This window comes from Rhizobium phaseoli, assembly GCF_003985125.1.
Lineage (GTDB): Bacteria > Pseudomonadota > Alphaproteobacteria > Rhizobiales > Rhizobiaceae > Rhizobium > Rhizobium phaseoli.
Map to the genome: position 1 here is coordinate 1 of NZ_ML133591.1, position 57,038 is coordinate 57,038.

48 protein-coding genes, 1 tRNA gene and 2 pseudogenes are annotated in these 57,038 nt (G+C 60.5%); 21 read left to right on the top strand and 30 right to left on the bottom strand.

Annotated features, from left to right (window positions below):
* Positions 1–367 precede the first annotated feature (367 nt).
* Genes EFD56_RS28120 through EFD56_RS28130 form a run of 3 tightly spaced genes read right to left on the bottom strand, consistent with a single transcriptional unit; the run spans position 368 to position 8,821 of the window.
* Positions 368–2,554 carry a Z1 domain-containing protein gene (locus EFD56_RS28120; RefSeq protein WP_126906878.1) on the bottom strand — a complete coding sequence of 729 codons (2,187 nt, stop codon included), beginning with the start codon at positions 2,552–2,554 and terminating at the stop codon, positions 368–370.
* Positions 2,551–5,769, bottom strand: coding sequence for a site-specific DNA-methyltransferase (locus tag EFD56_RS28125; protein WP_206513430.1), 3,219 nt, complete (start codon positions 5,767–5,769; stop codon positions 2,551–2,553). Before EFD56_RS28125 ends, EFD56_RS28120 begins: the two co-directional genes overlap by 4 nt.
* Position 5,770: 1 nt before the next feature.
* A complete protein-coding gene (locus tag EFD56_RS28130; protein ID WP_126906879.1) occupies positions 5,771–8,821 on the bottom strand; it encodes a BPTD_3080 family restriction endonuclease in 3,051 nt (1,016 codons plus the stop codon).
* 2,011 nt (positions 8,822–10,832) lie between these two features.
* Here EFD56_RS28130 and EFD56_RS33755 point away from each other — a divergent pair.
* Together EFD56_RS33755 and EFD56_RS33760 are read left to right on the top strand one after the other, a co-directional pair.
* Positions 10,833–11,273 (top strand): recombinase family protein, encoded by a 441-nt coding sequence (locus tag EFD56_RS33755; RefSeq protein WP_126906880.1) that lies wholly within the window; start codon positions 10,833–10,835, stop codon positions 11,271–11,273.
* Positions 11,274–11,558: 285 nt separating this feature from the next.
* Positions 11,559–12,011, top strand: a pseudogene (locus tag EFD56_RS33760) (recombinase family protein); the annotation flags it as partial.
* Positions 12,012–13,071: 1,060 nt separating this feature from the next.
* Here the strand turns inward: EFD56_RS33760 and EFD56_RS28145 are convergent.
* Positions 13,072–13,156, bottom strand: a tRNA-Leu gene (locus EFD56_RS28145).
* Between the two features lie 220 nt (positions 13,157–13,376).
* Between EFD56_RS28145 and EFD56_RS28150 the strand changes: the two genes are divergently transcribed.
* The 4 genes from EFD56_RS28150 to EFD56_RS28170 all read left to right on the top strand — a co-directional run bounded on the left by EFD56_RS28150 (position 13,377) and on the right by EFD56_RS28170 (position 20,232).
* Positions 13,377–14,153 (top strand): competence/damage-inducible protein A, encoded by a 777-nt coding sequence (locus EFD56_RS28150; RefSeq protein ID WP_126906892.1) that lies wholly within the window; start codon positions 13,377–13,379, stop codon positions 14,151–14,153.
* Positions 14,154–14,256: 103 nt separating this feature from the next.
* Entirely contained in the window at positions 14,257–15,099 is an 843-nt protein-coding gene (locus EFD56_RS28155) for a universal stress protein (protein ID WP_085742305.1), read from the top strand.
* 198 nt (positions 15,100–15,297) lie between these two features.
* Positions 15,298–15,792: a xanthine phosphoribosyltransferase gene (gpt, locus tag EFD56_RS28160; protein ID WP_010025058.1), complete on the top strand. Its 495-nt coding sequence runs from the start codon at positions 15,298–15,300 to the stop codon at positions 15,790–15,792.
* 624 nt (positions 15,793–16,416) lie between these two features.
* Positions 16,417–20,232, top strand: coding sequence for a vitamin B12-dependent ribonucleotide reductase (locus tag EFD56_RS28170; RefSeq protein WP_085742304.1), 3,816 nt, complete (start codon positions 16,417–16,419; stop codon positions 20,230–20,232).
* Between the two features lie 670 nt (positions 20,233–20,902).
* Here the strand turns inward: EFD56_RS28170 and EFD56_RS28175 are convergent.
* The 3 genes from EFD56_RS28175 to EFD56_RS28190 all read right to left on the bottom strand — a co-directional run bounded on the left by EFD56_RS28175 (position 20,903) and on the right by EFD56_RS28190 (position 23,606).
* The gene (locus tag EFD56_RS28175; protein WP_010006341.1) at positions 20,903–21,283 is read right to left on the bottom strand and encodes a hypothetical protein; all 381 of its coding nucleotides are present in this window, start codon (positions 21,281–21,283) and stop codon (positions 20,903–20,905) included.
* Between the two features lie 639 nt (positions 21,284–21,922).
* On the bottom strand, positions 21,923–22,858 hold the full coding sequence (locus EFD56_RS28185; protein WP_085742303.1) for a pirin family protein: 936 nt from the start codon (positions 22,856–22,858) through the stop codon (positions 21,923–21,925).
* 88 nt (positions 22,859–22,946) lie between these two features.
* Positions 22,947–23,606 (bottom strand): hydrolase, encoded by a 660-nt coding sequence (locus EFD56_RS28190; RefSeq protein ID WP_085742302.1) that lies wholly within the window; start codon positions 23,604–23,606, stop codon positions 22,947–22,949.
* A gap of 135 nt (positions 23,607–23,741) precedes the next feature.
* On the opposite strand from EFD56_RS28190, the gene EFD56_RS28195 reads away from it, so the two are divergent.
* From EFD56_RS28195 to EFD56_RS28205, 3 genes are all read left to right on the top strand, one after another.
* Positions 23,742–24,614 carry a LysR family transcriptional regulator gene (locus tag EFD56_RS28195; RefSeq protein ID WP_012483538.1) on the top strand — a complete coding sequence of 291 codons (873 nt, stop codon included), beginning with the start codon at positions 23,742–23,744 and terminating at the stop codon, positions 24,612–24,614.
* Positions 24,615–24,777: 163 nt separating this feature from the next.
* Complete coding sequence (locus EFD56_RS28200; protein WP_085742301.1) at positions 24,778–25,518, top strand: SDR family NAD(P)-dependent oxidoreductase; 741 nt, start codon at positions 24,778–24,780, stop codon at positions 25,516–25,518.
* A gap of 333 nt (positions 25,519–25,851) precedes the next feature.
* Positions 25,852–26,760 carry a COG3904 family protein gene (locus tag EFD56_RS28205; RefSeq protein WP_085742300.1) on the top strand — a complete coding sequence of 303 codons (909 nt, stop codon included), beginning with the start codon at positions 25,852–25,854 and terminating at the stop codon, positions 26,758–26,760.
* Between the two features lie 114 nt (positions 26,761–26,874).
* Here EFD56_RS28205 and EFD56_RS28210 read toward each other — a convergent pair whose 3' ends face one another.
* Positions 26,875–28,203, bottom strand: coding sequence for a COG3904 family protein (locus tag EFD56_RS28210; RefSeq protein ID WP_085742299.1), 1,329 nt, complete (start codon positions 28,201–28,203; stop codon positions 26,875–26,877).
* Positions 28,204–28,541: 338 nt separating this feature from the next.
* On the opposite strand from EFD56_RS28210, the gene EFD56_RS28215 reads away from it, so the two are divergent.
* Complete coding sequence (locus EFD56_RS28215) at positions 28,542–29,012, top strand: MEKHLA domain-containing protein (protein WP_126906882.1); 471 nt, start codon at positions 28,542–28,544, stop codon at positions 29,010–29,012.
* A gap of 55 nt (positions 29,013–29,067) precedes the next feature.
* Here the strand turns inward: EFD56_RS28215 and maiA are convergent, their stop codons facing one another.
* The 4 genes from maiA to hppD all read right to left on the bottom strand — a co-directional run bounded on the left by maiA (position 29,068) and on the right by hppD (position 33,292).
* Positions 29,068–29,700, bottom strand: a complete 633-nt coding sequence (gene maiA, locus EFD56_RS28220) for a maleylacetoacetate isomerase (protein WP_010009719.1) — start codon at positions 29,698–29,700, stop codon at positions 29,068–29,070.
* Positions 29,697–30,722 (bottom strand): fumarylacetoacetate hydrolase family protein, encoded by a 1,026-nt coding sequence (locus EFD56_RS28225; RefSeq protein WP_126906883.1) that lies wholly within the window; start codon positions 30,720–30,722, stop codon positions 29,697–29,699. The genes maiA and EFD56_RS28225 overlap by 4 nt, the downstream gene beginning before the upstream one ends.
* An 18-nt stretch (positions 30,723–30,740) precedes the next feature.
* A complete protein-coding gene (hmgA, locus tag EFD56_RS28230; protein WP_085742297.1) occupies positions 30,741–32,102 on the bottom strand; it encodes a homogentisate 1,2-dioxygenase in 1,362 nt (453 codons plus the stop codon).
* 80 nt (positions 32,103–32,182) lie between these two features.
* A complete protein-coding gene (gene hppD / locus EFD56_RS28235; protein ID WP_085742296.1) occupies positions 32,183–33,292 on the bottom strand; it encodes a 4-hydroxyphenylpyruvate dioxygenase in 1,110 nt (369 codons plus the stop codon).
* Positions 33,293–33,421: 129 nt separating this feature from the next.
* Between hppD and EFD56_RS28240 the strand changes: the two genes are divergently transcribed.
* Positions 33,422–33,922 carry an Lrp/AsnC family transcriptional regulator gene (locus EFD56_RS28240; protein WP_085742295.1) on the top strand — a complete coding sequence of 167 codons (501 nt, stop codon included), beginning with the start codon at positions 33,422–33,424 and terminating at the stop codon, positions 33,920–33,922.
* A gap of 42 nt (positions 33,923–33,964) precedes the next feature.
* Here the strand turns inward: EFD56_RS28240 and EFD56_RS28245 are convergent, their stop codons facing one another.
* Positions 33,965–34,426, bottom strand: coding sequence for an Lrp/AsnC family transcriptional regulator (locus tag EFD56_RS28245; RefSeq protein ID WP_010030248.1), 462 nt, complete (start codon positions 34,424–34,426; stop codon positions 33,965–33,967).
* 125 nt (positions 34,427–34,551) lie between these two features.
* Between EFD56_RS28245 and EFD56_RS28250 the strand changes: the two genes are divergently transcribed.
* Positions 34,552–35,343 carry a phenylalanine 4-monooxygenase gene (locus EFD56_RS28250; protein WP_085742294.1) on the top strand — a complete coding sequence of 264 codons (792 nt, stop codon included), beginning with the start codon at positions 34,552–34,554 and terminating at the stop codon, positions 35,341–35,343.
* Between the two features lie 45 nt (positions 35,344–35,388).
* Here EFD56_RS28250 and EFD56_RS28255 read toward each other — a convergent pair whose 3' ends face one another.
* The 7 genes from EFD56_RS28255 to EFD56_RS28280 form a co-directional block, all read right to left on the bottom strand.
* Positions 35,389–36,381: a L,D-transpeptidase family protein gene (locus tag EFD56_RS28255; RefSeq protein ID WP_085742293.1), complete on the bottom strand. Its 993-nt coding sequence runs from the start codon at positions 36,379–36,381 to the stop codon at positions 35,389–35,391.
* A gap of 94 nt (positions 36,382–36,475) precedes the next feature.
* The gene (locus EFD56_RS28260) at positions 36,476–37,351 is read right to left on the bottom strand and encodes a hypothetical protein (RefSeq protein WP_126906884.1); all 876 of its coding nucleotides are present in this window, start codon (positions 37,349–37,351) and stop codon (positions 36,476–36,478) included.
* 98 nt (positions 37,352–37,449) lie between these two features.
* Positions 37,450–37,764 carry a hypothetical protein gene (locus EFD56_RS28265; protein WP_037114345.1) on the bottom strand — a complete coding sequence of 105 codons (315 nt, stop codon included), beginning with the start codon at positions 37,762–37,764 and terminating at the stop codon, positions 37,450–37,452.
* 113 nt (positions 37,765–37,877) lie between these two features.
* Positions 37,878–38,459: a BA14K family protein gene (locus EFD56_RS28270; protein ID WP_085742291.1), complete on the bottom strand. Its 582-nt coding sequence runs from the start codon at positions 38,457–38,459 to the stop codon at positions 37,878–37,880.
* Complete coding sequence (locus tag EFD56_RS32815; RefSeq protein ID WP_016732813.1) at positions 38,456–38,620, bottom strand: hypothetical protein; 165 nt, start codon at positions 38,618–38,620, stop codon at positions 38,456–38,458. The genes EFD56_RS28270 and EFD56_RS32815 overlap by 4 nt, the downstream gene beginning before the upstream one ends.
* Before the next feature lie 52 nt (positions 38,621–38,672).
* Positions 38,673–39,458, bottom strand: coding sequence for a DUF1236 domain-containing protein (locus EFD56_RS28275; protein WP_085742290.1), 786 nt, complete (start codon positions 39,456–39,458; stop codon positions 38,673–38,675).
* Between the two features lie 110 nt (positions 39,459–39,568).
* Complete coding sequence (locus EFD56_RS28280; RefSeq protein WP_012483523.1) at positions 39,569–39,967, bottom strand: DUF1236 domain-containing protein; 399 nt, start codon at positions 39,965–39,967, stop codon at positions 39,569–39,571.
* Positions 39,968–40,164: 197 nt separating this feature from the next.
* On the opposite strand from EFD56_RS28280, the gene EFD56_RS28285 reads away from it, so the two are divergent.
* A complete protein-coding gene (locus EFD56_RS28285) occupies positions 40,165–40,437 on the top strand; it encodes a hypothetical protein (protein WP_004679546.1) in 273 nt (90 codons plus the stop codon).
* 57 nt (positions 40,438–40,494) lie between these two features.
* Here the strand turns inward: EFD56_RS28285 and EFD56_RS28290 are convergent, their stop codons facing one another.
* Entirely contained in the window at positions 40,495–41,346 is an 852-nt protein-coding gene (locus tag EFD56_RS28290) for a class I SAM-dependent methyltransferase (protein WP_126906885.1), read from the bottom strand.
* Between the two features lie 160 nt (positions 41,347–41,506).
* On the opposite strand from EFD56_RS28290, the gene EFD56_RS32820 reads away from it, so the two are divergent.
* From EFD56_RS32820 to EFD56_RS28300, 3 genes are all read left to right on the top strand, one after another.
* The gene (locus EFD56_RS32820; protein ID WP_004679550.1) at positions 41,507–41,683 is read left to right on the top strand and encodes a hypothetical protein; all 177 of its coding nucleotides are present in this window, start codon (positions 41,507–41,509) and stop codon (positions 41,681–41,683) included.
* A gap of 64 nt (positions 41,684–41,747) precedes the next feature.
* Entirely contained in the window at positions 41,748–43,136 is a 1,389-nt protein-coding gene (locus EFD56_RS28295; RefSeq protein WP_085742288.1) for a sensor histidine kinase, read from the top strand.
* A gap of 4 nt (positions 43,137–43,140) precedes the next feature.
* Positions 43,141–43,764: a response regulator gene (locus tag EFD56_RS28300; RefSeq protein ID WP_004679554.1), complete on the top strand. Its 624-nt coding sequence runs from the start codon at positions 43,141–43,143 to the stop codon at positions 43,762–43,764.
* A 114-nt stretch (positions 43,765–43,878) separates the two neighbouring features.
* On the opposite strand, the gene EFD56_RS32825 is transcribed toward EFD56_RS28300, so the two are convergent.
* Positions 43,879–44,400, bottom strand: coding sequence for a hypothetical protein (locus EFD56_RS32825; RefSeq protein WP_085742287.1), 522 nt, complete (start codon positions 44,398–44,400; stop codon positions 43,879–43,881).
* Positions 44,401–44,702: 302 nt separating this feature from the next.
* Between EFD56_RS32825 and EFD56_RS28310 the strand changes: the two genes are divergently transcribed.
* The 5 genes from EFD56_RS28310 to EFD56_RS28330 all read left to right on the top strand — a co-directional run bounded on the left by EFD56_RS28310 (position 44,703) and on the right by EFD56_RS28330 (position 46,899).
* Complete coding sequence (locus EFD56_RS28310) at positions 44,703–45,170, top strand: hypothetical protein (RefSeq protein ID WP_085742286.1); 468 nt, start codon at positions 44,703–44,705, stop codon at positions 45,168–45,170.
* 11 nt (positions 45,171–45,181) lie between these two features.
* Positions 45,182–45,583 (top strand): GFA family protein, encoded by a 402-nt coding sequence (locus tag EFD56_RS28315; RefSeq protein WP_126906887.1) that lies wholly within the window; start codon positions 45,182–45,184, stop codon positions 45,581–45,583.
* Positions 45,584–45,612: 29 nt separating this feature from the next.
* Positions 45,613–46,404 carry an exodeoxyribonuclease III gene (gene xth / locus EFD56_RS28320; RefSeq protein ID WP_085742284.1) on the top strand — a complete coding sequence of 264 codons (792 nt, stop codon included), beginning with the start codon at positions 45,613–45,615 and terminating at the stop codon, positions 46,402–46,404.
* A 76-nt stretch (positions 46,405–46,480) separates the two neighbouring features.
* A complete protein-coding gene (locus tag EFD56_RS28325; RefSeq protein WP_170967763.1) occupies positions 46,481–46,711 on the top strand; it encodes a hypothetical protein in 231 nt (76 codons plus the stop codon).
* A 5-nt stretch (positions 46,712–46,716) separates the two neighbouring features.
* Complete coding sequence (locus EFD56_RS28330) at positions 46,717–46,899, top strand: hypothetical protein (RefSeq protein ID WP_085742283.1); 183 nt, start codon at positions 46,717–46,719, stop codon at positions 46,897–46,899.
* A 19-nt stretch (positions 46,900–46,918) separates the two neighbouring features.
* Here the strand turns inward: EFD56_RS28330 and EFD56_RS28335 are convergent, their stop codons facing one another.
* The 8 genes and pseudogenes from EFD56_RS28335 to EFD56_RS28370 form a co-directional block, all read right to left on the bottom strand.
* Positions 46,919–49,003, bottom strand: a complete 2,085-nt coding sequence (locus EFD56_RS28335; RefSeq protein ID WP_126906888.1) for an FAD-dependent oxidoreductase — start codon at positions 49,001–49,003, stop codon at positions 46,919–46,921.
* Between the two features lie 6 nt (positions 49,004–49,009).
* The gene (locus tag EFD56_RS28340; RefSeq protein WP_085742282.1) at positions 49,010–50,179 is read right to left on the bottom strand and encodes a Gfo/Idh/MocA family protein; all 1,170 of its coding nucleotides are present in this window, start codon (positions 50,177–50,179) and stop codon (positions 49,010–49,012) included.
* A 24-nt stretch (positions 50,180–50,203) separates the two neighbouring features.
* Positions 50,204–51,859, bottom strand: a complete 1,656-nt coding sequence (locus EFD56_RS28345) for a GMC family oxidoreductase (protein WP_126906889.1) — start codon at positions 51,857–51,859, stop codon at positions 50,204–50,206.
* Between the two features lie 9 nt (positions 51,860–51,868).
* Positions 51,869–53,407 carry a GMC oxidoreductase gene (locus EFD56_RS28350; protein ID WP_085742280.1) on the bottom strand — a complete coding sequence of 513 codons (1,539 nt, stop codon included), beginning with the start codon at positions 53,405–53,407 and terminating at the stop codon, positions 51,869–51,871.
* Between the two features lie 15 nt (positions 53,408–53,422).
* Positions 53,423–54,538, bottom strand: a complete 1,116-nt coding sequence (locus EFD56_RS28355) for an ABC transporter ATP-binding protein (protein WP_037141519.1) — start codon at positions 54,536–54,538, stop codon at positions 53,423–53,425.
* 3 nt (positions 54,539–54,541) lie between these two features.
* Complete coding sequence (locus EFD56_RS28360) at positions 54,542–55,480, bottom strand: carbohydrate ABC transporter permease (protein ID WP_126906890.1); 939 nt, start codon at positions 55,478–55,480, stop codon at positions 54,542–54,544.
* Positions 55,477–56,430, bottom strand: coding sequence for a carbohydrate ABC transporter permease (locus EFD56_RS28365; RefSeq protein ID WP_126905956.1), 954 nt, complete (start codon positions 56,428–56,430; stop codon positions 55,477–55,479). Before EFD56_RS28365 ends, EFD56_RS28360 begins: the two co-directional genes overlap by 4 nt.
* Before the next feature lie 101 nt (positions 56,431–56,531).
* A pseudogene (locus EFD56_RS28370) lies at positions 56,532–57,038 on the bottom strand (sugar ABC transporter substrate-binding protein); the annotation flags it as partial.

Here is a 57,038-nt window from a genome sequence, read left to right on the forward strand (position 1 = left end):
CGCTCTACAGACGTGATCACCTCAATTGGATGCTTCGTCATATGACTACTCCTAGTGTTACCACTAGGACTGGCAGTCAGAAGCCCTCTATCGCAAGACGGCCTTCACCGTGGGCTTACTTCCGAATTCACGCAGGTTCTATTGAACGACGAATTTTGGGGCGCAAAGGAGAAATCATATCAGCCACGGGCGGCATTCGCCGACACCTCTGGAGTCGTGATCTTGAATATCAGCCAGGGTACAGGCAACGAAGAATATCGGGCCGGAGGCGTGCGAAAGTCCCTCAAGGAAGCCGCAGACCACAAAGAAGGCTAATGGGATTCTGGATTCCAGCTAGTGCCGGCCAAGCTACTGGGTAGATTAGCCGTCAGTCGTCATCATCGTCGCCATTATCCCGTACGCTGGACGCAAAGATGCTCGGAGCCGCCTGAGCCGGCGCGACAAGCACGGGCCACCAGAACGGACAATCACGCCAGCCGTCTTCTTCTCGCCCTTCCTGGCCAAGGAGCGCAAGGATCGGCAAACCGCCACCCAGCGAACGGAACGCAGTTCGTTCCTGATAGGACAAGGGGGCGTCGGAATAACGGCCGCTTTCACGTCGCCGGGTAATCGTCCTGCCCTTCGGCGCGATGATCCAGCAATCCCCGCGCTCCTCGCGCGGCGACGCGACCCTTGAGAAATACTCGACCGCGGCGCGGCACGCTTCCCAGTCGAACGAATAGCCATCCTCGAACCGAAATGCATCTTCCAGCAAATCGAGGATCTGTGCTGCCGTATCGCACTTAAATCTAGCCGGCTGTTTCGAGTCGACTGCGTCTGGGGGCACCAGCGCATCCACCTTGGCCATGATCCTGGACAGATCGGTCTTCGCCTTGGTCTGGAAACCCACCGGCAACAGGGCTCCATTGGGACGCAAGGAGACGATGTCCGACACAAGGATCTTGCTCGGCGCGCAAGGAATGACACGGTTGCTCAGGTCGCGCATGACGAAGGCCACGCCCCGGTCGTGCGCCCCGGTCTCGAACGCATGACGCAAGGCGGAGTCGAATTCGTGAACCGACTTCAGCGCATTGTAATTCCCCGCCGTGGTGTAGAATCGGCTGACGGCTAGGTCTTCCTTCGGTCGATTGCCATACATGCGCGCGTGCTGGAGCACTGTGTCCTGCTGCATCTTCTTAGGCGAGCGGCCATAGAAGAAGCCCAGGAGATTGGGAACGGTGATACCCCGGTCCAAAATCTGCCCGCCGATAAACACGTTGAAGGGGGTGCGCAACCGCAACTCGGCGTTCTCGTCGAGCAGGGCCTGAACGTCATTGTCGGAATTGACCCTTTCAGTCACGACGCCGCCCTTGATGAAGGCCTCCCGAACCAAAGCGCCAATGGCGTCGATCTCGGGCAACGCATAGCCACCCGCCGTTACTGACCGCTCCAGGTCATCGATCGAGCGTTTCACCAAATCACCGAAGATCGGATCGCCTTCTGTTGCCGCCTTCGACATGCCGGCGATGATCTCCTGCGCCACCGTGTGCTGCCAGGCGTGCGACGCTCTTGCCGTCTCGACATGGACGATCATCGAATAGCGACGCTGAAATGTGCCTGCCTGTTTCTGCTGGAGCCGGCGTATCGAGGCTGCAGTCACAAACGTCACCAGCGCATGTCGCAAGGATTCGGTTCGCTTGGAGGTCAGTGCTTCATCGGTACGGACCCGACGTCGGTCTTCCTTCTTGAGTGCCGTCAGTTCATCGTCGGTTACGGGATGCCAGAGGTAGAATTCGGGTTTGCTCTCATCGTGCTCACCGAAGTAATGGTCGCCGCCCACGTATCCCCCGTGGATCGGCACGAGCTGGGTAAAGGCCGGTCTCTTGGGCTCAAAGGTGAAGTTCTGGCCCGGCGTCGCTTCGTACTCCTCGGGCTGCAGATAGAGCGAATAGGGCGTGGCGGTCACCTGCAGAACCGCCGGGTTTGTCAGCTCGCGGCGAAGCTCGTCAATGCGGTCGGCGATGCGCCCCTGTTCGATTTCGTCCGAATCCTTTTTCTTGGTGAAACGGATCGACGCGAAATCGGCCTCGTCATCCACGATCAGAACACGCTTCCCTGCCAGCCTGGGATGGGTTTCCGCGAACAACTTCACCAGCCGCCGCATGTTGTTGGATTCCTTCTTGGCCACGAAGATCAGCTTGTGGCTGTCGATCTCCCATGCCGTGAGGTTCGGCACCGTCATGATATCGTAGACTGCCAACTCCTCGGCGTCGCGAAATTCGCGGTACTCGTTGGCGATACGGTTCACGGTCTGCTGGGCCAGCGTCTTTGTGCCCTTGGTCAAGACGACCGCAACGTCGAATCCTTCGTCGAAGGCCGCGGCGATCACGCCAAGGAAGGCGCGAGTCTTGCCCGACTGGATCTTGCCCAACAGCATGCCTGGCTTGTTGCCGTCCGTGTGCGACGATTGCAGCGCTGCCACCGTCCGCCGCACACAGTCTTCAAGCTCTGGTCCCTCCGGAGAGCCGCCAGCCGCGCGCGAAGCCTTCAGCCGATCGTAGAACCCTACGCTCATCTGGACTCCTCCGCGTCCGCCACGTGGTAAACCTTCATCACCTCGTCACCGTAATGATTGATGACCTTGACCGCGACCTTGCCGCCCGGGGGCGCCTCGAAGGGTTGCGAAACCGTGCTGTTGAGGACACTCCAGACGTCCTCATCCAGATCCGCCTTCAGTGCCGTTTTCAGCTTCTCGTAGGGGTCTTTGCCGCCCAGGAAGTAGGCTTGCCGCACGAAGAAGCTCGTCTGGTCGTAGTCGTCGTCGATGAACCAGCAGGCCACATCGTCTTCAACCTTGCCGGATGGCTTCAGCTCGCCGGTATTGGGATTGAAGATGTCGAGGCCAAGGATTTCCGCCTCCAACTGCCCATCCACGCGTTTGCGCAGCTTTACGTCCGGTTCGCCAAACACCACGAACAGGTTGCCCTGGTCTGCCGTCTTGAGGCGATCGCCCATCCGCAGGTCCTGATTCATGTTGACCTTGAGCACGGTCAGCCGGCCAAGCGACATGGTCTCGGCCGAAGCGTGGGCCTCGAAGGCAAAGCCGCACACCACCAGCACGTCGAACAGGTCCGCCGCTTCCCGCGCGGCAGCCACGATCATCGACCGTGTGACTGTATCGTATTCAGGGCCGATGAAGATCGCCGCACGCCGTTCGGGCGCCCCTTCGGTATCGCCTTCGACATAGCGTGCCTCGGCGTTGACGTAGCGCCCGGCGAAAGGCCGGATGGTCGTGAAGCGAAGCCGCTCACCCTTCTTGGTGTTGCCGACACCAGCCACTTTCAGGTTATCGAGCACCACGCGCACGAAATCATCACTCGTGCTACCGGCATCGTGTCTGCTCGCCAAACGATGCGGAGCATCCTCGCCATCGGCGAGCGTGGCAAGCAGCAGCGGATCATCCTCATCCGCCGGCAAGACGCGATGGGGCGAAAGACTGTCAACTGTGAATGGGCCTGCCACGCGGACAAGGCCCTTCAGTTCGACTGGCTTGTCGACCAGGTATTCGGTCTCCGCATTGGTTTCGATCGAGGTGTCAATCGCCTTCTGCCGGGCTATGCGCGCTTCCCACCAAGCAGCGTGGGGTCCGAGCGCCTCTATGGGCAGCGGGTCGCCAGGATGTTCGGGCAGATCGTCGATGGTGTAGCGGCGACCCAACTCCTTGTTCAGGTCACCAATGGCCTTGCCGATTTTCTTGTCGAGCTTGGCCATGTCGGTTTCATCGAGACTGTCTTCGCCGCGTTCCCAGTTGCTGCGAACCTTGGCCCGCTCGTCCAGCAGGGCGCGAACTTTAGCATGGAGCTTTGTCGGCTTGGCGTCCCAGGGATAGATCGGCGCGCGTGGAACTTCCCATTCGCGCCATTCGGTCTTCGCCATCCTGTTTAACTGCTCGCGCAGCGGTTCCAGCACGGCCTGGTGCTGCTCATATAGCAAGTCGATTTCTGCATTGTTGGCAATCGACTTCAAAGTGATGTGCGGTACGCGGTTCAGCACCAGGCCATGTGCGATGTCGTTGGTGAAGGGGCCCTTGGCGGTCGCTTGTGCCGCCGCCTCGACTTCAGTCGGTCGCCTGCCGAGTTGCAACGCCAGCTCTTCCACCACGCCGGCTTCGCTGTCTCTTATCGCATAATATGGGTAACGCGCGCTCATGAGCCGGGTCCGGGCAAGCGTCAGCGCCACGCGGCTGGTGTCGATGGTGATCCAGCGTCGCCCCCACTGCTCGGCGACGTAAGCGGTCGTGCCTGATCCACATGTCGGATCAAGCACTAGGTCCCCCGGATCAGTAGTCATCAGCAGGCAACGCTGAATGATCTTCACATTTGTCTGAACAACGTAGATCTTCTCGTCTGTGAATGAACCCGTCCCCACATCCGTCCATACATCGTTGATTGGAGCAACGTTGAAGTCGCTCAAGCGTCTCTGGAATTGCAACGACATGTTGCTTGTGAGGTAAAGTCGGCCCGACAACGACAGACGCCGCATGCCTGGCTCGTTGGTTTTCCACCCACCTTTTCCCGGACCGATTAACTGATCGCGGTACTGAAGCTTGAAGGTTGCGCTATCCGGCGAACTCTGACTGGTAAGATTGTCGGGGCGAAAGAGATGCGCACCTTCATCGAGCTTAGCGATTCCCGCCAGTTCTTCGGACGTTGCGTTCCGGTCTTGTCCATCTAGCTTAATCACCCGTCGATATAGACCCGCAGAATCCATGTCGGATTTATCGAAATAAATCTGACGATACTTCACGATGTCCTTGTTCTTGGCGTACCAAATGACAATGTCGTGGACACCGGCTAGGGTGACTGTTCCTCCGCTTGGGCTGCCAGCTCCGCTTGTGGTCTTCAGAACGATCTGTCGTACGAAATTGACCGAGCCAAAGACTTCATCGAGCACTGCGCGGACCCGGTGGACGTTCTCGTCGCTGATCTGAACAAAGATCGATCCGGTATCAGTCAGCAAGTCCCGCATCGCCTCCAGGCGATCTCTCAAGTAGCTGAGATAACTATGAATTCCGTCTACCCAAGTGTCGCGGAAAGCCCGAACTTGCTCCGGTTCTCGTGAGAGCTGGCTTGCCTTCTTCGCGGTTCCCATCTGGCCGTCTTCGACCTTGGGTTTGGTGGTAGAGACCTGCCAGTTAGACCCGAATTTGATGCCATAGGGCGGATCAAAATAGATGCACTGGACCTTGCCGCGCAAATCTTCCTTTTCGGCGAGGCTGGCCATGACCTGGAGGCTGTCGCCCAGGATCATGCGGTTGGTCCATTTCATTGTGTGCTGATAGAACTCGAGACGGTCTTCTTCGTCGATGCCGTTGAAGTCCGAAAACAGGTCGCGCTGATCGTCGAATGAAGCGGACGCTCCGCTGCCCGCGCGCCGGCGGATGTCATCGATGATCGCCTTGGGATGGATCTTCTCGGCTGTGTAAATCGGCACGGCGTCCACGCGCAGCGCCTGTTCGTCCTGCTCATCTTTGCCACGCCAGGTCAATTGCACTGCCCCTTCGCCATTCTCGCTGTCCGCCCAGACCAGTTGCGGGTCGAGCGCCTTGTTCCGTTCATACAATTCCGGGTGTGTTGCCGGGCTGTAGCGGCGCTGAAACACCACTTCGGTCGGAGTCGCCTCGTCGTCCGCAAGGAAGCTCTGTAACTCCATCGTCGGATTGTTCGGCCGCCGCGCGCCCTTGTGCTGTACGGTTGCCACATCAATCGGTTTCCGGGGTGCCTTGGCCATGTCAGGAAACCTTCTCTAAAGTGCCGGCCGCGACTTCGAATACCTTCACGATCGTCTCGAACGCCCGCGACATGTCATAGGGCTGCACGATTTCCACCGGAGGTCCCCAGCGCCCGAATCGCCCGTCATTGCGTACCGCCGGCAACCAAAGGCTAGCTAGCGTGTCGGCCTTTACCTGGTCTTCCTCGGTCCGTCGGCCCTTGATCTCGACCACGAGCTGCAGCGGATCATCGTGGCCATCATCCCAATGCACGATGAAATCCGGGCGGTACACTCGCTCCTGCCCCATGAAGACATAAGGGACTTCGAAGCCCAGCGCATGGTTCTTGACGTATCCCCGCACCTGCGGGATGCGTTCGAGGCGCTCGGCGAAGGCAGCTTCCCAATCGCTGTCATAGACGACGTAGTTGACTTGGCACTTTGTCGGATCTGTGGTCAGAAGCGTTGTCTTGGTCGTGAAGAAATCGACGTGCTTGCTCGACCCTTCCGGTTCGAAGGGTGCCAGCACCGGGAGGATTTCCTCGCTCCCCGCCTGCGACAGCGTCTTGGCGCAGGCCCGGACGATCCTATCAACGGCTTCGTCGCGATAGCTGGCAAGGCTGAGCCAACCGACTGAGCGGCCATCATGCAGGTGCAGGCATTCCGCCAGCCAGCGTTTGGCAATGCCTAGGAACTGCGGGAACAAGAATGTCGGCTCGGTATCCACGTTTTCAGTCATTCGTGCCCACCGTTCCAGGGCGCGCTTGGCTAGCATGTAGGCCACCGTCTGGCTGCGGACCGCGTCAAGATCACCCATGCCGATGACGTTCGACTGGCCGACCAGCGGATCGACCTCAGTTTCTTTGGGAATGGGCGTGTCAGCGCCCAGCCGCATGTGGCTGTCAGCAACGAACGTCGCGCTCAGCCTTCCCTGTGGGAAGACGACGCGATAACCCAGTACGCGGGGGAAGCGTATTTCCGGTGCGGCGCGCGTATCGTCTGCGAAGATACGGGTACGAGGTTTCGGTGGCGAAAAATCCTTGCTGGAGTTCGCTGGCATGAAATCGAATGGCACGCCGAGGACGTCAGCGTATTCCGCCCGGAAGAAGCCCTCGTCATCGGGTTCGTAGGATACGCGGCGTAGCGCGCGACCCACGACCTGCTCGCACAGCAGTCGAGTGCCAAAGGCGCGGCAGCCGAGAATGTGTGTGACGGTATTGGCGTCCCAGCCCTCGGTCAGCATGGATACCGACACGACGCATCGCACCGTACCGCCCATCCGACCCTTCTGTCCGACGGTGTTCATGACCTCGCGCAACAGGTCGGCATCGGTGATGGCTTCCGGATCTCGGGCGGGTGTCCGGCGAAGCTCGCGTCGAAATGCCTCGATTTCTTCTCCGGCAATCTTCTTGAAATCATCCGAAATGGCGTCGCCGCTTTCAAGCTGTGCGGAATCGATGAGGATCGTACGAGGCCGCTCAATAGGCTTTCCACTTTCGACATTGTTGAACAGGGGCAGGTTGCCGGCACGCCACTTGTGCTTCGCCGGATCCTTTTCATCCGGGTTCTCGCAATAGCCCGCGATCCAGTCGTGTATCAGCTTCGAGGTCGACGTATTGTTGGCAACGACGATGAACACGGGTGGCGTTTCGGCACTCTTCGCGGCCCACTCGGAGAACTTGGCCTCATAGTCGCGATAGAGTGCGCGCAATGCGGCTTCGAGCTGCGCCGGCAGCTCTTCAGCGGAATAGGTTTTGCCGGCCTTTCGCTGGCCCTTGCGCGGAAGCTCGTTGCGCACATGCTTGTAGACGTGACGGAAAATCGGCTCTTCGCGTTTCACTACATCGTCATGGGTCGGAACGCGTGGCACCTTCACGATCCCGCATTCAATCGCATCCATCAGTGAAAAATCGGAAACGACCCACGGAAAGAGCTTGCCCTCTTCCTGGCCTGAACCGCGGAGGAAGAAGGGAGTTGCCGAAAGATCGTAGACGGTCTTGACCCCAAGAACGCGGTCCACTCCCCGAATCCCGTTAATCCAGACCCTGGCCTCCTTGCGGCTGGCTTCCGCCTCGGCATTGGCTTCGGCGGCGGTCTCTTCCTCTGAACGCACAATAGGCTCGATCTCCGCCGTCGGAGGCGCTTCGTAGCAATGATGAGCCTCATCGTTGATGACGATGATCCCACGCCGGCCCATCAGCGGCTTCATGACGCGCTGGACCATTTCGGCTTCAGTTTCTCGGAACCGAGCGTCGAAGGTCTCGGGATCCTCTCGCCCGCGCAGCGCCTCCAAAGTGCCCGGCTTGATGTCCCCCTTCGTCTTGAGTTGAAACGAATGGTAATTGGTGACCACGATGCGCGCCTTGCGCAGGTCATCCATCATGTCGCGCGGAACGATTGACAGCCTCTCGTAAATCGAGTTGCTCGACTCAGGCTGCAAAACGCGCAGCCGGTCCTTGATCGTGATGCCTGGAGCCACCAGCAGGAAGGCATCGGTGAACATCTTTGATTGCGGCCGGCGCGCCTTGTTGATCGCCTGCCATGCAATCAGCATGGCCATGACGGTCGTCTTGCCAGCACCCGTCGCGAGCTTCAAGGCGAGGCGGAACAGACCAGGATTCGAACCCTCGCTTTGCTGCCGGAAATATTCCAGATGCCTGGCATGAACAGGATTCTTTGGCGCGACCTCGGTCAACCAGATTAGCGTCTCGGCAGCCTCTACCTGGCAGAAAAACAGAGGTCGTTCACGGTCTGTCGCGCGCCAATGCTTCAGCAACCGGACGGTTTCGTACGTGACCCCCCAGCTTGCTTCGGGAGAGCTGCGCCACTGGTCAACTTCGGCCCGGATGGCGTTAACACGGTCATTTGCTCGTCGCTCCGCTGCACGCTCATCGAGTATCAGCTCTTGCTGGCCGCCTTTCACACGCTTCGGGGTCGCAACGGCGACGATGTATTCGGACCGACGTCGCCCTTCAATCGTCTCACCCGTTGGCATGCCGTCGTCAGACAGGGCCCAATGCCGATCCGGCTTGAAGAACGGGCGGTTGAGGATGGGATTCTCGATAGCAATCATGAGTGTTGTTAGAGCATTTGATGTAAGCGCGGACAAGCGGGCGACTGTCAGTACTAACAGGCATTATTTGGCGCCGTCGGGGTCGGAAACTTATAGATCGCTCCGTCCGGCTGTGAAGAGCTCGCCTCATCCATGTCCTGGGTTCAGAAACGCTATTGCTTGTGCGCCGATAGAGCTGCCTATTGAGGTTGCTCGGCAGCGATTTCTCTGACCGATCAGAGCGACGAATGCGTAACGTCCGTTCCTGGTGATCGATGCGGCCGAGCCGGGCGGTGGTGTATCGGCTCTGTTATGGCTGACGCTGCCGGATGCCGCCGCCGAAGCCGTCAAAGAGGATTACCGACCCGTCGGAAGCAAATCGGCGCGCCAGTGACTGAATTAAAACGGTCTTTCCGGAACCGCCCCCCGGCGTGGATTAGGAATGGACCGCCCGATCGCCGTATTGTTGCTTCGATCTCGTCGAAGCAATCTCGTTCAATAACCTGGGGGAACGTCCGGAAACGCCTGTGAGATAGGAAAGAGCTCGTTCTCATCGTCGATTCCGAGGCACACGCGAAGCATGGACCACTCGGCCTCGGCGCGACCTCATTCCATGTGGCCGTAGGCCAGGCGATCAAGAACCTCGGGAACATGTCATTTTCCCGAAGAACGGATCGCAAACAAAGTTCAGGGTTGGGGCGTCACGTATAATGCCCCCAGGGCAAGTTACCCAGATTGCCCGAGTTGTTCGCTCCAACGCTCCCGACCTTCTGGATGCTCTGAGGAACGCGCGTACTGCGCCTGACTCCATTCGTCGCGCAATCATCGTCACATCGTCGATCAGCAAGCAGGCGATAGAAAACGCCTTTATCTCCATCCAGAACGGGCAGAAGCCAGCGCCGTCGTTTGTTCAGCTCTATTGGCTGTTGCAGTCCTTCTTCTCCGCTTGCGCCGAGGTAGGCGCGGTCGACGCCATTGTTTGCCAACCCTGATTCCAAGAGCTGCCGGCGGCCGCGATACAACCTGTGGCTAGTGCGAGCTAAGGTCAAGATGGACGTTGGGCACACCTCGTGGCGGCTACGCGGAGCCGCTTGATATCCGCTGGACCGGAATTTTCCGGAGGTGACTGGTCGCTGAGTGATCGAATTTCGCGGCCGAGGAATGCCCTCTCGCATAAGGACTCAATGGCTCAGCAAGAACCAAGCGCGGCGCCTTTTTCGAAAGCAAGGTAGAGAAGGCAAGGTTGCCCCTTTAGTCCTGTATTGTTTCCTGAATGGACCCGGTCTGGAACAAATAAGTCCTTCTGGTTGCAATCCTCCTGTCTATCCGAACCTAGTTCTTGTCAAGGATTCAAACCTCGTAACGCCCGCATTCAAAAAGAGAAAATATGAACGATCACAATCCGTTGGGTCGTATATATGGAAGCGCTAATGGTTGCAATTATGTCGGAATAGTGCCAAGGTTGCTTCATTCTGATGTCCTAGAGTGACGAACCAATACAACTGATGATAGTGATAGTTCGGACGGCGAACGTGACCAAGATGAGTGCAGCTTAAAATAAGCGAGTGCCAACTGGAAAGGGTCGGCGATGCGAGGGTTCCCGTCAGAACGAGAAGGGTCGCGTCGACGCCCCGGCACATGCCGGAGAGGCTTTGACACCTGTCGTCGATCGAAAGCCAATCCACTGACACGACGCCAAGATGCGGTCCTGAGGCAGAGACAGAGTGGTGGTCCCCGAACACCGGGCGACATTGTCGCGCGTATGGCTCAACAACTCCTCGCCGCCGAGCGAGAGTTTGATGCTTCTGAAACTGTGTTCGCTGAGGAGCAGTCGCAGCCAACGTGACGCAAGAACGGGGTGCCACTGGTCCAGCTCTCAGTCGTGATTGGGATCTGGTGGAAAGCTTCGTCGATCCGGATTTCGAGTCGGTTCTGAGCAGCGAGGGCGGCAGTCAGTGCTGTCCTCAACGAAAACGTGGCAAGCGCATCTGCGCGCCGCGCCTGTCTGACTACATTTATATGGAGGAAGTGTATGCGTCCTGCGATCAATTCCACTCGTGCGTTTCTTTATGCACGGTCTGGCTGCGAAAGCCAGAAGGCTACCCGGAACGTATATGAGCAACTCCAACGCTTACGAAAGTATTCGCAAGACCGTTCATATGTCGTCGTGGGCGAAGCTAGCGACGCTGCGGAATCGGGATACAAGTTCTTGCGGCCCGGGCTGATAGTGGCCATGCATTTGGCGACAAGGACACCGCCAACATTTGACGTTCTTCTGGTCGCCGATGTGTCCCGCTTGGCACGAGATGCAAGAACGTTGCTGCGGATAAGGTCTTGCCTGACTGGAAGGGGCATCCGGACTGAACTCGTTGATCCCCCCACTGTACTGTGGGAGGCCACTCGGGAAACACCGCAGAGGGCCCTCAGAAACTTTCTTGGTATGGAAATGGGAGGACGCGATGTGGGAGAGTGAGCTCATTCTCAGGACAGTCCATCCAGTTCTCGAACGAATAGCCGGAACGCCGCGCGCCAGGAAAGATCTGTTCGCGGTCATAAGCTCGATCATGGAGAGCTTTGTTGACCGTGCATACGGCATTGATGCTGTCCAGCAGGCGACGGTTTGTCGTCCAGACAATGTGCCATCCGACCCCACAGCTCTAGCTCGCCGGGACCGACGGGTACGATCCGGACAACGGAGGCGAAGGCGTGCAATCGACACTCGAACAACGAATGCGTCAAACAAGAGGAGGACAAGGTGGTGTCAGACAAAGATATCTTGACGTTAGGATACACCCGCGTCTCGGGTAAGAAACAAGTCAAAGAAGGAGACGGCCTCGGCTCACAGGAAGCGCGTATTCGGGAATACGCACGAACTCGCGGCTACCCCGCTCCCTCTATGGTGTTCACGGATGACCGATCAGGGGGGACAGAGATTCGACCAGGTCTCGCAGCAATGCTCAAGTTCTTGATAAAGAACCGCGGCTCCGATTGCATCGTAATTATCGATGATATCACACGACTTGCACGAGGCATCACCGTACACCACAAACTGCGTGCTGCGATTGCGGCAACTGGTGCACGGCTCGAATGCCCATCCTTCGAGTTCGGTGATAGTTCCGACGACATGCTCGTCGAGAATCTCCTTGCCAGCGTCTCGCAGCATCAGCGGCAGAAAAACGGAGAGCAGGTTCGCAACCGCATGCGGGGACGCCTACTCAATGGCTACTGGTGCTTCTCATCCAAGCCGCCTGCGTACGAATTCGCCAAGATAAGTGGGCAAAACACTTTGATCCGCGTGGAGCCAATTGCATCGATCGTGACCGATGCACTCGAGGGCTTCGCTACTGGTCGGTTTCAGACACAAGCAGAAGTGCAACGCTTTCTACAAGACAGTCCTGGGTATCCGAAACTGACAGATGGCACGGTCAAATTCGATCGCGTGACCGAAATGCTGACCTGTGTGCTTTATGCAGGCATGATCGAGTATCTACCGTGGGACGTATCGATCAGAAGAGGATGTCACCAAGGGCTGATCACCTATGACACCTATCAACGAATCCAACAGCGTCTGAATGAGAACGCCAAGGCGCCAGCCCGCGCTGATTTGAGCCAACATTTCCCCCTCCGCCAGGCCGTTCAATGCGCGCACTGCGGTGGGTTGCTTGGAGGAGCGTTTTCGCGGGGCCGAAACGCAGAGTATCCCTACTATTTCTGTCTGAACAAGAAGTGCGAAAGCTACAGGAAGTCCTTTAGCAGTGACGAGATGCACGAGGAGTTCGAAGCTCTGCTGAAGATGATGTCGCCCGCCGTGGAGATCATTGACGTCGCTTCCACCATTTTCCGAGAAGCATGGGACAAGCGGTCTGTTGGCTCTACAGAACGGACTGCTCAGCTTCGACGGGAAATCGGCTCGACCGACAAATTGATAGGACTCATGATTGATCGAATCGCGAGTTCCTCCAACCCGCAGTTGGTCGAAGCGTATGAGACACGCCTGATCGATCTCCAAAGGAAGAAGGTCGCTCTCGCCGAGAAAATCGAAAATTCAGAGAAGAATCTGCCGGATTTCGATGCAACCTTACGAACCGCCTTGGCGTTTCTGGCAAGTCCTTGGAAACTATGGGAAACCGGAAAGCTCGCAGATCGGCGAGCCGTGCGAAAGTTGGTTTTCACCGAGCATCTTCAATATGCCCCGGGTATCGGCTTTCGAACCGCTGAAACCACTTTACCGTTCAAGGTGTTAGCAGACCTCACGACTCAGGATGTTGGAATGGTGCGGGCGACGGGGATCGAACCCGTACAGCCAAGGCCGAGGGATTTTAAGTCCCTTGCGTCTACCAGTTTCGCCACGCCCGCTTGCGGCGTTTTCAATATCTCGCGTCATTCGCGATGGGAAGAGCCGCGAGGAGTAAAAATCATGCTTCCGTTGCCGCCAACGGAGGCCGTCCATCTAATCCCGGGAATTGCGCATCTGCGAGGCGCCCCTGCGCTCACACTTTTCCACATCATCTTCGAGTGTTTGCAAAGCCGCCGAAGGGCGCTACCTATTGACCAGCCTCACATCACGGAACACCCCATGAGCCATGACACCGTCGTCACCGCCGCCATGCTCGCCATCGGCGACGAGCTGCTTTCCGGCCGCACCAAGGACAAGAATATCGGCCACCTCGCCGAGCTCCTTACGCTTTCCGGCATCGATCTCAAGGAGGTGCGCATCGTCGCCGACGACGAGAAGGCGATCGTCGAGGCGCTGAACGCGCTTCGCGCCCGATATGACTATGTCTTCACCTCGGGCGGCATCGGGCCGACGCATGACGATATCACCGCCGATGCGATCGCCAAGGCGTTCGGCCTGCCCTGCGAACACGACGAAACGGCGATGACGCTGCTTGCCGAGATGTACCGTCGCCGCGAAATGGAATTCACCGAGGCGCGCCAGCGGATGGCGCGCATGCCGCGCGGGGCTGCCCATATCGCCAATCCGGTCTCGACCGCGCCGGGCTTCATCATCGGCAATGTTTATGTCATGGCCGGCGTGCCGCAGGTCTTCCAGGCGATGGTCGACAATGTGCTGCCGACGCTTCGAACCGGTACGCCGGTGCTCTCGCTCGCCATCGCCTGCCCTTACGGCGAAGGCGATATCGGCACGCCGCTTGCCGCGATTCAGAAAGCCCAGCCGGACACCAGCATCGGTTCCTACCCTAGATATATCGGCCAGAAATTTTCGACCGAGATCGTCGTGCGCGGCCGCGCGCAGGCGGCGATCGATGCGGCCGGCGCCGAGGTGCATGCGATGATCGACGCCATCCGCCGAAAAAAGGAGGTCGTCGAAAACCCTTCCGCCGAGGCTTGAGGACAGCACGGGTGGCCATCCTTGATATCAGTCAAGGAACAGGAGAACGGTCCGGGTGCATTGCCTCCCTCGCGCCAGCCATTTCAGCGCAAGGAGAATTGATATGTCTTACAAAACCATTCTCGCCATTCTCGATACCAGAGACAACAGCGCCGCCGTTGCCGATTTCGCCTTTGCCATTGCCGCCGAAAGCGGCGCTCATGTCATCGGACTGCATGCCGAAAACATCTCCGCCGTGCCGCTGGTGGCGCCGATGGAAATCCCCGATCCGGTTGCCGTGCAGGCGCTGCAGGACATGGCGCATAGCGAAACGACCGCCGTCGAGGGCATATTCCGCGCCATAGCGCAGGCCGCCGGCGCCTCCTCCGAATGGCGCAGCTTCGCCACATCGACCGGCTACGGCTCGGCGCCGCTGATCGACAGCGCGCGCAGCGCCGATCTTTTGATTGCGTCACAAGCCGATCCGGCCAACCCGTCCGACAGCCATGTCGATCTCGACAGTTTCCTCTTCGAAACCGGCCGGCCGGTGCTGATGATCCCCTATATCATCCGCCAGCCGAAGCCGATCAAACGCGTGCTGATCGCCTGGAACGGCTCGAAGGAGGCGGCGCGCGCAACCTTCGACGCGCTGCCGTTCCTGAAGGCGGCCGAGGCGGTGGAGATCTTTTCGGTCGATCCGGCCGAGACGGCGCCGCATTCATCGATGACCACAGGCGCCGAGATCGCCGCGACACTGGCCCGCCACGGCGTGAAGACGACGCTTTCGACGGCCCGAAGCGTGGACAGAAATACCTCGCATGTCATCGAAAACCGGCTTTCGGACGACAGCATCGACCTCCTGGTCATGGGCGCGCATGCGCATTCATGGCTGTGGCAGATGATCTTCGGCGGCACGACGAAGAGCTTGCTGCAATCGATGACGGCGCTGACGCTGTTGTCGCGATGACCGCCTGCCGCAAGGATCGGCGCTCTTGCCTTTTGCCGGCAAATCCCGCTAATTGCAGCGACCGATGAGGGCTTCGAGCCTCGGCCGATTTCGCGCAGTTCCGGCTCGCGCGATTTCCTGTTTCGCCGATCGCCGCCGCAAGCCCGTCCGGTCGCCGGCAAACGGCGTGTCATCTCTATCATGCCGCGGAGCAGCCCGATGTCCCTTCCCGATAAAGCCTTTCCCGTTTCCTGGGATCAGTTCCACCGCGATGCGCGCGCCCTTGCCTGGCGGCTTGCCGGCCTCGACCAGACGTTCAAGGCGATCGTCTGCATCACCCGCGGCGGCCTCGTTCCGGCCGCGATCATCTCGCGCGAACTGAACATCCGCCTGATCGAGACCGTCTGCATCGCCTCCTATCATGATTATGTGAACCAGGGCGACATGGTGCTGCTCAAGGGAATTGCGCCCGAGCTTGCGGAAAACGGCGGCGAAGGCGTGCTCGTCGTCGACGACCTCACCGATACCGGCAAGACCGCCGCGCAGGTGCGCACCATGCTGCCCAAGGCGCATTTCGCCTGCGTCTATGCCAAGCCGAAGGGTGTGCCGACCGTCGACACCTTCATCACCGAGGTGAGCCAGGATACCTGGATCTACTTCCCCTGGGACATGGGCTTCACCTATCAGGAGCCGATCGCCAAGGGCGCGCGCTGATCGCGACAATCGAAGGTGCGCCGGTCCTCGCCGGCGCACTTCAACAGCGCTGAATTCGCCTGCGAATCGCCATGCGCATTTGCGCCGGAAATGCCATCACAAGATTTGCCGCGGGACGCTTTTTTGCCGCTGCGGCATTCTCCTGAGCCGGCGACGCCTGCAAGTCATTGTATTTTCAGCGCTCCCCGGCTTTCCCCAATCTCCACAGGTGCATCCACAAGATGTTGTGGTTACCATTCAATTAAAAACCAGCCCTTGACGGAATCAGCAGTTTCAAACTTTACTGCTCCTGATGTTGCGGCGGCGACAGAACCGGAGGTAACGAGCCCGGTTCCCTTTGAAAAACAAGACGCAGAATCAGGGCATTGCGCCGGAATCGGTTCGGGCCCGAGGGGATCTCTGCGCAGTTTTCAGCCTCCAAAAAAAGTGACATCGGGACTGGCGATAATAAGCTGTTAATACTATATTTAGTGTTTGCAGCCACCATCACCACAAGATACAGGAAGGACATCTCCGGACGACACCCCTGTCACGATACGGAAACGAGACTGGCTGCACGACTGAATGTGCCGCCGGATAGGAATTTTGCGCCCTGGGGACAGGCGCCAACGCGAGGTCAAGACTATGCGCATCGAACGTCGTTTCACGAAGGCCGGCCAAGGCGCCTATGCGGATATTGAATTCCGCAAGGCGACGAGCGAGATCAAAAACCCCGACGGCTCGATCGTGTTCCGCCTCGAGAATATCGATGTTCCCGCGCAGTTCTCCCAGGTCGCAACCGACGTTCTGGCCCAGAAGTATTTCCGCAAGGCCGGCGTTCCCACCCGGCTGAAGAAGGTCGAGGAAAACGACGTTCCTTCCTTCCTGTGGCGCTCCGTTCCCGACGATGCCGCGCTGAAAAACCTGCCCAAGGACGAGCAGACCGGTTCCGAAGTCGATGCGCGCCAGGTCTTCGATCGTCTCGCCGGCACCTGGACCTACTGGGGCTGGAAGGGCGGCTATTTCTCTTCGGAGGAAGATGCGGCAGCCTTCAAGGACGAGCTTGCCTATATGCTCGCCACCCAGCGCGTCGCGCCGAACTCGCCGCAGTGGTTCAACACCGGCCTGCACTGGGCCTATGGCATCGACGGCCCCGGCCAGGGCCATTTCTACGTCGATCCCTTCACCGGCAAGTTGACCAAGTCCAAGTCGGCCTACGAACATCCGCAGCCGCATGCCTGCTTCATCCAGTCGGTCGAAGACGACCTCGTCAACGAAGGCGGCATCATGGATCTCTGGGTGCGTGAAGCGCGCCTGTTCAAATACGGCTCCGGCACCGGCTCCAACTTCTCGATGCTGCGCGGCGAAGGCGAAAAGCTTTCCGGCGGCGGCCGCTCCTCCGGCCTGATGAGCTTCCTGAAGATCGGCGACCGTGCCGCCGGCGCCATCAAGTCGGGCGGCACGACGCGCCGCGCCGCCAAGATGGTGGTCGTCGACATCGACCATCCCGATATCGAGGAATACATCAACTGGAAGGTCAAGGAAGAGCAGAAGGTTGCCGCCCTCGTCACCGGCTCGAAGATCGTTGCCAAGCACCTGAAGGCGATCATGAAGGCCTGCTTCAATTGCGAAGGCGGCGACAACGGCGATTGCTTCGATCCGGCCAAGAACCCTGCCCTGAAGCGCGAAATTCGCGCCGCCAAGAAGGACCAGGTTCCGGAGAATTACGTCCAGCGCGTCATCCAGTTCGCCCGCCAGGGTTATAAGGATCTCGAATTCAAGACCTACGACACGGATTGGGATTCGGAAGCCTATCTCACGGTCTCCGGCCAGAACTCCAACAACTCCGTCTCGATCAAGGACGACTTCCTGCGCGCCGTCGAAAATGACGGCGAATGGAAGCTGACCGCCCGCAAGGACGGCCGGGTGATGAAGACGCTGAAGGCGCGCGATCTCTGGGAAACCATTTCCTACGCCGCCTGGGCCTCGGCCGATCCGGGCATCCACTTCAACACGACGATGAACGACTGGCACACGTCGCCCGCCGGCGGCCCGATCCGCGGCTCGAACCCGTGCTCGGAATACATGTTCCTCGACGACACCGCCTGCAACCTCGCCTCGCTGAACCTCCTGCAGTTCAAGGACAAGGCCACCAAGCGCATCAATATCGCCGACTACGAACATGCCGTTCGCCTGTGGACCGTCGTGCTCGAAGTCTCGGTGATGATGGCGCAGTTTCCGTCGAAGCGCATTGCCGAACTCTCCTACGAATACCGCACGCTCGGCCTCGGCTATGCCAATATCGGCGGCCTGCTGATGTCGTCGGGCATTCCCTATGACTCCGCCGAGGCCCGCGCCATCGCCGGTTCGCTGACCGCGATCATGACCGGCATCTGCTATGCGACCTCGGCCGAAATGGCTGCCGAGCTCGGCCCCTTCCCGAACTTCGCGCCGAACCGCGAAAGCATGCTGCGGGTCATCCGCAACCATCGCCGCGCCGCTTACGGCGAAACCTCCGGCTATGAGGCGCTGTCGATCGACCCGGTCGCGCTGATCCATTCGGAAAACCCGGATCAGGATCTTGCCGCCCATGCCAAATCGGCCTGGGACAAGGCGCTCGAGCTTGGCGAACAGCATGGCTACCGCAATGCCCAGGTCTCGGTCATCGCGCCCACAGGCACGATCGGTCTCGTCATGGATTGCGACACGACCGGCATCGAGCCCGACTTCGCCCTCGTCAAGTTCAAGAAGCTCGCCGGCGGCGGCTACTTCAAGATCATCAACCGCGCCGTGCCGGACGCGCTGCGCACGCTCGGTTATTCCGAGAGCCAGATTGCAGAGATCGAGGCCTATGCCGTCGGCCATGGCAACCTGAACCAGGCACCGGCGATCAATCCGTCGACGCTGAAGGCCAAGGGCTTGACCGACGAGAAGGTGGAAGCCGTCAACGCGGCGCTGAAGAGCGCCTTCGACATCAAGTTCGTCTTCAACCAGTGGACGCTCGGCGCCGACTTCCTGAAGGAGACGCTGAAGGTTTCCGACGAACAGCTTGCCGACATGAGCTTCAGCCTGCTCGACCATATGGGCTTCTCGAAGAAGGACATCGAAGCGGCCAACATCCATGTCTGCGGTGCGATGACGCTGGAAGGCGCGCCCTTCCTGAAGACCGAGCATCTGCCCGTCTTCGATTGCGCCAATCCCTGCGGCAAGATCGGCAAGCGCTATCTCTCGGTGGAAAGCCATATCCGCATGATGGCGGCCGCCCAGCCCTTCATCTCCGGCGCGATTTCCAAGACGATCAACATGCCGAACGAGGCGACCGTCGAGGATTGCAAGAACGCCTACCTGCTCTCCTGGAAGCTTGGCCTCAAGGCCAACGCGCTCTATCGCGACGGCTCCAAGCTGTCGCAGCCGCTCAACGCCTCGCTGATCGAGGATGAGAACGACGAGGAAGCGCTGGAAGAACTGCTGCAGGCGCCGGTCGCCGCCCAGGCAGTCACCATCACCGAGAAGATCATCGAGCGGGTGATCGAACGTGTCTCGCGCGAACGCGAGAAGCTGCCGAACCGCCGTCAGGGCTATACCCAGAAGGCCGCCGTCGGCGGACATAAGGTCTATCTCAGAACCGGCGAATTCGGCGACGGCCGTCTCGGCGAGATCTTCATCGACATGCACAAGGAAGGTGCTGCCTTCCGTGCGATGATGAACAATTTCGCCATCGCCATCTCGCTCGGCCTGCAATATGGCGTGCCGCTCGAGGAATATGTCGAGGCCTTCACCTTCACCAAGTTCGAGCCGGCCGGCATGGTCATCGGCAACGACGCGATCAAGAACGCCACCTCGATCCTCGACTACGTCTTCCGCGAGCTTGCCGTCTCCTATCTCGGCCGTCATGACCTCGCCCATGTCGATACGTCGGACTTCTCCAATACCGCACTCGGCAAGGGCATCCAGGAAGGCAAGACCAACCTGCTGTCGACCGGCTGGACCCGCGGCTACAAGCCGACGCTGGTGTCCGGCACCGGCGGCGAACGCCAGGCGGGCGAACCCAAGGGGGCCGCCACCGCAGCCCCTGCCCGGGCCGCTTCCACCGGCACGGTCACAGCCTTTGCCGGCAGTGCGGCCCGCAAGCTGGAACCGACAGTCGCCATCTCCACCTCCGAAATCGTCGCCTTCAAGCGCGATTACGAGGAGCGCGCCAAGGAACTGGCCGAAGAGATCGCCGAAGAGGTGACTGAGGAAATCACCAGCGACGCCACCGCCCTCTTCTCCGACAAGGCGGCAGCCGATGCGGCTACGGCCAAGACCGAAGCCAAGAAGGTGGAAGCCGAACGCCGTCAGCGCTCGATCATGCAGGGCTATACCGGCAACATGTGCTCGGAGTGCCAGAACTTCACGATGGTGCGGAACGGCACTTGCGAGAAGTGCGACACGTGTGGGGCGACGAGCGGGTGCAGCTGAGCGGGCTGCATACACAGCTCATGTCACGTCCATTGAAACAATCTTCGGGGGCCGTTTGGCGGGATTGTTCCAACTAAAGCGCTATTGGACAGAAACAAAAAACAACTTTCAGGCGGACCACGCCGCCTGAAAGTTGTAGTCAGAGGAACAGAACACGAAGAAACGCTGGGGTTGCAATAAATGAGAAGTTCGCGCGTACGAGTGAGGTCGAAGTGACGAACGTGCATATCGAACGATCGAAGCATTTCTGGAAGCGATGATCGCCGAACTCGAAATCCCCGAGCACCGGTACGAGCAAGCAGATCGCAACTTCAAGTCGTTCGGTGGCTGGGGACACGGCGAAGGAGTTCAGTTCGACACCTCGACCCGCAGGTTTACTGCCGGGAGTCCTTCAGGGTTGGCCCCGCTATCCGGCCGCTCACGGGCGACTAAGAGTCCGATGTCGATTCGGTTTGCGAACTCCACCTTCTCACCAAGGATCATCTGTCACAGTTCGATCTGAAGCAACTGCTCGGCGCAGAGGTCGAGATGTACCACGACGCCCAGAACATGACGAAGCCCGTGCGCAAAGGGAACCGTTGCTGGATCCTCGATTATGCCGGTTGCGCTTAGTTCCACATGGACAAGCTCGCGGGCAATGACGCCAACTGAGGTTTCATGAGGCGGAACGTCACTGCTGGGCGGGCAACCGCCTACCGACGCTTCTCACCTTCTCTCTCCGGGTAAATGTCAATGTCAGCCGACCAGTAACGCTTGGCAATGTTCTGGCTGTTGCGGATGACGTGGTATGCAATATCGGGGTTGCCTCCCTCCAAGGTGTCCGGATCCCCCCGCACATCAGGCAGTACATGCGTTGATGAACGACGGCAGCGAAATACTCGAGTGCCGGCGCCGCCCCTTCCTTTCCTATAGCTGACATGCCTTCGGCAGCCAGATTTCTGGCTTCTTGCAGAGCGGCTAGGATTGCGATCGATAGCGCCTTATCAGCCTGCTCAATGACGTCGGCGATCTGCGTTTCGGCAGGATCGTTGCCGGAATTGTCTTGTGACATGGCTTCCCTTCGACGATTTCCGGTGCCGATTTAGTCACCCTCGGGCGCCTTGGTGAAGTACGAGAGCTAATTTCTAGTGCTTTCGATGAACGCACGATCTGTATCGGAGCCGCCGTCGAGCTCGACGACGCGGGCTTCGACCGCAGCCCGCAGCCGGCCGTCGATCTCCGGGTCCGCGGCACGTACATGTTCCACCAGGGCACGAACGTCTGCGCGGAGATGGCCAACTGCCGCCGTTCGCTCTGGTCTCTCTCGATATCCTCGTCGCGTTCTTTTTTCTCGCGGGTCGATGCTAGCCGGACCTGATCCATTTTCCCATCGGCGGGCGACGTTGCGGCCGGCATAGAGGATTTCCAAGAGACGTCAGGGTCTCCTCCCCTATAGGTCCGCACATCGGCACGGCATAGACGCATGAAGAGGTGGCGAAGCGTCGCTGAAGTATTCGTGCGGCGAGGTGCGGAAGCCAGCTGACTGTAGCTCGGCCCCGCCTGCGCGCACGGCTTGATCCACCGCTTCATCGATAGCGAGGAACAGTGCCTCATCCACCCCGCCCAGTCCGTCGTTTCTCTTCTGCACGAATTCCTCCCGTACCTGGCTACTCTCGCCGCGACATGGTTCGCCCGGAAAGGCGACTTGCGGTCAGTCCGGAAGAGGAATGAACTCAGAGCGATCGTCAATCGGGAGGTCAAAGCGACCCTGGCCCCACTTTCCGGCCCGCCACTCCGACTTCGCCTCTTCGATACGTTCCATCGACGAGGCAACGAAATTCCACCAAATGTATCTGGGTCCGGAGAACGTGGCGCCGCCGAGGATCATGATGCGCGCGCCCTGCTCGCCTGCCGCCACCATAATCCGATCTCCGGGACGGAACACCATCATCTGCATGGTGCCGAATTCCTGCCCGGCCACGGAGATCGAACCTTCGACGATGTAGATCGCCCGGTCTTCATGGTCGTCGGGCATTGGCAGACGCGCCGACGGCTCCAGCTTGACGTCGGCGTAGAAGGTCTCCGAAAACATTCTGGCCGGGGCATGCTCGCCGTAGGCGTTGCCCAAGATCAGTCGCGCCGAGACGCCCTTGTCCTCGATCATCGGAAGCGCAGTCTCGCCATAATGCTCGAATGAGGGCGTCACATCCTCATGACTTTCAGGCAGGGCCAGCCATGTCTGGATTCCAAACAAGCTGTTCGGACCGGTTCGTGCCGCGGCGCTCGTGCGCTCCGAATGCGATACGCCCCTGCCCGCGACCATCCAGTTCAACTCACCCGGCCTTATGATCTGGTCCGCGCCGGTGCTGTCCCGATGATGAAAGTCGCCGCGGTAGAGATAGGTGACTGTGCCGAGACCGATGTGCGGATGGGGCCGAACGTCGACGCCCTGCCCGGTTAGGAATTCGGCAGGGCCCGCCTGATCGAAGAAGATGAACGGACCGACCATCTGTCGGTTCGGCGCGGGCAGAGCGCGCCGGACTTCGAAGCCTCCCAGGTCGCGGGCTCGTGGGACGATCAGCGTTTCGATTGCGTCCGTTCCGACCTTGTCAGGGCATCCGGGTTCGATCGCCGGGTTCCAGCTCATGTACTACATCCTCCTTGTGGCCTGATCTGCGTTCGTAGAGGGAGAGCAAGCTGCGACAGAGCGCATCCCACTCTCCGTTTACGTCGGATTATACTCCTGCGCCAGCCTTTGGTGCCGCCGTGTTGAGCAACTGCTGCTCCCACAGATATGCAATCCCGCTACCGCCTGAATGCTGGACGATGATGTCCGTTAACTTTGCCGCCCGCTCGGCACGGGCCCAGTCCCGCTGCCATTCGGCTGCAAGCGCCAGCCAAGTCATCATGTTGACGCCGGCTGCGATCATGCGTTGAATCGCGATTTGGTGCGCCTCAACCGAAACTGCTCCCGAGGCGTCTGTAATCACGGTGACTTCCCAGCCCTCGCCGGCTGCCTGAATTGCCGGCATGGCGACGCATACCTCCGTCCAGAGGCCTGCGATGATCAGTTGCTTGCGGCCGGTCGCTTTCACGACGTCGACAACCTTCGGGTCCTGCCAGGTGTTGATCAACGTCCGGTCGATGATTTCCTGGCCGGGGAAAACGTCGGCGATCTGTGGGAACAGGTTGCCGCCGCGCTCCGCGATCACCGTGGTGAGAATCGTCGGGACGTCAAAGGCCTTAGCCGCCTTCGCCAGACCGACCGTGTTGTTGACCACCATGGTGGGCTCGTGGCTGTTCACGTTCGCGATCTGGTAGGGTTGATGGTCGATGAGGACGAGCACCGAATCCTCGGGGCGGATAAGGGAGTTGAGGCCGTTGCGAAAGGTCATGGAATATCCTTGGTTGGCGGTTCGTCGAAACACATGTGAACGCTCCGTTCGGAGGCACGAAGACCTTGTCATCGCCACCAATGATGCGGTAGCCCTCGGAGAAAGCGAGCTGTGTTGCAGAATGGGGAACACCGGATGGAAATAGAGGATATCAGAACCTTCGTGGAAGTTGCCGACGCGGGTGGCGTGACACCTGCCGCGCAACGCCTTGGCATCTCCAAATCGATGGTCAGCAGGCGCATCGCTCGGCTAGAGGCCGAGCTTGGTGCACAGCTTCTCTCACGAACGACGCGAGGAATCGCGCTCACCGAGGAAGGCGCCACTTTTCGAGATTATGCCGCCAGGATCTCGGCCGAGATCGATGCGGCGCGCGAGACGATCCTGCCCGCCGGCGAGCTCCGCGGCAGACTGCGAGTTGCAGCACCTCTTTCGTTTGGTCCGACGCACTTCGCCCCGGTGCTAGCTCAAATGGCGCGTCGACACCCGCAACTGCATGTCTACTCGTGCTACACCGACCGCTTCGTCGATCTGATTACGGAAGGTTTCGACTGCGCCATTCGGGTCGGATACCTCCCGGATTCCAATCTCGTCGCGAGACGCGTCGGGCCGCTCTATGGAAAGTTCGTAGCAAGCCCGGCCTATGTAGCGGCGAACGGGGCACCCGAGACGCCAGACGAGCTTCTCAATCATCAGGCTCTTATGCAGGGGACGGAAGTCTGGCAGGTCGCGGATGGCGACCAAGTCCTGAACATTAGGCCGCAAGGACGCTTCAAGGCCGACAACGGCGTTGCGCTCCTAGCGGCCGCGCTGGAAGGGATCGGCATTGCCAGACTTCCAGACGGCCTCACTGATCAGCATATCGCCACTGGTACGCTCGTCGAGGTGATGACGCGTTACCCACCGCCCACCGCCGGCATCTTCGTCGTCAGACCTCCCGCACAGCACCCCTCCCGAAAAGTTCGTGTGCTGACGGAGATGCTGATCGAGTGCTTCGATTCCGGCTCGTAAAGAAGAGACGTCGGGGCGCTGTTCCGCTTCGCGCAACATGCTGTCGCAATCCCCGTCACTTCAAGAGGCGCACCTGGCGCATCAGATAAGCCGAACAACCTGTCAGGAGGCTCCGCAAATCTGCGGCGTCTTGACCCGACGGGGATGAAAGGAATCGACCCACATGATTGATTTGAGTGGAAGGCGCGCCCTGGTAACCGGCGGCTCTCGTGGCATCGGCGCGGCTATCGCTGTGGCTCTTGCCGACAGCGGCGCCGACGTGGCGTTCACCTACCATCGCTCGACCGAGAAAGCCGAGGCGGTTGTCAGGTCCATTGAAAGCCATGGCCGCCGCGCCGCCGCCATCCAGGCTGACAGTGCCGACCCGCAGGCCATCGCTCGTGCGGTAGAAGAAGCCGTGGCGAAGCTGGGCGGGCTGGACATCCTTGTCAACAGCGCAGCCATTGGCCATGCGGGGAACATCGCCGATTTGAACCTGGAAGAATATCAAACGGTGATGGACGTCAACGTTCGTGCGCCGGTGCTGTTCGCAAAGGCTGTAATTCCGCATCTGCGCGATGGCGGTCGTATCGTCACGATCGGCTCCGCACTCGGCGAGCGCGTTCCTTTCCCTGGGATAACACCGTACGCGATGTCGAAGGCGGCTTTGACCTCGTTTACCCGCGGGCTATCCCGCGAACTAGGGCCAAACGGCATCACCGTAAACCTCGTTCAGCCTGGTGCGACAGATACGGATTCGAACCCCGCCGACGGCGCGGCTGCCGATTTCCAGCGAAGCCTGACGTCGCTGGGACGCTACGGCGAACCGAGGGAGATAGCGAACGCCGTGGTATTCCTGGCAAGCCCCGCCGCTGCCGTGATCACGGGTGCGACCCTTACTGCGGACGGCGGCGCGATCGCCTGATAATGGTATCCTGCGAGCCGGCGAACGTGCAAGCGTGCCCGGCTCACGTAAGCGGAGCCACAGGTTATGCTCGCGTGGAAACGCAGCGCGTAAACGCGGCTGGCAGGACATCAACAATAACGAGCGCATTCAAGATCAGTGCGCACGTCCGTGAACATGTTTCCTTTCGGGCCGGGTTCGCTGGCAGCTAAATGTCATAGCGGAATTACCCCGAGGTCGGCGTCCGCCTCTTTCACTTCGATCCGCAGGCCAAGCCCTCTGCAGGGTTGCTCGATCAGTCTTGCAAAACATCCCTCGCGATGTTCAATAACACCAGCAAGAGTGGGGGAATCGATGCGTCACATCGTGGCTGGGTTGTTGTTTCTATGCGCGTTTCCTCTGTCCGCAGCGGAGATCACGCGAGAACCGTTGGAAGGCGACACGGACCTGATCTCGGTCACGGGCGTCTTGAACGACGGTGACGAAATCGTCTTCAGAAACCTGGCCGCCGCCTCCAGCAAGGCCCTTGTGTTTTTGAACAGCGAGGGCGGGGATCTCAAAGCCGGGATCGAGATCGGGCGGGCCATTCGCCTTCGAGGCTTTGCCACGGCGACCCCGCCGGGGGCCTTGTGCGCGTCAGCCTGCGCCCTCACCTGGCTTGCCGGGTCGCAGCGGTTTCTGCAGCCCGAATCCAATATCGGCTTCCATGCCGCCTATCGCGTGGTGGACGGCAAGGCCAGCGAGAGCGGCGTCGCCAATGCCCTGGTCGGAGCCTACCTCAACCAGTTGGGATTATCCGACACCGCCATCGCCTACGTGACGTCGGCACCGCCTGAAGGCATCGCGTGGCTGACGGCCGCTAAGGCTCAGGCCGTGGGCATTACCTACGACGCGGTTGATGAGGACGGACCTGATCCGGCGTCCGAGGCGGGCAAGACGTTTCCGCACGATCCCATGCGCACGGTGACGGCTTTTTACTCCGCGCTCGCAGCAGCCGATGGTGAAACCGCCTCGGCGCTGGTCATTCCGGAAAAGCGTGGCCAGGGGCCTTTCAATGAAGCATCAATCCACGCCTTCTTCGGCGCGATGTCGCAGCCGCTCAAACTGACAGGCACGGCGCTGCGCGGCAGTGATGATGTCCGGGTTTCCTACGAATACGTCACCAATGAGGGCCGTCGCTGCAAGGGTCGCGCCGACGTCCAGACCACCTACGTGTTTGGCAAGACCCTGGTTTCCAGGATCAAGGCGCTTGACGGCTGCTAGCGCGTCGGCCGGAAAATCGGAACGATTTTCGGGACAGCAGGATATGTACATTGAAAGTGTTAGAGATGCCGCTTGCCCAGCAACTGCCGCACCCTATCGGCGGACCGGCGATATCTACTTGCCATACCTCAGGGAGTTGGCATCGCATTTGTGCCACGCCCAGTCCATTCCGGCTTCGCCGTCATGGCCGTAGCACCAGTCAACACGATCAAGCAGCGGACCGAGCGCGTCGCGCCGTTTGCAGGCCCGCTCCGTCGCGATGCCGTAACGATCGGTGCTGCCGCGGCAGATGTCGTCCAGCCCTATCCACTGATCAATCAACCGATCCGGCGCCTTGGCTGCCTTGTCCGTGGCGAGCACCTTGCCGGTCTCGGACTCGATCTGCAGAGAGGCCGTGTTCCACACGTAAGAGAACTCCGCCATCCCCGAGGACGTCTTACCCGTGTTCTTGTTGCGGGCAAACCACTCGACAATTCCTGACATTTCGCATTTTCCGGCACAGCTCGCAGTCACGGAGCCGGGCTTGACGCTGTAGACGCGCTCCGGCCAGCGTTGCGCGAAGGTCGCCTTGTCCTTCAGGATGACGTCTTTGTCGACCGAGGTTCCGAAGAAGGAGACCTCGTCCGCATAGACGCCGCTCATGAAGGCCAACGCCGAGGCACTGTCTTTCGACCATTCGTCATTGTATCGGTTGACGAAATCAACCGCCTCCGTGGTCAGGTCGCCGGGTTCGGATGCGCCGGCCTCCTCGGAATCGCTCGAGTCTGACGGCATGTCGGCGGGTGTTGCGCTCACCTGCGCGGCGTCCGACGGCGGCGACGCGCTTTCCTGGGCCGAGGGCATGTTCTCGGGCGTGTTGATGTTCCAGTCGCGCATTTCCGCAGCGGTGAGATACCTGATGTCGGAACTGTCGATCGACAGGCTGAGCTGCAGCAGATTGGGGCTTACGCCCATGTCGGTAAGATATCCGATGATCTCGCCGGTCACCCCTTGAACGGTCGAGACTGCCAATTTGCTGTCCGTGGCGCCATCGCCGGATAGGGAAGCCCGATGCACGCCGATGGAGCCCGGCTCGGCAAACCTTTCAACGCCACCGACGAAGGCGAAGGCGCAAGCCGATGCACATTCCTTAGCTCTGATCTGGATTGTTCTTGCATTCAGCGCGCGGATAGCGCGGCCGAACTTGATTGCAGTGTCAACGTTTCCACCGGGTGAGTCAAAGGTGATGTAGTCCGGTCGGTACTGCTTGTATTCGTCGACAAGCTTCGTCGGATCGTCGGAGAATTCGAACACGCCCTTTATCCCCAGACCGCGCTCTCCCGGCGCGCCGTCCAGACGTTGGTAGGAAATTTCCGCATGCGCCTCTCCGAACAAGGCGACGAACGCCAGCAGCATCGATATCAACCAGACGGATTTCCGCATTCTTCCCCAGCCCTCGAGCACCTGTATTTCCCCTGTCGTCATTCGCAGCATAGCTTGGCAGCTCTGTATAGCCGGATGATGAAATCACCTGCCCGTGAAGCTCGACTCATCGGCGACTGCCGACGCCGATTACGGTCTCAAGAACAATAGCTTCGCAGAGAATGTTGATAGCTACCCCAGCAGCCTAAGATCAATGCACAACAGGCGATCTTCTGGCAAGCGTCACAATCAGAAGTGTTGAGACAAGGTAAATGCCGGCCTTCGCTGGGAAGCGTCTCGTTTCGCAAAGCATTATGGACCTGTGCAGTGAATATCGGCTATGTCGCCTGCACCAAAGCATTTGAGCAGCGAGGCCTTTCGTGACTTCTCCCTACGACAATCACGCCCTCGACCTGAGCAGCGATCTCGATTTTTTCTCCCTCCTGACCGGAAGCTACCAACGCATTGTCGGCCGTCGCCTTGTCCAGGACAGACAGGGGCCGGATTGGCTTTACCACGATGCACCCTTCGTCGTCCTCGCGCACAATACCCTGCCCGACCCGCGTTTCATCTACGCGAACCGCACTGCGCAGACATGCTTCGAATATGGCTGGGATGAATTCGTCTCGCTGCCGTCGCGGCTTTCGGCCGAGCAGCCGGACCGCGCCGAGCGTCAGCGGCTGCTGGATAGCGTGACCCGCGATGGTTTTGTCGAGAATGGCCGCGGCGTCAGGATCGCCAAATCGGGGCGCCGTTTCTGGATCGAGAAGGTGACCGTCTGGCAGCTTATCGATGAAACGGGCAAGCGGCTGGGCCAGGCCTCGACATTCCCGTCGTGGCGGGACGCCTAGTCTCTCCGTCCAATCGCCGGGCCGCAGCCTGATGCGCTGTACCCGGGCGGTGACGTCACGGCTTTGCGCAGTCGGGATGCGCCGCCTGGAAGGCCGGCAGTTCGGCGCACCGGGCATCGATATCGACGATGCGTTTGAAATCCGTGAGATCGACGCCCCAGCGGCGAGCGTTGTAGACTTGCGGGACAAGGCAGAGGTCGGCCATCGTCGGCGCATCGCCGAAGCTGAAGGCTCCGCCGGCGCCATCGATCATCGCCTCCAGCTTGCCAAGTCCGTCGGCGATGAAATGCTGCATCCATTCCTCGCGGGCTTCGGCCTTCTCGGTCACTTCAATCAGATGCGCCACGACATGCAGGTTGCAGATCGGATGGATATCCATGGCGACCGCATAGGCCAGCGCGCGCACATGCTGGCGGCCGGCGCTGTCTCCTGGCAGCAATCCACCTTCCGGGCGCAGCTCGGCCAGATATTCGATGATGGCAAGCGACTGGGTCAGAACTTGTCCGTCGATCACCAGGGTCGGCACCAGCCCCTGCGGGTTGAGCGAGAGATAGTCCGGCTTCCTGTGGGCTGCCTCCAGCAGATTGACCGGCACCGTCCTGTAGTCGATGTCAAGCAGGTTGAGCGCGATGCGGACGCGATAGCTCGCCGACGATCGCCAATAGTCGTAAAGAACGACCTCGCTCATCGCGGCCCCTCTCCTCCAGAGCGTTCGACAGTCTGCTCGATCGCCCCGAAGATCGAATGGCCGGCACGGTCCTTCATCTCGATGCGGACCTGGTCGCCGAACTGCATGAAGGGGGTTTTCGGCGAGCCAGTTTCGATCCTCTCGATCATCCGGATTTCGGCGATGCAGGAATAGCCGTCGCCGCCATCTTCGACCGGTCGGCCCGGGCCGCCCTCCCGCTTGTTGGAAACCGTTCCCGAGCCGATGATCGTTCCGGCCGCAAGATTGCGGGTTTTGGCGGCATGGGCGATCAGCTGGCCGAAATCGAAGGTCATGTCGATGCCGGCATTGGCCTTGCCGAAAGGCTTGCCGTTCAGGCTGACCAGCAGCGGCAGATGCAGCTTGCCGCCATCCCAGGCGTCTCCGAGCTCGTCCGGCGTCACCGCAACCGGCGAAAAGGCCGAGGCTGGCTTGGACTGGAAGAATCCGAACCCCTTGGCCAGCTCGTCGGGGATCAGGCCGCGCAGCGAGACGTCGTTGACGAGCATCACCAGGCGGATGGCATCGCGCGCCGCCTGCGGGTCCGATCCCATGGCGACGTCGCCGGTGATGACGGCGACCTCTCCCTCCATGTCGATCCCGTAAGCGGCGTCTGCCATCACGATCGGATCGCGCGGCGCAAGGAAACCATCCGAACCGCCCTGATACATCAAAGGATCGGTCCAGAAGCTTGCCGGCATTTCGGCACCGCGCGCCTTGCGCACCAGTTCGACATGGTTGACGTAGGCGGAGCCATCGGCCCATTGATAGGCCCGCGGGAGAGGTGACGCAGCGTCATGCTCGTGAAAGCGGAATGTCGGCTGGGCGCCGGTCTCGATGCCTTCGGCAATCCCTGCAAGTCTCGGCGCCACGTGCTCCCAGTCGTCGAGGGCCGCCTGCAGCGTGCGGGCGATATGGCCGACTTCGGAGCAGCGGGTCAGGTCGCGGGAAACGACGACGAGGCGGCCGTCCCTGGTGGAGTCCTTCAAGGTCGCAAGTTTCATGTGCCAATTCCGATGCTATCACTTGATACCGGGGGTTCCGTCGAACTTGCGTTCCAGCCCGTCCCAGCACTCGAGATAATCGTCCTGCAGCGTTTCCAGCTCGGCGGCGTATTTCGTCAGTTGCTGCGGGTATCGGGTCTCGAACATGAAGGCCATGGTGTGATCGAGCTTCACCGGTTTGAGCTCGGCATTGGCTGCCTTTTCGAAGGCGAGCGCATCCGGCCCGTGCGGCAGCATCATGTTGTGCAGGCTCATGCCGCCCGGCACGAAGCCCTCCTCCTTGGCATCGTACTGGCCATGGATCAGCCCCATGAACTCGCTCATGATGTTGCGGTGATACCAGGGCGGGCGGAAAGTGTGCTCGGCCACCAGCCAGCGCGGCGGAAAGATCACGAAATCGACATTGGCGGTGCCGGCATCTTCGGTCGGTGCGGTCAACACCGAAAAGATCGACGGATCGGGATGGTCGAAGAGAATGGCGCCGACCGGAGAGAATGTCCTGAGATCGTATTTGAACGGGGCATAATTGCCGTGCCAGGCCACCACGTCGAGCGGCGAGTGGCCGATCTCGGTAACATAGAATTTTCCGCACCACTTCACATGTACGCGGCAGGGCTTCTCCTTGTCCTCGTAGGCGGCGACAGGCGTCTTGAAATCGCGCGGGTTTGCCAGGCAGTTGGCGCCGATCGGACCACGCTCCGGCAGCGTGAATTTGGCGCCGTAGTTTTCGCATATGTAACCACGCCAGGCCGTCTGCTCGCCGGTCCTGAGGATCTTGAACATCATGCCGCGGGGGATGAGGCATATTTCCAGCGGCTCGACATCCATGATGCCCATTTCGGTGAACACCCTGAGGGCGCCGAGCTGCGGCACGATCAGCAGTTCGCCGTCGGCGTTGAAGAAATAGTCATCGACCATGTCCTCGTTGAAGACATAGGCATGCGCCGACATGCCCACCTGGGTCGTGGCGTCGCCTGCCGTCGTTATCGTCCGTACCCCTTCCAGAAAATTGAGTCTTACCTCGGGCGCAGGGATAGGATCCCAGCGAAGCTGGCCGAGAGGCAGCGAATGCTCGTCGAGGCAGGGCGCGGTCTTCCAGAGCGGATAGGAAGCGTTGGAAAAGCGCCGCGTGTGGCGCACGCTCGGGCGAATGCGGTAAAGCCAGGACCTTTCGTTCGTTCCGCGCGGGGCGGTGAACGGCGAGCCGGAAAGCTGCTCGGCATAGAGGCCGTAATTGCATTTCTGCGGGCTGTTCTGGCCCTGCGGCAAAGCGCCGGGAAGCGACTCGGTTTCGAAGTCGTTGCCGAAGCCCGGCATATATTTCAGTTGGTCGGCCGCCGCCGCACCACCGCTGGAAGCCTGGATCGATGTCTGGTCCATTGCTCAACTCCTCCCCCGAAAACTCAAGTCCCGAAAACTCCGGCGCCGCGTGCCTTTCAGACACGCAGGCGCTGCAGAGTTTACTCCGCTGCGGTCCCGATGACACCACGCTTGATCTGATCCGCCTCGATCGACTCGAAAAGAGCGCGGAAATTGCCTTCGCCGAAACCTTCGTCACCCTTGCGCTGGATGAATTCGAAGAAGATCGGGCCGATGACGGTTTTCGAGAAAATCTGCAGCAGGATTTTGGTCATGCCGCCATTCACCACACCTTCGCCGTCGATGAGGATGCCGTGTTTCTTCATGCGCTCGATAGGTTCACTGTGGCCGTGCACGCGTTCATAGGACATGTCGTAATAGGTCTCCGGCGGACCCGGCATGAAGCGCAGGCCGTTGTCGGCAAGCCGGTCGGTCGCCCCATAAATATCCTCGGTGCCGACGGCGATGTGCTGGATGCCCTCGCCGCGGTACTTCTTCAGATATTCCTCGATCTGGCTGGTGTCGTCCTTCGATTCATTCAGCGGAATGCGGATCTTGCCGCAGGGCGAGGTGATGGCGCGGCTGACCAGACCGGTGATGCGACCGTCAATGTCGAAGAAGTGGATCTGCTTGAAATTGAACAGCTCGCGGTAGAAATCCCACCACTTGTCCATGTTGCCGCGGAAGACATTGTGCGTGAGGTGGTCGAGATAGTAGAAGCCGATCCCTTCCGGGCGCGGGTTAGGCTCGCCCAGCCAGTCGAATTCGGCATCGTAGGCCGATCCCTTGGCGCCATAGGTCTCAACGAAATAAAGCAGCGAGCCGCCAATACCGACAATTGCCGGAACATCAAGCATCTTGTCATCGCCTTCATAGGGAACGGCGCCCTTCGACACCGCATGGTCGAAAGCGTGTTTGGCGTCGACGACACGCCAAGCCATCGATGCAGCGCAAGGACCGTGCTTTTCGACGAAGCGGGCGGCGTGACTGCCGGGTTCGGCATTGATGACATAGTTGATGTCGCCCTGGCGCCAGACGGTGATGTCTTTCGTCTTGTGCTTGGCGACGGCAGCATAGCCCATGCGTGTGAAGAGCTCGCTGAGCTTTTCAGGTTCGGGATGCGCGAACTCGACGAATTCGAAACCGTCGGTGCCGGCCGGGTTGTCGGCAGTGATTTGGGATGGCGGCGCATCATGCGGGAAAGGGCCCATTTTCTCCTCCCAAGGGATTGGGGTTTAACTGCGCAAAGTGTGGCCCAAAACGCGTGCAAAATCCTTGCATTCTTCATGGCTCAGGAAGATATTATGCACGGTTCGTGAGTGTTTTGGAGATATTCCGCAATGGATGAACAGCTCGATAAAATGGATTTGCGCCTGTTGCAGGAACTGCAAAAGGACGGCAGGCTGACGAATAACGAGCTGGGCGATCGGATCGCGCTGTCACCGTCGCAATGTTCGCGCCGGCGGACGCGGCTGGAGGCCGAGGGCTATATCCGCAGCTACCGGGCCTATCTCGATCGGGAAAAGCTGGGTCTGGACATGCTGGTGGTCATTTCTGTGACGCTTGCCACCCACAACAGAGACAACGCCCAACGTTTCTCCCAACTGATCAACGGACTGCCGGAGGTTCTCGAAGCCTATGCTTTGACCGGTGAAATGGACTATCACCTGAAGGTGGCGACCCGCGGGCTCGCCGACCTCTCCAAATTCGTCAATGACGTTCTGTTGCCGCACGAGTCGGTGCAGCACGTGAAGACCTCGATCGTGCTCGACACGCTGAAGACCTTCGAGGGCTTTCCGGTGCGCATGCCCGGCAGCTGGCACGGCGACAGCGCGGGCTGATTTCCCGTTGTCACCGATCGGCGACCCATTTGGCGACGAACGTCAAAGCGGCAGTTCGGTCGAGAATTTGAGCTCGCGCAGCACGAAGCTCGAGACCACGGTGCGCACATGCGGGTTGCGCATGAGGTAACGGGTCATGAAGGCTTCGTAGCTTTCGACGTCACTGGCCCGGATCTTCAACATGTAATCGAAGGCGCCCGACAAGGCGTAGCACTCCATAATTTCGGGCCGCTCCAGCACCACCGAAGCGAAGGAGGCGACCGCCTCTTCGTGGTGATCCTCCAGCGTGACATGCGCGATCACGCAGAGCTTGAGGTCGAGTTTGCCGGGGTCGAGCAGCGTCACGCGCTTGCGGATAACACCGTCGGCTTCCAATTCCTGGATCTTCCGCCAGGCGGAGCTTTGCGACATGCCGGCCTTCTCTGCCAGATCTGCCAGCGACAGGCTGCCATCGGCCTGGATGAGCTTCAAAAGCTTGCGGCGAAAGTTCCCGGTTTCTTTCATTTTTGCCCTCTGGGTCGAGAATATTTTTCAGCACTATGGCGAGAACCGGCACGAAAGAAAAGAAAATCCGCCCGTCCCGGAGCATAATTGCAGAAATAGCGCCATTCCTGGGAGGATCAGTGCCGATGACCAAAGAAAGCAGCTACACCGCGAAACTGCCCGGCCCGGACGGCCTCTACGACTACAGCCCCGAAGAAGATGCGATCTGGGGCGAACTCTACCGGCGTCAGATGAAAATATTGGCCGACACGGCCTGCCAGGAATATCTGGATGGCGTCAAACTGCTGGGCTTGAAGCCGGAGAAAGTGCCTCAGCTTCTCGAGGTGGACAGACGCCTCAACGAAACCACCGGCTTTGGCGTCGAAGGCGTGCCGGCGCTCATCCCGCCCTCGCGCTTTTACGAACTTCTGTCGCAAGGCAAATTCCCGCTGGCAACCTTCCTGCGCCGCCGCGAGCATATCGACTACATCGAGGAGCCGGACCTGTTCCACGAGGTCTTTGGCCACTGCCCGCTGCTGACCAACCAGAGTTATGCCAATTTCGTTCGCCATTTCGGCGAAGCCGCCGTCCGCCTCGGCAAAGGCTATTCCTGGCATCTGTTCCGGATCTTCTGGTTCACCGTCGAATTCGGCCTGATCAACACCTCGCAAGGCCGCCGCTGCTTCGGCGCCGGCATCGTCTCGTCACCGAGCGAAGCCAAGGCGGCAACCGAAGGCAAGACGTGCGAATTCCGGCCGTTCGATCTGATGAGCGTTCTCAGGACCCCCTACCGCATCGATATCCTCCAGCCGATCTATTACGTCATCGACAGCTTTGCCGATCTGGAAGCGATCGTGGAACAGGATATCGGCGGCATGATCCTCAAGGCGAAATCGCTGGGTGACTTCGCCCCGGCTTTCGAGGCCAAGGCCTCATAGCCGCTGATTTGACGGGGAACGTGTGGAACTGCGAGGTGCCGTGTCTCACTTCGGAGCGGCCGGACTGCGATTGACGAAATCAACCAGGACGCCCGGCTTGACCATGCCGGCCAGCTCTTCGGCGTCCCAGTTCGTCAGCCGCACGCAGCCATGCGAGCCGACCTTGTCGATCAGTTTTGGTTCCGGTGTGCCATGGATTCCATAGGTCGGCTCGGTCAGGTCGATCCAGACGGTGCCGACCGGTCCGTTCGGCCCTTTCGGAATGGTCAGGACCTTATCGTTCTTTCCCTGCTTGAAGTTGAGCCTCGGATCATACCGGTAGACCGGCATTCTCGCGACGCCTTTGACTTTGTGCTTTCCCGAGGGTGACGGATTGTCTTTGCTGCCGATCGTTGCGGGATAGACAGCCAGTACAGACCCGTCTTCGCCGTAGGCCAGTACCTGCCCCGTCTTCCTGTCAGCCTCGATCCGCTTGACCTTGCCTTCCCTCGGCGGCCCAGGATCCACGACCCATACAGTGTCTCCGGCTGCGAATTGCGAAGCTGGATTGAGCGCCTTCAAGAGATCGAGATCCATATGGAAGCGTTCGGACAGCTTCTCCGCGACACTGGTATAACCAAGCATCTGCATCTTGGCCTTCTCGCCGTAATCCTCGGGGATCCTGTCAACAAGACCGGTGGCATCCTCCGGCGAGACGACATAGGTCGCAACGATCGGAGAATTGTCTTCCAAACGGGAAACGAGATCGGGATCCGGCCGGCCATCGACGGGGAGCTTGTTCATAGCCTGGTAGCCTGCCACCGCCTTGTCGACGTTCTCTCCGGAGAGGCCGTCGATCACGCCGGGAGACGAGCCCGCGCGGTCGAGAAGAACCTGAAGGCGAACGATTGCGGGGTCCGGATCTGCGGATGAGGGCTTCTTCGCTCCGATGTCAGCAAGCGACGCAGCGTTGATCACGTCGGGTCGCAGTTCCCGCGCAGCCGCGCCGCCAACGAAGATGGCCAAAGCGAGCAGCGACATCGGCAGGGCTGTTTTCATGGATGACAAATGGCCGAGGTGGGAATTTGTTCCCACGCGGACTGCGCACGTCCGGGACGGCCTCTGCGACAGGTCCGGCTTGAGACAGCTGCCGTCACAGCGTCTTCGCGCGCTTCCTGGCATCGCGTGATCTTGCCGCGCGGCGCGCAGGCCTCAGTTCCTCGATCGTCGGCAGCCACCATCTGGCGCCTTGGAGCGGCGGAGTTTTTGCAGGCCACGCGCGGACGAGCACTTCGAATGTCGGCACCCGCCAAGATCCCCAGAGATCCCCCTCGTCGACGCCGGGATAGACGTCCGCAACGAGGTTGGGATCAACCAGTTCGCCGGTGATGTCAGTAAAGACAACAATCCCATAGGAGATGCTCACCGGACGTCCTATCGGCGGCAAGTCGTCGGCGGCAAGCGGGTAACGATGGCGCTTTCGTTCGGCGGCGCGACGCCTGCTGCGCCTATCCTGTTCGGTTCCCTTGCGCTCTTCGGCGCGCCGTCGTCTTTCCTCCGGCTCGTTTCTGCGAGCCGCCGCTTCAATGGCGGCCCATCTGCGTCTCAGGTCCTCATAGGATCGGAAGGGGACGTGCCAAAGGCGAAGGTCGCCGTCCCACCGGGAGAACGGCACTTCGCGCAGTTCATCGACGAGGGTCTTCGAATAGGGTGTGCGGATTCGAAAGCCTGCCTTGCCGAGTTCAAGATATGGACTGTCGATGGGATCGAAGGCGAAGGCATCGCGCCCCTTCGCATCCGCATGCGCGTCGGCTTCGGCCTCCAGCTCGGCAAGCCATCGTCCGATGCGGCGGGATGCCGTCCTGCCGGGAACGAACCACGCCTTGCGATCATCGCTCCAGCGCGCGCGGGGGAAGCGTCTTCGGAATTGCTCGACAGTCATCCTGTCGTAGGGAAAGGAAACGTCCGCGCCGGGCTTTCGATCGTCTTCGCCGGAGGGCGCCGCGTCGGAAGATTTTGTTTCGGTCATGCGAGGAGAACGCTTGCGCACCGGGATCGGTTTCCAGCGCAGTGGGCCGCCGTACAGGTCATATTGAAAGGGTCACGGCCCCATTGCCAGGGCCGAAGCTAGTGAACCGTCCTCGACGGCTTTTCCGGGCGGGAAATGTTATGCAGCGTCGCCATGAGCTTTTCGAACTCGTTCAGAACCCGATTGAACTCGGCGTCCTGCATGGTGACGATTTCCGATATCGTCGAGGAGACCGACGCAATGAGCCTGTCGATCCAGACACAGCGATCGGCCGGCACGTTTCCGAGAACCTCCTGACGCAGCGTCTTCAACTCACGAAGAATGCGCATGATGAGGGCTCCCCGCTCCGCCCTGCTCAAGAACGGAAGCCTTGTCTGCGCCTGGTGGATTTCTGCTATCAGCGTCATCGCCATCCCCACTCTCCGCCCTCAAATACAACCGGATATCACAACCGGTGCGATTACAACACGGACTTTAGTCTGGCATGCCCGCTCGGCGCGATATTGTACGCTCGCCGCGGCCATGGTTAGTTGCTGATCGCGACCAGATCCGACATGTCGCAGCTTCGCCGCGGCCCGTTCCAGGGTTGATAACTATTGTCTTCCGGCCGGTATGACCGATAGCGAGCGGCGCATCGGGCAGCAGCCTGTGCACTCACTTTCGTGCCGCCGCCTTCGTCGCTTTCGGCGATATTCTGCTGGAACGGCGAAGAACATTCGCGGGTCTCACCGCTATAGGATCGGTAGCTATTGGTCGCCGGATCAAAGGAGCGGTAACGCTGCGCGCACCAGGCGAGATGCTGGAGGGACAATTCCGGCTGCGGCGTCTGCATGTCGCTCGACGGGCGAGCGGGCGGCGCCGTTGTGCTTGACGCCACGGTCGCCGGCGCTTCGGTGACATAGCTGGAATAGAGCGGGGCAATTCGTTCATAGTGCTGTTGCCGAGGATCGACTTTCACCGGGCTCGCCGTCCATAGATCGCGCGCGGCCATATCAGGGAAAGCGTGCGGTTCCGAATCCGCCACGACGTGCGAGGCAACCGATGCCGCGGCCATACAGGCGCTAACCGAACTGACGATGCCGAAGGCGACGGATGCAATGGCGTTCATTGACCCGCCCCCTCGTGTTGGGCCTGCGGAACCCAGACGCGCGGCCCAGCACTGCTGTGGCCGCTGGTGGCGACAAGCACAGCGAGAATGCCGGCGATGGCGAGCAGGATGGCAATCAGCGGTACGGCCAGGCCAGCGGATTTTTCTTCGGAATGGATCATGTTCCTTCTCCCTGGCGCCGGCGGCGCAGGCCGCCGCCAGCGCCGCGGCGCTTTAGGCCGAGATGATGTAGACGATGGTGAACGACGAGGGATCGACGATGACGATCCGGCCGTCCGCCAGGATGAAGAAACGATAGGCCTTGTACTGCGGCACGATCTCGATGATCCGCGGCGGCAACGGTTCGAGCCTGATCTTCTTCGGAATGCTGGTCCCGACCGAGACCGTGAAATTCGTCTCCCGAACCGGCTCGACATGGACCTCCTTCACGACGCTGCGGATTTCCGTCTGCTGCTCGACCGAAATGTTGACGTTGGTCGTGGTGTTCGTCTGGGTCTTGCTGCTGTCGACCGAGGTGTTGCTGTTCGACTGGCTCTCGCTCGAACCGCTGGAAGGCTTCGCCTCACCCGATTTCTGGGTTTCGCCGGAGTCGGTCTGGGTGCCGGCGTCTTTGCTGCCGGCCGGCTGCTGGCTTTCCGGCGAAGCCTGGCCCGGCTCGGTCGTTTTCGAGCTGCCGGAAGTTTCACCGGAGCCTCCGCTCTGTGTCTTCGCGTCGGGCTGCGTCTTGGCGCTAGGCTCCGTCGTCTGGCCAGAGGATCCATCCGTGGTGGCTCCAGAGGATGCACCCGACGAACTTCCGCCGGAGCCGGATGGCTGCTGCGTGCCCTGGTCAGTCGCTGCATCCGGCTGCTGGGTCGCCGCGCCACCGGACTGGCCGCTCTGGGCGGCACCCTTCTTCGGAATGATCGGTGCGTCCTGCGCCGAGGCGGACATGAGGCCAACCGGCGAAACGCCGATCGAGAGTGCCGTCATCAGGATGGCGAGTGTCTTGGTCTTCATAATAATCTCTCTTTTGTCGGCCGCACGACGACGCTGCGGTCGATCGTGCGGCTGATCCAAACAATGATTTTTGGGAAGCAAGACGCGGCATAGCCGCGTGGACGATCAGGTCACTTGATCACCTGGATCACCTTGCGTGACGAGGGTTCGACGATGACACGCTCGTCATTGACCACGGCGTAAGCATATGTCGGGTCGTCCGGGATGGGCGTCACGACGACCGTTTCCGGCAGCGGCTGGCCGACGACGACTTTTTCCTTCACCACCACGCGCGTCGACGGTGCCGGAGCTTCGCGGACATAGGTGACGACCTTTTGCGGCGGCGGATCGATCGCCGTGCCGACAACTGCGCCGGCCACGCCACCGATAGCAGCGCCAGCGGGACCACCGACGATCGCGCCTGTCACCGCGCCGCCGGCCGCGCCGTTGACGGTCGAGGACTGGGCGAAGGCGACACCTGCCGTCAGGGACAGTGTAGTTGCCGCGACGGCAACAATCTTGGAGAGCATTTCTTCCTCCTTATGGTTGCAGCGGCTTACGTGGCCGCTGCCAAACCAACTAGCTCGGGACGCGGTCGTTCCCGGCCCCGGACCTCAGTCTGATGGCGCCCGGCCCTAGGTCCGAAACCCATTTCAATAATCGTTGGCGGCGCTATTTAAGGATCGGAGGGGCACCGCGTTGCGGACATGGCAGGAGACCGAGGGAGATGACACGATCCAACCGCCGGGAAGCTGGACGCAGGCGCCTGGCAATGCGCCTGCCGCACATGCGGACGCCGATCATGGAGGCGCGCGAACCGTGGCAACTCGAGCTTTTCGAGGCCTATCAGATGGCGGTCGAAGCACGCGATCGTCTTCGAAGGCGAGGATTCAATCTGAAGCTGGTGCGGGAATATGACGAGACCTGTGTTGAGATCGAGCAGCACGTCATCGATGCAATGCACGAACCCTCCCGTACAAACTATTGGATGATCCCTTAATCAAAGCCTGCGCGCCGATCAGGCGTCACTCTGCATTTTGATCTGCGGCTGGAACAGTTACGGCACGCGCCCGGTAACGATGAACGCGCTCATGCTTCCGCGAGGGTTCGCGCCGTAGCGTGACGCTACCTGCTCCGCCACTTCATCAACGATCTCGGACATGCGCTCCGGCGCCCGCGATTCGATCTCTCCTCTCAGCGGCGAACCCTTGCAGAATGCCGCCGCAACGTGGTGGGCGGTGGCCGCGACCGAGGCCAACGTCACCCGATCGCAGGAAACTGCCTCGAATCCCGCCGAAGAAACCTGTGCCTTGATCGTATGAGGATCAAAATAGGCGTATGGCAAACGTTCCAGGAAGTCCGGGGGATCCGACGGAAAGATCCGTGTCAGACATCCGTTCACACATCTGGCGAAGTCGTTGGCCGCAAGCGAATCCCAAGTCGAAAACAGGAAATGGCCTCCGCTCCGCAAAACTCTTTTCGCCTCGCCGTAGGCCTTCGGCTTGTCCGGAAAGAACATGACGCCGAACTGGCAGATCACCAGATCGAACATTGCGTGGGCGAACGGCAAATTTTGCGCGTCCGCATGCATCCAATGGGTTCGCGACAGCGTCAAGGACGGAGCGCCGACGTCGATCATTGCCTGGCTGAGATCGGTGGCGACGATCTCAGCCGCCGGATTGAGCTGCGCGCGCAGAGCGCGTGTCAGGGCACCGGTTCCCGCTGCGACTTCGAGCACGCTGACCGGTTTCAACCGTTCGGCGACAATCACCAACTTCGACGCATAGGGTTCGAAGAGGAGCGGCACGAGAAGGGCTTGGTAAAGATCGGCGACGCCCTCCCCGAACCGCGTCGGAGAGGTGGTCAATGCGGCGTCTGCGCCGCCTTCGATTTCAGCAGAAATTGTCACTCAACGTCTCCAGAACCAACCCCGTCGAACGGAAAATATGGCTGAATCGGCCGTTGTCCACGGTGATCGGACCATGGTCCCAGGCCTCTTCTACCGAAGTCCCCGGCGTGGAACGGGCGGCTGACGGCGTCGTTTGCAAGACACGGAAGGAGATCCGCACATGAGCCGCAGTAACAGATCCCATGTGAATGACGTCTGGAACGTCTCCGTCATCGCTCTTGTAGTCGTTCTCGCCGGCCTGCTCTATGTCTTTGGCGCAGCCATGTCAGGCGACAGCATCAAGCTGACCGAGAGCGTCAGGGGCGCCGAGGTCTTCGATACCAGAAATCTGCCCTGATCCTGTCTGGAAAAACCGCAAAGACGCTGTAGGTTACTCGGCAAAGTCACTTGCCGGTATCAAAATGAATTGGCTTCGCCGCTGGAATGCCCGCTCACTCGCCTCCCAGTTTTTCATCGCGGGTGGCCTGGTCTCGATCGCCGCCATGTTTCTGGTCGGCATTCTCGTAACTCATCTGATCGAGGATGCCGTCATTCATAATTCCGGCGCGGCAACAGCACTTTACGTCGACAGCGTCGTGGCGCCTCTGCTTCCTGACATGCAAACGGAATCGCTGCTGGATGAAGCCAGTGCGCAGGCGCTGGACGAGACGCTCGGCCAGGGCGCGCTCGGCAGGCGTCTTGTCTCATTCAAGCTGTGGCGAAGCGACGGCACCATCCTCTATTCGAACGAGAAAGAATTGGTGGGCCAGAAGTTTCCCGTAAACGAGAAGCTGCGGAAGGCATTCGCCGGATCGCTCGTTGCGCGCTACGAGATCGCCGACGACCCGGAAAGCGGCGTCGAGCGCGCGCTCGGCAAACCGTTGATGGAAATCTACAATCCGGTTCTGCAGCCGTGGTCCGGCCAGGCTGTCGCCGTGCTCGAATTCTACGAGACGGCGGAAGGTCTTGGCGACAGTCTGGCGCATGCGAGGCTGCAGAGTTGGGGGGCGGTCGCCGCTGTCACAGGGGTCTTCTTCCTCGTTCTTTCCGCCCTGGTGTTTCGGGGCAGCCGCACGATCGAAGCGCAGCGCAAGGATCTCAAGCAACGGGTGACGGAATTGTCGGCGCTGCTTTCCGAAAATCGCGGGCTTCAGCGGCGGCTGCAGCGCGCCTCGCAACGGGTGGCGGCACTGAACGAAACCTATCTGCGCAGCATCGGCGCCGATCTGCACGACGGCCCGGCACAGCACATCGCCTATGCTTCACTGCGCCTCGACAGCGACCTCTTGATCAACGCGTCGACCAAACCTGAAACCCGGGAAAAGGAACTTGCCTGGATTCGCTCGAGCCTGGCCGAGGCGATGACGGAGATCCGCAACATCTGCAGCGGACTGGTGCTCCCGCAGATCGAAAAATCCACAATCACCGAGATCGTGCTGCGGGTCGTCGAAGCGCATCAGCACAAGACCGAAACCCTTGTCGAAACGATCATCGACGAGGATGGACCCGAACTCGCAACTGCCGTAAAGATCTGTATTTATCGCTTCATTCAGGAAGCCCTGAACAATGCCTATCGCCACGGCGGCGGCGTTCAGCAGACCGTGAAAGCCGTGTCGCACAACGGTCATGTTCATGTCGAGGTCAGCGATCGTGGCAATGGTTTCGACCCGACGGAAGTGAGACCGGCAAGCCTCGGTCTGGTGGGGCTTCGCGAACGCGTCGACAGCCTGGGGGGATCCTTCGATATCAAGACAGGCGAAGGAGGAACGGTCGTGACCATGACCTTCGAGCCTATGGAAGTTGGAGACTAGAGAAATGACAGCAATCACCGTCGGCGTCGTGGACGACCACCCGCTTTTTCGCGAGGGCGTAACGCGCAGCTTGTCGGAGATGAGCGACTTCGTGGTTATCGGCGAAGGCGCCAGCAGCGAAGACGCCGCCATGATCGCTTCGAATAACCGCCCCGACGTCATGCTTCTCGATGTCTCGATGCCCGGCGGCGGATTGGCGGCAATCGGCAACGTCCTGGCGCAGAGCCCGACGACGAAGGTGCTGATGTTGACGGTATCGGAGGAGGTGGACACTCTGCTTGGAGCCTTGCAACAGGGCGCGATGGGCTATGTTCTCAAGGGCGTCGGCTCCCGTGGTCTTGCCGAAGCCATCCAGACCGTCCTCAGCGGAGCACGATACATCTCTCCGACGATGTCGACAAAGGTCATGGAGAATTCGCTGCATGACGCAGCCTCCGACAAGACCAGCCTGACGCCACGAGAACGCGAAGTGATGGATCTCGTCGCTCAAGGCCTTTCCAACAAGCATATCGGCTTGCGCCTTAACCTGCAGGAAAAGACCGTGAAGCACCATATGACCCAGATCCTGAGCAAACTCGGCGTCTCAAACAGGACGGAAGCGGCGCTGCAATGGCGCGAACGGCGGTAGCGCCGGGCCGACCTCAAACAGGATGGTTTTCGGCGGGCCGGCCGAAAACCATTCGGTTCCAAATCAAAGGTTAGGGAAGACCGAAAAGCGCTTAGACTTTTCAGCATCATGCTCTTAGCGAAGGAAGCGGCTCAGCCGGCGGGCGTCGTTGGCCGTCGCCTGACGGCTTATGATCGTCCTGCCTTTGGCGTCTTTCATGACATAACGGCCGCTGCGCAGGCTTTCGGTGATGCCGTTGGCGTGGCGAACGTTGATCGATCCGTCGGAATCTTCAGTCGCCTTCGCCCCCACTTCTGTCGACGAGGCGGCTGGAGAGGAAGCGGATCTGCTGGAGTTTCCACCGGCATTGTTGCCGGAACCGCTGTTGCCGCTTCCGCCCCCATTGCCGTTCCCCCCACCATTGCCTCCCCCACTACCTCCGCCGTTGCCTCCGCCGTTGCCGCCGCCATTGCCGCCGCCGCCGCCGTTTCCGCCCCCATTGCCGTTCCCGTTATTGCCGTCTTTTGCCTGCGCATGTTTGATCGCCGGTATCGGCAGGGAGCCGTCCAAACTGATCGTCAGAGGTGATGCGGCAGCAATCAGGGCGACGGCCGCACAACCACCCAATCTCAAAAAATTACGCTTCGAGATTGTCATGCCGTCGCCTCGTTCATCCGTTCTTCCCAATTCCCACGCTTGCTGGACGCGCCTGAATTTTCGCTTTTCCGAAGGTTAAATGCAACCGGACCAAAGGTACTAAGACAGGCAGGACTTTAGTCCGGCAAATGGGCCTGCGGTTGAATGAGCTCATATGCGGGCGATGTCATCGCAATTGGTGTCGGGGGTATAATCCACCTTCCCTTGCCGAGACGTTACTGCTTGAGGCGCTGACGCATTTTTCTGGAACTTCTTTCTTTGTCATCGCTTTGATTGTCAAAGCGCAACAGAGGAAGCCCCCGATGCCAAATCCCAACGAATCCCCCGCCGTCCAGTCGATGAGAAAAGAGCAGGCGGAACAGCGAAAGCAGGCCCGAAGGGGCGAACTCGACAAGGCGATCGAAGATACGTTTCCGGCGTCCGATCCGGTTTCGATCACCCATACCTCGATACCCGCCGGCCGTAGCGACGTCGAGGCGGCTGAACGCGTAAAGCGTGAGCCCGATCCAACAGCGCTTGACCAGGAATATCCTCTTGTCGAACAGGTCCTGCGCCCGAGCGGCCGCGACCACGAGGAACTGCGTGCACTGCAGAAAGAGGCCGGCCGCATCGCGGAGTCAGCTTCGGAACTGGCATCCGGAACAGCCCGCCTGGCAAAGGCGGAAGCGAAGGGTTTCGTTGAGGACCTCGAGGATCGGATACGCCGGCAGCCACTGACTGCCGCCGCGATCGTCGCCGGTATCGCCTTCGTCTTCGGCGCGACGCGTTGACAACGTCTGTCATGGCAACCCAATGGACCGGCGGCTGCCTATGCGGATCCTGCCGATACGAATTCGCCGGGGATCCGCCCCATTCGGGATATTGTCATTGCGATATGTGCAAGAAGGCGACCGGCAGTCCTTTCGCAGTGCTCGTTCAGGCTAGGGTCGAGGATCTCCTCTGGACCACCGGCTCCCCCGCCGTCTATCGGTCCTCGCCCATCGCAACGCGGGGTTTCTGCGGCAATTGCGGAACACCGCTCTATCTCCAATACGACGGTGATGAGCTCATCCGCGTGACGGCCGGGTCGCTTGATCACCCCGAACGGATTCGACCGGCAGGACATTACGGCGTGGAAAGCCGTCTTGAGTGGGCCGATTGCGGATGCGGACTTCCCGAGGAGGAAACTCAGGAACGGTTTTAGATTATGCCGCACCATCTCGGCGGGGTCCCATGAAAATCGCAACGTATAATGTCAACGGTATCAACGGGCGATTGGACATCCTGCTGCGCTGGCTGAAGGAGGATGCTCCGGATGTCGTCTGCCTTCAGGAGCTCAAAACTGACGACGCCAAGTTCCCGCGAAAGGAGACCGAACGAGCCGGCTACGGCGCCGTCTGGCACGGACAGAGATCCTGGAACGGGGTCGCCATCCTGGCAAAGGGCAAGACGCCGATTCTGACCCGACGCGGTCTGCCCGGCGATCCCGACGACACTCACAGCCGATATATCGAAGCTGCCGTCGATGGCATGCTGATCGGATGCCTGTATCTGCCGAATGGCAATCCCTTTCCCAGCGCCAAGTTCGAATACAAGCTCCGCTGGTTCCGTCGCCTGAGTGCCTATGCAGCGGAGCTCCTCGAAATCGAGGTGCCATCGATCCTGGCGGGGGATTTCAACGTCATGCCGACCGAGATCGATGTCTACAAGCCGGAGCGCTGGCTGGACGACGCGCTTTTCAGGCCGGAAGTCCGCAAGGCTTATGCACAACTTGTGGCCCAGGGCTGGACGGATGCCGTCAGGCATCTGCATCCGGGCGAGCGCATCTACACATTCTGGAAATACTGGCGGAACAGTTTCGAACGCGACGCCGGGCTCCGGATCGACCACCTTCTGCTCAGCCCGACGGTGGCGCCCTGGCTTCGATCGGCATGTGTCCGGCGAAAGCCGAGGGGCTGGGAGCATACGAGCGACCATGCGCCGGTCATGATCGAGCTCGGCATTCCCGCAGCTGAAGCCGTGTAAGCCGCGATGTTATCGATTGCCGAGCCAAGGGAACTGGCGATGCCGACCAGAGTTAGCGCGTGAAGGAGATCGCCCCATGGCTACCAATTCCATTCCTGATTCCGCAAAGCTTCCGCCGAAGTCATTGAACGAGGACACGGAGGATGCCGAGCTGCCCGAGGTTGATGTCGACGAGCAGCGCAAGCCGCCAGCCAGCATGGGCAGTAGCCGTGAGGCGGGCGACGGTCTCACGGATGCCGACCCCAAAACCGGCCGCGCCGATCAGAAGGACCGCATCCCGGCCCCGCAATTCTCCAACCGGGAGTGACCGTCATGGACGAAGCCAAGAACTATCTGAACACCGACGAAATATCGGCCGACGACCAGCTGTCGCCGAAGCCGGTCGAAGGAAAGGATCCGCCAAGGCACGAGCGCAAAAGCGAGGAAGCCGTAGCTGAAGGCTCCGACGAGACCGAGCGCGTCCGCGTTCCGCCGCCGGTTCCCAATCCCGATTGACTGCGATTGCGGCATCGTCTTACTCGCCGGCGCCGAGATCGTAGATGCGGCCCGTCAACCAGTCGGGCCAGTCCCGCTCGAAAAAGGATTTCGCGCTTTCATCCAGATTGCGGTTCGGCCGGGTTGAAAGCCTGATCTCATCGGCTTCGAGGCGAACGACGATCTGCTCGCAGCGATGGGCTTCGCGCTCCCTCCGAAAGCGATAGTCCTGCAACGGACCAGAGCTTGCCAGCGGAAGGGATTCGCCGTCGGCATCGCAGACCGCGCGTGCCCCGCGGCTGCCGCCGCCGTTGCGAATGAAGAAATCGAGCGCGCTGAGAACGGCTTCGGAGGCGAGCGCCATGTGCCGCCATTGCACCCCTCGAACCGCTTCCGCCGCACGACCGTAAGCGACGCCACCGGCGCGAATTTCGACATTCAGTTTACGAGCCTCGATCAGGGCCTGGCTGACGCTCTCCTGATTGCAGATGATGCCGGCTTTCTCGCTCATACGCGCCTGTACTGCCGAGCGGATGGCTTTGACGCTGAGCGGGCTTTCGGTCCGCAGGCCGGCAAGGAGACCGGCGATGCCCGCCTCTGCGGCGCCTGGTATGCCACCCGGCACGGCCCGTTTGCCCCTGCCGCTGGCGCCGATATGTTCTGCCACCCTGGTGCCGAAAACCTGTCCGGCGTTGAGTGCCGCCCCACCGGGCCGCGTTACCCCATGGGTGCCCGCCGCTTCGCCGACCGCGTAACAGCCTGCAAGATTGCTGCGGCCCCAGGTGTCGACCATGATGCCGCCGTTCATGTGCTGATTGTTGACGGCGAATTCCAGCGGCTCTGCGGCAATGTCGATCTTGTAGCGGCGATAGAGCTCGATCGCCAGCGGGTTCATGTGCTTCAACCGATCGATCGGCATTTCCTGATCGGCTCCGGCCTTGCCGAGATAAAGACGGACGTCTTCATCCAGTCGGTCCAGGCTGAACGGCCGGTCGCCGGGAACAGGCAACGGATTGCGGTTGAAGTCCATGAAGACGCGCCGACCGGCGGCGGTTTCCCTAGAGATGGCAAGATCCACCAGGCTCGAGCCGAAATCGAGCATGCGCGTCGCATGAAATGGCCATTGATAGCCCTTGCGGAAGATGTTCGACGCCAGCTCCTGTGTGCTGCGATAATAGCCTGCCAGGAAATGGTGTTCGGCCCCTCTCGCATCGACCGAATAGATATGCGGAACTGCCTGGACATAGGTCCCCGACAGATTCCACGGAAATCCCTCCCGGCGCGTTCCGATGCCGAACTGGCTTTCGGTGAGGTTGACCAGCTCGACGCCTGCCTCAAGCGCCAGCCCGAGCGAACCGAAGCAGCCATTGGGGTAAACGCTGTCGCGATAGAGCTCGCCCGGCCCGCCGGCGGCAAGCACGATCACGCCGCTGACGAACAGCGCGATGCCCAGCGGGTTCTCCTGCATACGGTCGCCGGCGCGCATGGCGAGTATTCCGACGACATGGCGGTCGGCTCCCTCGCCCTCGGTGAGGATTTTGACCGCGGTGGTCTGATTGTAGAACGGCACATCGAGGCGGAGCGCCTCCTCGGCCAGCACTTTGACCATCAGACGCGAGGTGCGCGGGCCGCAGCTGGTGGCGCGGCCGACCTCGTCATGGTCGGTCTGATATCGCAGCGTTCCACCAAGCGGATCCTGCGGCAGCGGCAGGCCAAGGAATTGCAGCGATGCCATCATCCGTGAGGAGCCCACCGCCTCGACATAGGCCGTGTCCTCATCCATGGCGCCGCCGCTGCGGATGGCGCGGGCCATCGCCTTGTAATTGTCGCCCTGATCCGCCGTGTTAGCGGTGTGCACGGTCTGCTTGTCCGAACCGGAGCAGGCCGAGGTCCCGCCCCAGGCGCTTTGACTGACGATGACGACATCGTCGCCGCGCCGCTTCATTTCCACAGCCGCGCGCAGACCTGCCGCGCCGGATCCGACGACGATACAGCCGGCTCGATAGATCGGCACGTCGACACCGGCGAGCCGAGCCATTGCCGATGGACCGGGTTCAGGCGGAAGCCTGGGCATGTCGACATCGGTCAGCGCGTCGAGAATTTCCTGCGGGACATCTATGGTCATCGGCGTTTATCCGAGCGGGATGTCGACCCAGCGCTTCTGCCGGGAGGACTCCATGCACGCATCGACGATCTGGCAGATGTGGTGCCCGGTATCGAATGTCGGCCACATCGGTCTGTTTGAGACGATCGAGCGGATCACTTCGGCGACCTCGATGATCTTGCTTTCATTATAGCCGATGCCGAAATTCGGCAGAGGCAGGAAAGCGCGGAAGGTGGGGTTTTCCGGCCCGACGTCGATCTCGCGAAAACCCCGCCGTCCCGTCCGGTCGTCATTGGAATAAAAGCGCAGCCGATTTATCTCGTCATACGTATAGGCGACGCTGCCTTTCGTTCCGTAGACCTCGTAGGTCTGCATGAATTTGCGCCCGGTCGCGACACGGCTGAAATCGACGATGCCGCCGGCGCCGTTTTCGAACCGGCATAGCAGGTTCGTTGCATCAGGATTGGTGATATCGGCCCAGGATTCGCTTCCCGTAAGCTTCACCTGCTCGCCATAGGCAAGGCCCTCGACGACGGGCCGGCGCGGCGTGACGATGAGATTGTCGGCGATCAGCGAACTGACGCGGCCGACCAGGAAATCCATGAAGCTGAAGATATGCGAGCCGGTATCGCCAACGATCCCCGTCGGCGCAAGCTTGCCATCGGCTCGCCACATGAAGGGCGCGGCGGGATCACCATACATGTCGACGTGCTGACAACCGCGGAACAGCTTGATATCGCCAATTTCACCTGAATCGATGATGTCCTTTGCCAGGTCATGGACAGGATTGCGCGGAAAGGCGTGACCGACACGCGTGATCACACCTTTTTCTCTGGCGATCTCGGCCAGTTCCCGCGCTTCGTCAGCGGTATTGGCCAAGGGCTTCTCGCAATAGACATGCTTGCCGGCTAGCAACGCCGCCTTGGCCACGGGATAATGAAGATGGTCGGGCAAGCAGATATCGATCAGGTCGACATCGGGATCGGCAACGGCCGGATGCCAATCCTGAAGGATCCTGGCACCGGGCGCCCGGTTGGCAAGACCCTCGGCGACATCCGGATTGCCGTCGACAAGCGTCACGATCCGCCCCGTTCCATCCGACACGCCGAAAAAGTGCGGAAAGGTCTGATAGGCCATGGTGTGGACCTTTCCCATCCAGCCCGAGGCCCCAAGCACTGCAACCCTCACTTCAGACATTGTCGTACCTCCTCTCGAAAGGGCTTACTGGATTTCCGCACGGGCGCGCGGCCTCGTATCGTTGCGTTCGTAGGCGAAGATGGCGGAAGGCAGCGCCGGCAGACCCCGAATAAGGTCCGATCCCTTTTCGCCGACCATTATCGTCGGCGCATTGGTGTTGCAGGACGGCACGCGCGGCATGACCGAGGAATCGCAGACCCTGAGGCCTTCCAACCCGTGCACCTTGAGATCGAGCCCAACGACGGCGTCAGGCCCCGTCCCCATCTTGCAGGTGCCGACGGGATGGTGGTCGGTCTTGGCGTTGGCGCAGCCATAGTCGAAAAGCTGCTCGTCGGTCATGACCTTCGGCCCGGGAAGCCGTTCGGCCATGACATAAGGCTTCAGCGCCGCCTGCTGCATGATTTCGCGGGCGATCTTCAGCCCCTCCAGCGACATCTTCCTGTCGTGCGGATCGGACCAGTAGTTGGGGTCGATCAAGGGTGCGGCACCCGGGTCGGCGGATGACAGACGCACCGTGCCTCGCGAGCGCGGATGCAGATAGGCGGAGTTGAGGGTCACGCCGGCATTCTTCAGCCTCTCGACGCCAGCTTCGATGCCTGACCCCAAACCGAGGTGGAACTGGATATCGGGAGACCGCGCTTCGGGATCGGCATACCAGAAGCCGCCGGTCTCGAAGAGCGACGAGGCGACCGGGCCGGAGCGGAACAGGACATATTGAACCCCGGCCCAAAGCGTGCGGTGCAGCTTCGCGACGCCGTCATAGGTGTGATCGCCGGTGCATTCGGCGATGACGAAAAGATCCAGGTGATCCTGCAGGTTGCCGCCCACTCCGGGCAAATCGTGGTGCACCTTGACGTCCACCGATTTGAGGTGATCGGCCGGCCCGATGCCGGACTGCAGAAGCAGCTTCGGCGACCCGATCGCGCCCGAAGACACCAGGACCTCACGTTCGGCGCGCACGATTTCCAGGCCGCGAGCGGTCGCGATCTCGACGCCGGTCGCTCGGCCTCCTTCGACGATGATCCGCGCGACGCGCGCGCCGGTCCGGACGGTCAGGTTCTTCCGGTCCCTGATCGGCGAGAGATAGGCGAGCGATGCCGAGGACCGGCGGCGGTTGCGCTGCGTCAGCTGGTAAAATCCGACGCCGGCCTGCTGGCGGCCGTTGAAATCGTGATTATAGGGAATGCCGAGCTCCTGCCCTGCACGGATATAGGCATCGCAGATCGGCAGCGCTGCCGCCGGCATCGACACACCCAGCGGACCGCCATAGGCGTGGTAATCGTCGGCGAAGCGCTGATTGTCCTCGGCCCGTTTGAAATAGGGCAGGATCGAGCGATAGTCCCAGCCCTCGCAGCCGTCTTCGCTGGCCCAGAGATCGTAGTCGACCGCGTTTCCGCGCGTGTAGAGCTGGGCGTTGATGGACGAGCCGCCACCGATGACCTTCGCCTGGGTGTAGCGAAGCACCCTGCCCTTCATGTGCTTCTGGGGAACGGTCTGCCAACCCCAGCTGGCCACGCCCTTGGTCATCTTGGCGAAGCCGGCGGGCATGTGAAAAAGAGGATTCCAATCGCCGCCTCCTGCTTCGAGAAGCAGCACTTTAACATCGGGATCTTCGCTGAGCCGGCTTGCCAGGACGCAGCCTGCGGGACCGGCACCGGTGATGATATAATCGAATCCCATTTTACTGTCCTATTTGAGGCCGGCATCCGCCAACGGATCTGCCTGTGTTTGCGAGTCCTTCGATGCGATGTGATCGGCGACTCTCAGCGCCTGACTGGCGACGGTCAGCGCCGGATTGACCGCAGCCGAGGTAGGCAGGAAACCGGCGTCGACGACGAAGAGGTTTTCGTGATCGTAGGACCGGCAATAGACATCGAGCGGCGCTGTCGCAGGATCGTTGCCGATCCGGACTGTCCCACACTGATGGGACGGCGTGCGCTTGTCGAAAGGCCGCGACAGCACGATCGGAAACCCGACCGACCGCAGGATCGCTTTCAGCTTGGCGACAAGCGCCAGATGGGCGTCCCAATTGGTTCTCTGCCATTGCAGAATGATCCGATCGCCCTCGACCATGACGCGGCTTTCGGGATTGGGCACGTCTTCGCTCATCGCGTAGAAGTCGATGGCATGACCTGTGATGAAGCGCAGAAGCCATTCCGGAGCCTGCGGCAGAGAGCCCTTCAGAACCTTTTCGGAGATGCGGCCCAGGAGCTGCACGTTGCCGAGTGGCGGACCGCCCTCTCCGTCGGAGAGATAGAAATCGTTGAAGGCAAAGGTCTTCTGATAGACGGCGGTGTTGCTGAACCGTGGCGAAACGCCGATCACGGCGGAAGCGTTGTGGTTCATGAAGTTGCGGCCCACCTGATCGGACGAGTTGGCGAGGCCCCGGGGGAAGCGGTCGTTTTTCGACCGAAGCAACAGCACCGACGATTGGACCGCCCCGGCCGAAAGGATGACGATGTCAGGCGAGACAGTCAGCGTTTCACCATCCTTGACATAGGTGACCCGGTCGATCCGGCTGCCTGATCCGGTATCGAGCCGTGTCACGCGTGCATTGGTTTCGAGCCGGACGTTCTTGTGTCTCAATGCCACCGAAAGTGCGGCGGTCTCGGCGTCCATCTTGCCGTCCCTTGCATTCGGATGGGCGTCCCAGGGCGTGCGCGCCTTGGAGAGCCAGGCGTCAAGATCGAGGCCGAGCGGCAGCGAAAACGGATGCAGGCCTTTCGCCTTGAGGCGCGCCCGGACATCGGCGATCGGCGCCTCGTCGGGCACGGGCGGGAATTCGTAAGCAGTCGAGTGATAAGGTTCGGTCGGATCGTCGCCGAGACTGCCGCGGACCTGATACATCCGCTCCGCCTTCGAGTACCAGGGCTCCAACTCCTCATAAGGAAAGGGCCAGGCCGGCGACACGCCTTCGCGGTGTTCGATGACGCCGAAGTCCTCTCTGCGATAACGCGACAAGACGGCGCCGTAGAATTTCGAATTGCCGCCGACATTGTAATAGTTGCCGGGATTGAAACCCTTGCCGTTCGCCTCGTACCAGACTTCCCTAGGGCGGAAATGCCCTCGCTGGAAGATGGCGCGCTGGTCACGGTTGACCGGAAGATCGGCAATGTGGTCGCCGGCTTCGAGGATCAATATGTCAGCGCCGGTCGCGGCCAGGCCGGCGGCGACAGTGGAGCCGCCGACGCCTGAGCCGATGATGACGATGTCTGGTGAACTGCTCATCTTAGCCTCTGGCCATCAGGCGATCCGCATCTGGCTGTCGGGATCGAAGAACACGGCCTTGTCGAGATTGAAGGCGAGACGGGTGTTCTGGCCAGGCGCAATGCCGGCATCGGCGCGCAGGCGGGCGACGACGGATTTGCCGCCGAGCTTGGTGACGGCAAAGGTGTCGGAGCCGGCCGGTTCGACCACCTCGATCAGGCAATCGTCCTCGGTCAGCGAGCGCGCCTTGCGGTCGGCTCCGTCAGGATCGGTCAAGGCCTCTGGGCGGATGCCGAAGATTACCTGCTTGCCGGCATAGGCGGAGAGGCCGTTGGCGCCTGCAACGACCGGCAATCGCAGCGGCGCAGCATTCGGCCGCTCCAGCGACACGGCAAGCCCGGAGGCGCCATTCTCGACGGTGGCGTTGAGCAGGTTCATCGCCGGCGATCCCATGAAGTCGGCGACGAAGAGATTGGCCGGGCTGTTATAGATCTCGGCCGGCGTGCCGAACTGCTGCAGCACCCCGTCCTTCAGCACGGCGATCTTGGTCGCCAGCGTCATCGCCTCGATCTGGTCGTGGGTGACATAGACGAAGGTGGTGCCCATGCGCTGATGCAGCCGCTTGATCTCGGTGCGCATGTCGACGCGCAGCTTGGCGTCGAGATTGGAAAGCGGCTCGTCGAACAGGAAGACCTGCGGATTGCGCACCAGCGCCCGGCCCATGGCGACACGCTGGCGCTGGCCGCCGGAGAGCTGGCTCGGCTTGCGGTCGAGCAGATGGCCGATCTGCAGCATGTCGGAGACCTGTTTGATCGCCTTGGCCCGCTCCTCCTTCGGAACGCCGCGGATTTCCATGCCGAAGGCGATGTTGCCCGCCACCGTCATGTTCGGATAGAGCGCATAGGACTGGAACACCATGGCGATGTCGCGCTTGGACGGGTGCAGGCCATTGATCGCCCGCCCGTCGATCCGGATATCGCCCGAGGTGATCGTCTCCAGCCCGGCAATGGTGTTGAGTAGGGTCGACTTGCCGCAGCCGGACGGGCCGACCAGCACCAGGAAGCCGCCCTTTTCGAGTTCGAGGTCGATGCCCTTGAGAATGTCGACGGCGCCGAAGCGTTTTCTGAGACCGGAGATTTCCAGGAAGGCCATGACTTACCCTTTGACTGCGCCCGCCATCAGACCGCGCACGAAGTAGCGGCCGGCGAGGATATAGACGATGAGTGTCGGAACGGCCGCGATCATCGCCGCGGCCATGTTGACATTGTATTCGACCACCCCGGTCGAGGTGTTGACGACATTGTTGAGCGCCACCGTCATCGGCATGGAGTCGCCGGTGCCGGCATAGGCGGAAGCAAACAGGAAGTCGTTCCAGATATTGGTGAACTGGTAGATGACGGTGACGACGATGATCGGCAGCGAGTTCGGCAGCATGATGCGGCGGAAGATCTGGAAGAAGCTGGCGCCGTCGACCTGGGCGGCGCGCACCAGCTCGGTCGGAAAGGCCTCGTAAAAATTGCGGAAGAACAGCGTGGTGAAGCCCAAGCCATAGACGACATGGACGAAGACCAGGTTGACCGTCGAATTGCCGAAGCCGAAGTTCCAGCCGGTGGCCTTCTGCAGGGTGACGCCGAAGCGGCCGAGCGAGCCGAGGATGGTCGCCATCGGCAAGAGCACCGACTGGAACGGGATGAAGCAGGCAAACAGCATCAGCCCGAACACCAGCGTATGGCCGGGGAAACGCCATTTGGTCAGGATATAGCCGTTCAGCGCTCCCATGATGGTGGAGATGGCGACGGCCGGCACCACCATCTTGATCGAGTTCCAGAAATAGCCCTTGATGCCGGCGCAGGTCAGGCCGACGCAGGCCTCGCCCCAGGCCTTGATCCAGGGATCGAAGGTCGGCGCCTGCGGCAGCGCCAGCATGTTGCCGCCCTGGATCTCGTCCATCGTCTTGAACGAGGTGGTCAGCATGACGAAGAGCGGCATCAGGTAGAGGATGGCGAAGATCACCAGCAGGCCGTAGATGACCAGCCGGCCGAGAAAGCGGGCATTGTTGCTGGAATGGGAGGGAGAGGAAACCGAGATGCTCATCGCGTCTTCTCCTTCAGTTCGGAATAGAGATAGGGCACGATGATCGCCGAGATGGTCATCAGCATGATGATGGCGCTGGCCGAGCCGACGGCCATCTCGTTGCGCTTGAAGGTATATTCATACATGAAGTTGGACGGCAGCCAGGCCGAGCCGCCCGGCCCGCCCGAGGTCAGCGCCACGACGAGGTCGTAGGACTTGATCGCCATATGGGCGAGCACGATGAAGGCGGAGAGAAAGATCGGCCGCAAGAGCGGAATGACGATGCGGCGATAGAGCTGGAAGGGCGAGGCGCCGTCGATCTGCGCCGCCTTCATGATCTCGCCGTCGATGCCGCGTAAGCCCGCCAGGAACATCGCCATGACGAAGCCCGAGGCCTGCCAGACACCGGCGATGACGACGGTGTAGATGACGAAGTCCTTGTTCTTGATCCAGTCGAAGTGGAAGCTCGTCCAGCCGAAGTGGTGCAGCGTCTGTTCGAGCCCAAGGCCGGGATCGAGGAACCACTTCCAGGCCACCCCGGTGACGATGAAGGAGAGCGCCATCGGATAGAGGAAGATCGGCCTGAGCAGCCCCTCGCCACGGATCTTCTGGTCGAGCAGGATGGCAAGCAGCAGGCCAAGGCCTAAGCAGATGCCGACATAGAGGAAGCCGAAGATCGCCATGTTGGTGATCGAGGTATACCAGGACGACGGCGGGTCGCTCTCGAAGGTCCAGCGCCACAGCCGCTGATAGGCGCGTGCCCCGGTCAGCGCATAGGACGGAAAGGTCTTGGAATTGGTGAAGGACAGATAGGCCGTCCAGACGATGAAGCCGTAGACGAAGACCAGGGTGATGACGAAGCTCGGCGCCAACACGATCTTCGGCAGCGCATCCTGCAGCCGGCCCCGCAGCGAGATCGGCGTCACTTGCCCGGGGGTCAGAACCGGATCGGTGGTGGCAACTGTGCTCATGGATATCATCTCCCTTCCCGCAGGATCGCTCGGCATTTATCGCTGCGGAGCCTGAAGCTTCCCCGCGAGATCACGCGGGGAAGCATTGTCATCGACGACCCTTAGCGGGCGTCGTCGATTGCCTGGACCAGCTGGGTGACGGCTTCGTCGGAGCTCTTGATCTGGCCGTGGACGAACTTCGAGACGACGTCCTTATAGGCATTGGCGATCGCCGGCGGCGCGCCGTAACCCTGGGCGAGCGAACCGAACAGCGTGCCGCCCTCATTGGCGGCCTTCAGATCGGCGATGCCCTTCTTGCCGCAGGCGTCGAAGTCGGTGTCGGGAACGTCGGTGCGGGCCGGCACCGAACCCTTGACGACGTTGAAGGCCGACTGGAAGCTCTTCGACAGCGTTGCCGTTGCCAGCGCCACCTGCGCCGCCTTGCGGTCGTCGGGCACGTTGAACATGCCGAACATGTCGGAGTTGTAGATGACGCTGCCGTCGGTGCCCGGGAAGCGGTAGCACAGGAAGTCCTTGTCCGGGGTCTTCTTGGCGGCGACGAATTCGCCCTTGGCCCAGTCGCCCATCACCTGCACCAGCGCATCACCCTTGATGACCATGGCGGTCGC

Coding starts and splice junctions, on each gene's coding strand:
- EFD56_RS28120 (WP_126906878.1), bottom strand. CDS start 2,554: ATGAGCGTAGGGTTCTACGATCGGCTGAAGGCTTCGCGCGCGGCTGGC.
- EFD56_RS28125 (WP_206513430.1), bottom strand. CDS start 5,769: ATGGCCAAGGCACCCCGGAAACCGATTGATGTGGCAACCGTACAGCAC.
- EFD56_RS28130 (WP_126906879.1), bottom strand. CDS start 8,821: ATGATTGCTATCGAGAATCCCATCCTCAACCGCCCGTTCTTCAAGCCG.
- EFD56_RS33755 (WP_126906880.1), top strand. CDS start 10,833: ATGCGTCCTGCGATCAATTCCACTCGTGCGTTTCTTTATGCACGGTCT.
- EFD56_RS28150 (WP_126906892.1), top strand. CDS start 13,377: ATGAGCCATGACACCGTCGTCACCGCCGCCATGCTCGCCATCGGCGAC.
- EFD56_RS28155 (WP_085742305.1), top strand. CDS start 14,257: ATGTCTTACAAAACCATTCTCGCCATTCTCGATACCAGAGACAACAGC.
- gpt (WP_010025058.1), top strand. CDS start 15,298: ATGTCCCTTCCCGATAAAGCCTTTCCCGTTTCCTGGGATCAGTTCCAC.
- EFD56_RS28170 (WP_085742304.1), top strand. CDS start 16,417: ATGCGCATCGAACGTCGTTTCACGAAGGCCGGCCAAGGCGCCTATGCG.
- EFD56_RS28175 (WP_010006341.1), bottom strand. CDS start 21,283: ATGTCACAAGACAATTCCGGCAACGATCCTGCCGAAACGCAGATCGCC.
- EFD56_RS28185 (WP_085742303.1), bottom strand. CDS start 22,858: ATGAGCTGGAACCCGGCGATCGAACCCGGATGCCCTGACAAGGTCGGA.
- EFD56_RS28190 (WP_085742302.1), bottom strand. CDS start 23,606: ATGACCTTTCGCAACGGCCTCAACTCCCTTATCCGCCCCGAGGATTCG.
- EFD56_RS28195 (WP_012483538.1), top strand. CDS start 23,742: ATGGAAATAGAGGATATCAGAACCTTCGTGGAAGTTGCCGACGCGGGT.
- EFD56_RS28200 (WP_085742301.1), top strand. CDS start 24,778: ATGATTGATTTGAGTGGAAGGCGCGCCCTGGTAACCGGCGGCTCTCGT.
- EFD56_RS28205 (WP_085742300.1), top strand. CDS start 25,852: ATGCGTCACATCGTGGCTGGGTTGTTGTTTCTATGCGCGTTTCCTCTG.
- maiA (WP_010009719.1), bottom strand. CDS start 29,700: ATGAGCGAGGTCGTTCTTTACGACTATTGGCGATCGTCGGCGAGCTAT.
- EFD56_RS28225 (WP_126906883.1), bottom strand. CDS start 30,722: ATGAAACTTGCGACCTTGAAGGACTCCACCAGGGACGGCCGCCTCGTC.
- hmgA (WP_085742297.1), bottom strand. CDS start 32,102: ATGGACCAGACATCGATCCAGGCTTCCAGCGGTGGTGCGGCGGCGGCC.
- hppD (WP_085742296.1), bottom strand. CDS start 33,292: ATGGGCCCTTTCCCGCATGATGCGCCGCCATCCCAAATCACTGCCGAC.
- EFD56_RS28240 (WP_085742295.1), top strand. CDS start 33,422: ATGGATGAACAGCTCGATAAAATGGATTTGCGCCTGTTGCAGGAACTG.
- EFD56_RS28245 (WP_010030248.1), bottom strand. CDS start 34,426: ATGAAAGAAACCGGGAACTTTCGCCGCAAGCTTTTGAAGCTCATCCAG.
- EFD56_RS28250 (WP_085742294.1), top strand. CDS start 34,552: ATGACCAAAGAAAGCAGCTACACCGCGAAACTGCCCGGCCCGGACGGC.
- EFD56_RS28255 (WP_085742293.1), bottom strand. CDS start 36,381: ATGAAAACAGCCCTGCCGATGTCGCTGCTCGCTTTGGCCATCTTCGTT.
- EFD56_RS28260 (WP_126906884.1), bottom strand. CDS start 37,351: ATGACCGAAACAAAATCTTCCGACGCGGCGCCCTCCGGCGAAGACGAT.
- EFD56_RS28265 (WP_037114345.1), bottom strand. CDS start 37,764: ATGGCGATGACGCTGATAGCAGAAATCCACCAGGCGCAGACAAGGCTT.
- EFD56_RS28270 (WP_085742291.1), bottom strand. CDS start 38,459: ATGAACGCCATTGCATCCGTCGCCTTCGGCATCGTCAGTTCGGTTAGC.
- EFD56_RS32815 (WP_016732813.1), bottom strand. CDS start 38,620: ATGATCCATTCCGAAGAAAAATCCGCTGGCCTGGCCGTACCGCTGATT.
- EFD56_RS28275 (WP_085742290.1), bottom strand. CDS start 39,458: ATGAAGACCAAGACACTCGCCATCCTGATGACGGCACTCTCGATCGGC.
- EFD56_RS28280 (WP_012483523.1), bottom strand. CDS start 39,967: ATGCTCTCCAAGATTGTTGCCGTCGCGGCAACTACACTGTCCCTGACG.
- EFD56_RS28285 (WP_004679546.1), top strand. CDS start 40,165: ATGACACGATCCAACCGCCGGGAAGCTGGACGCAGGCGCCTGGCAATG.
- EFD56_RS32820 (WP_004679550.1), top strand. CDS start 41,507: ATGAGCCGCAGTAACAGATCCCATGTGAATGACGTCTGGAACGTCTCC.
- EFD56_RS28295 (WP_085742288.1), top strand. CDS start 41,748: ATGAATTGGCTTCGCCGCTGGAATGCCCGCTCACTCGCCTCCCAGTTT.
- EFD56_RS28300 (WP_004679554.1), top strand. CDS start 43,141: ATGACAGCAATCACCGTCGGCGTCGTGGACGACCACCCGCTTTTTCGC.
- EFD56_RS32825 (WP_085742287.1), bottom strand. CDS start 44,400: ATGACAATCTCGAAGCGTAATTTTTTGAGATTGGGTGGTTGTGCGGCC.
- EFD56_RS28310 (WP_085742286.1), top strand. CDS start 44,703: ATGCCAAATCCCAACGAATCCCCCGCCGTCCAGTCGATGAGAAAAGAG.
- EFD56_RS28315 (WP_126906887.1), top strand. CDS start 45,182: ATGGCAACCCAATGGACCGGCGGCTGCCTATGCGGATCCTGCCGATAC.
- xth (WP_085742284.1), top strand. CDS start 45,613: ATGAAAATCGCAACGTATAATGTCAACGGTATCAACGGGCGATTGGAC.
- EFD56_RS28325 (WP_170967763.1), top strand. CDS start 46,481: ATGGCTACCAATTCCATTCCTGATTCCGCAAAGCTTCCGCCGAAGTCA.
- EFD56_RS28330 (WP_085742283.1), top strand. CDS start 46,717: ATGGACGAAGCCAAGAACTATCTGAACACCGACGAAATATCGGCCGAC.
- EFD56_RS28335 (WP_126906888.1), bottom strand. CDS start 49,003: ATGACCATAGATGTCCCGCAGGAAATTCTCGACGCGCTGACCGATGTC.
- EFD56_RS28340 (WP_085742282.1), bottom strand. CDS start 50,179: ATGTCTGAAGTGAGGGTTGCAGTGCTTGGGGCCTCGGGCTGGATGGGA.
- EFD56_RS28345 (WP_126906889.1), bottom strand. CDS start 51,859: ATGGGATTCGATTATATCATCACCGGTGCCGGTCCCGCAGGCTGCGTC.
- EFD56_RS28350 (WP_085742280.1), bottom strand. CDS start 53,407: ATGAGCAGTTCACCAGACATCGTCATCATCGGCTCAGGCGTCGGCGGC.
- EFD56_RS28355 (WP_037141519.1), bottom strand. CDS start 54,538: ATGGCCTTCCTGGAAATCTCCGGTCTCAGAAAACGCTTCGGCGCCGTC.
- EFD56_RS28360 (WP_126906890.1), bottom strand. CDS start 55,480: ATGAGCATCTCGGTTTCCTCTCCCTCCCATTCCAGCAACAATGCCCGC.
- EFD56_RS28365 (WP_126905956.1), bottom strand. CDS start 56,430: ATGAGCACAGTTGCCACCACCGATCCGGTTCTGACCCCCGGGCAAGTG.